General features: G+C 72.6%; 48 protein-coding genes, 2 pseudogenes and 2 riboswitches (2 of these 52 only partly in view). Of the genes and pseudogenes, 22 read left to right on the forward strand and 28 right to left on the reverse strand.

Translation table 11 applies throughout. The annotated features are described in order from the left end of the window. A protein-coding gene (locus ACZ4V1_RS18390) for an extracellular solute-binding protein (RefSeq protein WP_468336706.1) crosses the window boundary here: on the reverse strand, positions 1 to 1256 show its 5' portion. It extends 7 nt beyond the left edge of the window; the window shows 1256 of its 1263 coding nt (coding positions 1-1256); its start codon is at positions 1254 to 1256; the stop codon falls past the left edge of the window. Between the two features lie 259 nt (positions 1257 to 1515). On the opposite strand from ACZ4V1_RS18390, the gene ACZ4V1_RS18395 reads away from it, so the two are divergent. Further along, a complete protein-coding gene (locus ACZ4V1_RS18395) occupies positions 1516 to 1731 on the forward strand; it encodes a dodecin (protein ID WP_468336709.1) in 216 nt (71 codons plus the stop codon). A 26-nt stretch (positions 1732 to 1757) separates the two neighbouring features. Here ACZ4V1_RS18395 and ACZ4V1_RS18400 read toward each other — a convergent pair whose 3' ends face one another. Beyond that, positions 1758 to 2249: a phosphatase domain-containing protein gene (locus ACZ4V1_RS18400; protein ID WP_468336712.1), complete on the reverse strand. Its 492-nt coding sequence runs from the start codon at positions 2247 to 2249 to the stop codon at positions 1758 to 1760. 59 nt (positions 2250 to 2308) lie between these two features. Between ACZ4V1_RS18400 and ACZ4V1_RS18405 the strand changes: the two genes are divergently transcribed. After that, positions 2309 to 3328 (forward strand): LLM class flavin-dependent oxidoreductase, encoded by a 1020-nt coding sequence (locus ACZ4V1_RS18405; protein WP_468336714.1) that lies wholly within the window; start codon positions 2309 to 2311, stop codon positions 3326 to 3328. 54 nt (positions 3329 to 3382) lie between these two features. Then, the gene (locus ACZ4V1_RS18410; RefSeq protein WP_468336716.1) at positions 3383 to 5734 is read left to right on the forward strand and encodes an ATP-binding cassette domain-containing protein; all 2352 of its coding nucleotides are present in this window, start codon (positions 3383 to 3385) and stop codon (positions 5732 to 5734) included. Positions 5735 to 5774: 40 nt separating this feature from the next. On the opposite strand, the gene ACZ4V1_RS18415 is transcribed toward ACZ4V1_RS18410, so the two are convergent. The 6 genes from ACZ4V1_RS18415 to ACZ4V1_RS18440 form a co-directional block, all read right to left on the reverse strand. Next, on the reverse strand, positions 5775 to 6731 hold the full coding sequence (locus ACZ4V1_RS18415; RefSeq protein WP_468336719.1) for a DUF2382 domain-containing protein: 957 nt from the start codon (positions 6729 to 6731) through the stop codon (positions 5775 to 5777). A gap of 72 nt (positions 6732 to 6803) precedes the next feature. Beyond that, positions 6804 to 7604 (reverse strand): lysophospholipid acyltransferase family protein, encoded by an 801-nt coding sequence (locus ACZ4V1_RS18420; protein WP_468336722.1) that lies wholly within the window; start codon positions 7602 to 7604, stop codon positions 6804 to 6806. Further along, entirely contained in the window at positions 7604 to 8374 is a 771-nt protein-coding gene (locus ACZ4V1_RS18425; RefSeq protein ID WP_468336725.1) for a GNAT family N-acetyltransferase, read from the reverse strand. The genes ACZ4V1_RS18420 and ACZ4V1_RS18425 overlap by 1 nt, the downstream gene beginning before the upstream one ends. 231 nt (positions 8375 to 8605) lie before the next feature. Continuing rightward, complete coding sequence (locus ACZ4V1_RS18430) at positions 8606 to 9355, reverse strand: succinate dehydrogenase/fumarate reductase iron-sulfur subunit (protein WP_468336728.1); 750 nt, start codon at positions 9353 to 9355, stop codon at positions 8606 to 8608. Continuing rightward, a complete protein-coding gene (locus ACZ4V1_RS18435) occupies positions 9352 to 11301 on the reverse strand; it encodes a fumarate reductase/succinate dehydrogenase flavoprotein subunit (protein WP_468336731.1) in 1950 nt (649 codons plus the stop codon). The genes ACZ4V1_RS18430 and ACZ4V1_RS18435 overlap by 4 nt, the downstream gene beginning before the upstream one ends. Position 11302: 1 nt before the next feature. Continuing rightward, entirely contained in the window at positions 11303 to 11974 is a 672-nt protein-coding gene (locus tag ACZ4V1_RS18440; protein WP_468337319.1) for a succinate dehydrogenase, read from the reverse strand. Positions 11975 to 12106: 132 nt separating this feature from the next. On the opposite strand from ACZ4V1_RS18440, the gene ACZ4V1_RS18445 reads away from it, so the two are divergent. Next, on the forward strand, positions 12107 to 12991 hold the full coding sequence (locus ACZ4V1_RS18445; protein ID WP_468336734.1) for a LysR family transcriptional regulator: 885 nt from the start codon (positions 12107 to 12109) through the stop codon (positions 12989 to 12991). Positions 12992 to 13158: 167 nt separating this feature from the next. On the opposite strand, the gene rmdA is transcribed toward ACZ4V1_RS18445, so the two are convergent. From rmdA to ACZ4V1_RS18460, 3 genes are all read right to left on the reverse strand, one after another. Then, entirely contained in the window at positions 13159 to 15303 is a 2145-nt protein-coding gene (rmdA, locus tag ACZ4V1_RS18450) for a cyclic Di-GMP phosphodiesterase RmdA (protein ID WP_468336737.1), read from the reverse strand. Next, entirely contained in the window at positions 15300 to 16112 is an 813-nt protein-coding gene (locus ACZ4V1_RS18455; protein ID WP_468336740.1) for an SAM-dependent methyltransferase, read from the reverse strand. Before ACZ4V1_RS18455 ends, rmdA begins: the two co-directional genes overlap by 4 nt. A gap of 226 nt (positions 16113 to 16338) precedes the next feature. After that, on the reverse strand, positions 16339 to 17286 hold the full coding sequence (locus ACZ4V1_RS18460) for an SCO0930 family lipoprotein (protein WP_468337322.1): 948 nt from the start codon (positions 17284 to 17286) through the stop codon (positions 16339 to 16341). Between the two features lie 739 nt (positions 17287 to 18025). Between ACZ4V1_RS18460 and ACZ4V1_RS18465 the strand changes: the two genes are divergently transcribed. From ACZ4V1_RS18465 to ACZ4V1_RS18475, 3 genes are all read left to right on the forward strand, one after another. Continuing rightward, positions 18026 to 18157 (forward strand): hypothetical protein, encoded by a 132-nt coding sequence (locus ACZ4V1_RS18465; RefSeq protein WP_019330432.1) that lies wholly within the window; start codon positions 18026 to 18028, stop codon positions 18155 to 18157. Positions 18158 to 18173: 16 nt separating this feature from the next. Continuing rightward, a complete protein-coding gene (locus ACZ4V1_RS18470; RefSeq protein ID WP_468336744.1) occupies positions 18174 to 18938 on the forward strand; it encodes a bestrophin-like domain in 765 nt (254 codons plus the stop codon). A gap of 236 nt (positions 18939 to 19174) precedes the next feature. Continuing rightward, positions 19175 to 19705 carry a hypothetical protein gene (locus ACZ4V1_RS18475; protein ID WP_468336747.1) on the forward strand — a complete coding sequence of 177 codons (531 nt, stop codon included), beginning with the start codon at positions 19175 to 19177 and terminating at the stop codon, positions 19703 to 19705. Positions 19706 to 20193: 488 nt separating this feature from the next. On the opposite strand, the gene ACZ4V1_RS18480 is transcribed toward ACZ4V1_RS18475, so the two are convergent. The 4 genes and pseudogenes from ACZ4V1_RS18480 to ACZ4V1_RS18495 form a co-directional block, all read right to left on the reverse strand. Further along, positions 20194 to 23076: an NACHT domain-containing protein gene (locus tag ACZ4V1_RS18480; RefSeq protein ID WP_468336750.1), complete on the reverse strand. Its 2883-nt coding sequence runs from the start codon at positions 23074 to 23076 to the stop codon at positions 20194 to 20196. Positions 23077 to 23117: 41 nt separating this feature from the next. Continuing rightward, positions 23118 to 23576: a hypothetical protein gene (locus ACZ4V1_RS18485; protein ID WP_468336753.1), complete on the reverse strand. Its 459-nt coding sequence runs from the start codon at positions 23574 to 23576 to the stop codon at positions 23118 to 23120. Positions 23577 to 23652: 76 nt separating this feature from the next. Continuing rightward, a pseudogene (locus ACZ4V1_RS18490) lies at positions 23653 to 23951 on the reverse strand (hypothetical protein); the annotation flags it as partial. A gap of 136 nt (positions 23952 to 24087) precedes the next feature. Beyond that, positions 24088 to 24492, reverse strand: a complete 405-nt coding sequence (locus tag ACZ4V1_RS18495; RefSeq protein ID WP_468336756.1) for a (2Fe-2S) ferredoxin domain-containing protein — start codon at positions 24490 to 24492, stop codon at positions 24088 to 24090. Between the two features lie 62 nt (positions 24493 to 24554). Next, positions 24555 to 24703, reverse strand: a riboswitch (cobalamin riboswitch). A 210-nt stretch (positions 24704 to 24913) separates the two neighbouring features. Then, positions 24914 to 25091: riboswitch (cobalamin riboswitch) on the forward strand. An 88-nt stretch (positions 25092 to 25179) separates the two neighbouring features. Here ACZ4V1_RS18495 and ACZ4V1_RS18500 point away from each other — a divergent pair. The 3 genes from ACZ4V1_RS18500 to ACZ4V1_RS18510 are packed head-to-tail and all read left to right on the forward strand — an operon-like array spanning position 25180 to position 28039. Continuing rightward, on the forward strand, positions 25180 to 26145 hold the full coding sequence (locus tag ACZ4V1_RS18500) for an ABC transporter substrate-binding protein (RefSeq protein WP_468336759.1): 966 nt from the start codon (positions 25180 to 25182) through the stop codon (positions 26143 to 26145). Next, positions 26142 to 27257: a FecCD family ABC transporter permease gene (locus tag ACZ4V1_RS18505; protein WP_468336762.1), complete on the forward strand. Its 1116-nt coding sequence runs from the start codon at positions 26142 to 26144 to the stop codon at positions 27255 to 27257. The genes ACZ4V1_RS18500 and ACZ4V1_RS18505 overlap by 4 nt, the downstream gene beginning before the upstream one ends. Beyond that, positions 27254 to 28039 carry an ABC transporter ATP-binding protein gene (locus tag ACZ4V1_RS18510; protein WP_468336765.1) on the forward strand — a complete coding sequence of 262 codons (786 nt, stop codon included), beginning with the start codon at positions 27254 to 27256 and terminating at the stop codon, positions 28037 to 28039. Before ACZ4V1_RS18505 ends, ACZ4V1_RS18510 begins: the two co-directional genes overlap by 4 nt. Before the next feature lie 374 nt (positions 28040 to 28413). Here the strand turns inward: ACZ4V1_RS18510 and ACZ4V1_RS18515 are convergent, their stop codons facing one another. Continuing rightward, complete coding sequence (locus ACZ4V1_RS18515; RefSeq protein ID WP_468336768.1) at positions 28414 to 28941, reverse strand: copper chaperone PCu(A)C; 528 nt, start codon at positions 28939 to 28941, stop codon at positions 28414 to 28416. Positions 28942 to 29226: 285 nt separating this feature from the next. Between ACZ4V1_RS18515 and ACZ4V1_RS18520 the strand changes: the two genes are divergently transcribed. The 9 genes and pseudogenes from ACZ4V1_RS18520 to ACZ4V1_RS18560 all read left to right on the forward strand — a co-directional run bounded on the left by ACZ4V1_RS18520 (position 29227) and on the right by ACZ4V1_RS18560 (position 38832). Beyond that, a complete protein-coding gene (locus ACZ4V1_RS18520; RefSeq protein WP_468336771.1) occupies positions 29227 to 31053 on the forward strand; it encodes a glycoside hydrolase family 3 protein in 1827 nt (608 codons plus the stop codon). Between the two features lie 118 nt (positions 31054 to 31171). Further along, the gene (locus ACZ4V1_RS18525; RefSeq protein WP_468336774.1) at positions 31172 to 32023 is read left to right on the forward strand and encodes a TetR/AcrR family transcriptional regulator; all 852 of its coding nucleotides are present in this window, start codon (positions 31172 to 31174) and stop codon (positions 32021 to 32023) included. A 202-nt stretch (positions 32024 to 32225) separates the two neighbouring features. Next, positions 32226 to 33119 carry a beta-keto acid cleavage family enzyme gene (locus ACZ4V1_RS18530; RefSeq protein ID WP_468336777.1) on the forward strand — a complete coding sequence of 298 codons (894 nt, stop codon included), beginning with the start codon at positions 32226 to 32228 and terminating at the stop codon, positions 33117 to 33119. Between the two features lie 28 nt (positions 33120 to 33147). Then, a complete protein-coding gene (locus ACZ4V1_RS18535) occupies positions 33148 to 34179 on the forward strand; it encodes a 3-hydroxyacyl-CoA dehydrogenase NAD-binding domain-containing protein (RefSeq protein WP_468336780.1) in 1032 nt (343 codons plus the stop codon). Beyond that, positions 34176 to 34655 carry a thioesterase family protein gene (locus ACZ4V1_RS18540; protein ID WP_468336783.1) on the forward strand — a complete coding sequence of 160 codons (480 nt, stop codon included), beginning with the start codon at positions 34176 to 34178 and terminating at the stop codon, positions 34653 to 34655. Before ACZ4V1_RS18535 ends, ACZ4V1_RS18540 begins: the two co-directional genes overlap by 4 nt. Positions 34656 to 34867: 212 nt before the next feature. After that, positions 34868 to 34954, forward strand: a pseudogene (locus ACZ4V1_RS18545) (DUF6196 family protein); the annotation flags it as partial. A gap of 281 nt (positions 34955 to 35235) precedes the next feature. Continuing rightward, positions 35236 to 38040 carry a class IV lanthionine synthetase LanL gene (gene lanL, locus ACZ4V1_RS18550; RefSeq protein WP_468336786.1) on the forward strand — a complete coding sequence of 935 codons (2805 nt, stop codon included), beginning with the start codon at positions 35236 to 35238 and terminating at the stop codon, positions 38038 to 38040. A 5-nt stretch (positions 38041 to 38045) separates the two neighbouring features. Then, positions 38046 to 38180, forward strand: coding sequence for a hypothetical protein (locus ACZ4V1_RS18555; protein WP_468336789.1), 135 nt, complete (start codon positions 38046 to 38048; stop codon positions 38178 to 38180). Between the two features lie 130 nt (positions 38181 to 38310). Continuing rightward, entirely contained in the window at positions 38311 to 38832 is a 522-nt protein-coding gene (locus ACZ4V1_RS18560; RefSeq protein ID WP_468336792.1) for a GNAT family N-acetyltransferase, read from the forward strand. Between the two features lie 312 nt (positions 38833 to 39144). Here the strand turns inward: ACZ4V1_RS18560 and ACZ4V1_RS18565 are convergent, their stop codons facing one another. From ACZ4V1_RS18565 to ACZ4V1_RS18600, 8 genes are all read right to left on the reverse strand, one after another. After that, positions 39145 to 41445 (reverse strand): SWIM zinc finger family protein, encoded by a 2301-nt coding sequence (locus ACZ4V1_RS18565; protein WP_468336795.1) that lies wholly within the window; start codon positions 41443 to 41445, stop codon positions 39145 to 39147. Continuing rightward, positions 41442 to 44612 (reverse strand): DEAD/DEAH box helicase, encoded by a 3171-nt coding sequence (locus ACZ4V1_RS18570; protein WP_468336798.1) that lies wholly within the window; start codon positions 44610 to 44612, stop codon positions 41442 to 41444. Before ACZ4V1_RS18570 ends, ACZ4V1_RS18565 begins: the two co-directional genes overlap by 4 nt. Positions 44613 to 44756: 144 nt before the next feature. Continuing rightward, the gene (locus ACZ4V1_RS18575; protein ID WP_468336801.1) at positions 44757 to 45338 is read right to left on the reverse strand and encodes a sugar kinase; all 582 of its coding nucleotides are present in this window, start codon (positions 45336 to 45338) and stop codon (positions 44757 to 44759) included. Beyond that, positions 45335 to 46483 (reverse strand): ROK family glucokinase, encoded by a 1149-nt coding sequence (locus ACZ4V1_RS18580; RefSeq protein ID WP_055419429.1) that lies wholly within the window; start codon positions 46481 to 46483, stop codon positions 45335 to 45337. The genes ACZ4V1_RS18575 and ACZ4V1_RS18580 overlap by 4 nt, the downstream gene beginning before the upstream one ends. A 138-nt stretch (positions 46484 to 46621) precedes the next feature. Then, positions 46622 to 47428: an ATP-binding cassette domain-containing protein gene (locus ACZ4V1_RS18585; protein ID WP_468336804.1), complete on the reverse strand. Its 807-nt coding sequence runs from the start codon at positions 47426 to 47428 to the stop codon at positions 46622 to 46624. Then, a complete protein-coding gene (locus tag ACZ4V1_RS18590; protein ID WP_468336807.1) occupies positions 47425 to 48465 on the reverse strand; it encodes an ABC transporter permease in 1041 nt (346 codons plus the stop codon). The genes ACZ4V1_RS18585 and ACZ4V1_RS18590 overlap by 4 nt, the downstream gene beginning before the upstream one ends. Next, on the reverse strand, positions 48462 to 49466 hold the full coding sequence (locus ACZ4V1_RS18595; protein WP_468336810.1) for a sugar ABC transporter substrate-binding protein: 1005 nt from the start codon (positions 49464 to 49466) through the stop codon (positions 48462 to 48464). The genes ACZ4V1_RS18590 and ACZ4V1_RS18595 overlap by 4 nt, the downstream gene beginning before the upstream one ends. 243 nt (positions 49467 to 49709) lie before the next feature. After that, positions 49710 to 50447, reverse strand: a complete 738-nt coding sequence (locus ACZ4V1_RS18600; RefSeq protein WP_468337325.1) for a myo-inositol degradation transcriptional regulator — start codon at positions 50445 to 50447, stop codon at positions 49710 to 49712. A gap of 129 nt (positions 50448 to 50576) precedes the next feature. Between ACZ4V1_RS18600 and ACZ4V1_RS18605 the strand changes: the two genes are divergently transcribed. Then, positions 50577 to 51599, forward strand: coding sequence for a Gfo/Idh/MocA family protein (locus ACZ4V1_RS18605; protein WP_468336813.1), 1023 nt, complete (start codon positions 50577 to 50579; stop codon positions 51597 to 51599). Between the two features lie 22 nt (positions 51600 to 51621). On the opposite strand, the gene ACZ4V1_RS18610 is transcribed toward ACZ4V1_RS18605, so the two are convergent. Both ACZ4V1_RS18610 and ACZ4V1_RS18615 read right to left on the reverse strand, forming a co-directional pair. Beyond that, entirely contained in the window at positions 51622 to 52332 is a 711-nt protein-coding gene (locus ACZ4V1_RS18610) for a response regulator transcription factor (RefSeq protein ID WP_468336816.1), read from the reverse strand. A gap of 84 nt (positions 52333 to 52416) precedes the next feature. Next, positions 52417 to 53676 carry a sensor histidine kinase gene (locus ACZ4V1_RS18615; RefSeq protein WP_468336819.1) on the reverse strand — a complete coding sequence of 420 codons (1260 nt, stop codon included), beginning with the start codon at positions 53674 to 53676 and terminating at the stop codon, positions 52417 to 52419. 171 nt (positions 53677 to 53847) lie between these two features. Here ACZ4V1_RS18615 and ACZ4V1_RS18620 point away from each other — a divergent pair, with 171 nt between their 5' ends. Then, positions 53848 to 54048 carry a hypothetical protein gene (locus ACZ4V1_RS18620; RefSeq protein WP_468336822.1) on the forward strand — a complete coding sequence of 67 codons (201 nt, stop codon included), beginning with the start codon at positions 53848 to 53850 and terminating at the stop codon, positions 54046 to 54048. 85 nt (positions 54049 to 54133) lie between these two features. Here the strand turns inward: ACZ4V1_RS18620 and ACZ4V1_RS18625 are convergent, their stop codons facing one another. Continuing rightward, a complete protein-coding gene (locus tag ACZ4V1_RS18625; protein ID WP_468336825.1) occupies positions 54134 to 54529 on the reverse strand; it encodes a guanyl-specific ribonuclease in 396 nt (131 codons plus the stop codon). Between the two features lie 221 nt (positions 54530 to 54750). Between ACZ4V1_RS18625 and ACZ4V1_RS18630 the strand changes: the two genes are divergently transcribed. After that, positions 54751 to 55521, forward strand: coding sequence for an SDR family oxidoreductase (locus ACZ4V1_RS18630; protein ID WP_468336828.1), 771 nt, complete (start codon positions 54751 to 54753; stop codon positions 55519 to 55521). Positions 55522 to 55641: 120 nt separating this feature from the next. Here ACZ4V1_RS18630 and alc read toward each other — a convergent pair whose 3' ends face one another. Continuing rightward, positions 55642 to 55880: the end of an allantoicase gene (gene alc / locus ACZ4V1_RS18635; protein ID WP_468336831.1), read on the reverse strand. Its footprint extends 892 nt past the window's final position; 239 of the gene's 1131 nt are visible here — the last part of the coding sequence; its start codon lies off the right edge, out of view; its stop codon occupies positions 55642 to 55644.

Consider the following 55880-nt stretch of genomic DNA (forward strand, 5'->3'; position numbering starts at 1 on the left):
CCGTCGAGGTCCAGCAGTTCGGTGATGCGGTCGGAGGCCTTGGCGGCCTCCGACTCCGCATCGCCCCCGGTGAGCACCTTCGTCATGTACTCCTTGATCGGGTTGTCCGCCTCGACCGCGCCCCACCGGGGCGTTCCGGGGGTCGCCCGGCCCTGCGCGGCGCCCGCCGCCATGGCGGCGACGCCCTCCTCGCCGGCGACGGCCTTGGCGAGCGACTTCTTGTTCGGGACGTAGTTCATGGTGCGGGCCAGGTCGGTGTTCCACTTGGTGCCCACGAGCGCCTCGACCACGGCGAGGGCGCCGTCGTGTTCGTCGCTGTTCTTCGGGACCACGAGGTCGGAGCCGCCGGTGAAGACGGCGCCCGGCTTGTCGGCCTTCTTGCCGGGCACGGGGAAGAAGCCCAGCCTTCCCTCGAGTCCGGGGTTCTCGCGCACGATGGACCGCGCGAGCCCCGGGACCGCGATGATCTGCGCGACCTGCCCCTTCGCGAACACGCCTGCCTGTGGCGGGTGCTCCTCGTCGGCGTCCAGCGGGCCGTCGCCCAGGGCCTGCAGCTCGCGGTAGAAGTCCATGCCGCGCAGGGCGGCCTCCGAGTCCAGGGCGCCCGTCCAGGTACCGCCCTCCTGTGCGGCCAGCTCGCCACCCTCGTCCCAGATGAAGCCGGAGAGTGTGTACCAGTCCTGTCCGGCCAGGTAGATGCCCTGGTCACCACCCGAGTCGAGCTTCTCGGTGGCGGTGATCCACTCCTCGCGGGTGCGGGGCGGCCCGGTGATGCCGGCCTGCTCGAACAGGTCCTTGCGGTAGATGACCACGCGGTTGGCGGCGTACCAGGGGATGCCGAACTGCTGGGACATCCACTGGCCCGGTTCGGCGAGGCCCGGCAGCCAGTCGCGGATGCCCCAGTCCCGCATCGACTCCAGCGTGAGGTCCTGCAGCCGGCCGCCCTCCGCGTACTGCGGTACCTGGGTGTTGCCCACCTCGATGACGTCGGGGCCGTCCGTGCCGTCGGCCTTCAGCGCGGTCTGCACCTTGTCGCCGATCCCGGTCCACTTCTGGATCCGGATGTCGAGATCGAGACCGGGGTTCGCCCGCTCGAAATCCTCGGTGAAGCGGCGCAGGAAGTCCTGCGAGGCGCTGTCCTTCATCAGCCACACGGTGACGGTGCGCCGCTCGCCGCCGTCCTCCTGCGACATGAGGCCGCAGCCGCTGAGCAGGGAGGCGGACACACAGACAAGGGCGAGTGGGCGACGTCTCACGAGGGGTCCTTCTGTCTGACGGACAGGGGGGCGGAGCGGACAGGGAGGTCCTGCGCACGCGAAAGGAGACCCGACGTGGGGGGACGAGCCCGAGGCTCGAACGGGTGGGTGTCTGGAATCTTGGTATGGACCAATGCGGAGGTCAAGGGGTGACGGGCGGTTACCCTGCCGGGCCCCCGACGCCTCGCGCTCCGTCGCTCCTTGGGGCACGGTGGAGTGACGGACGACACACCGCCGCCCCGCGGAAGGGAGCACCCGCATGTCGAACCACACCTACCGGGTCACCGAGATCGTCGGCACCTCGCCCGACGGCGTCGACCAGGCCGTCCGCAACGGCATCGCCCGCGCCTCGCAGACCCTGCGCAAACTGGACTGGTTCGAGGTGACCCAGGTCCGCGGCCAGATCGAGGAAGGGCAGGTCGCGCACTGGCAGGTCGGCCTGAAGCTCGGCTTCCGCCTGGAGGAGTCGGACTGACGGTCCCCGGGGGCTCACCGGGACGGTCAGGTACGCCCCTCACGCTCCTGCGCCACCCGCAGCTCGGCCGACCGGGCCGCCCAGCGTGCCCGGACGACGGTGAACCCGGCCCGCTCGGCGTCGTCGCACACCAGTTCGTCGTCGTCCACGAAGACCCGGACCTCGTGGGCGCGGGCGAGCCGCCGCAGGATCTCCAGCTTGGTCCGGCGGGCGGGCCGTCGGTCGGCGTCGGCGCGCATGTGCACGGGCCCCTCGGGCAGGCCGTGCGCGGTCAGCCAGTCGAGCGTGTCGCGCCGGCAGCGCTCCGGCCGCCCGGTCAGATAGACGACCTCGCATTCCTCGGCGCTCTTCCGCACCAGCGCGATGCCCTCCGCGAGCGGCGGATCGTGCGGGGCGGCGGCGAAGAAGGCGTCCCAGTCACGCGGCCGGCGCTCCAGGAACCGCTGCCGGTGCGCGGTGTCGGCGAGGGTGTTGTCCAGGTCGAACACGGCCACCGCGGGCTTCCTGCTGTCGGTCACCCGCCCACCCTAGAACGCCGTGCCGGGAATCCTGACGCCGCCGGGACGTTGAAGACCTTGTGAGTTCAGTGATCGCGACCACCCGGTTCTCCGTCCTCGACCGCTCCCGCATTCGCGAGGGCCACACCGCCGGCCAGGCGCTGCACGACACCGTGGAGCTGGCGCGGGAGGCCGAGCGGCTCGGCTACCACCGGTTCTGGGTGTCGGAGCACCACGGCGTCCCCGGGGTGGCCGGCTCGGCGCCCACCGTGCTGGCCGCCGCCGTGGCCGGCGCCACCCGGCGTATCCGGGTCGGCACCGGCGGTGTGATGCTGCCCAACCACCGGCCCCTGGTCGTCGCCGAGCAGTTCGGCGTGCTGGAGTCCCTCTTCCCCGGCCGGATCGACATGGGGCTCGGCCGCTCGGTCGGCTTCACCGGCGGCGTACGCAGGGCACTGGGCCGGGACAAGGACGACGCCGAGGACTTCGACGCTCAACTGGCGGAGCTGCTGGGCTGGTTCCTGGGCACCTCCCCGACCGGAGTGCACGCCCGCCCCGCGGAGGGGCTGACCGTGCCGCCGTTCGTGCTGGCCATGGGCGAGGGCGCGGCCGTCGCCGCCCGGGCGGGCCTGCCGATGGTCATCGGGGACCTGCGCGACCGCGACCGCATGCGCCGCGGCATCGACCGCTACCGCGCCGCCTTCCGCCCCTCCGGGTGGAACCGGGAGCCGTATGTCGTCGTCTCCGGCACCGTCGCCGTGGCCGCCACCCCCGAGGCGGCCCGGCGGCTCCTGGTCCCGGAGGCCTGGTCCATGACCCACGCCCGCACCCGGGGCTCCTTCCCTCCCCTGCCCCCGGCCGAGGAGGTCGAGACCCGGACGATGACCACCAAGGAACGCGAGCTGTACGACGCCGGCCTCACCGGCCACATCGCGGGTACCGAGGAACAGGTGGCCGACGAGCTGGAATCGCTCCTCGAGGACACGGGCGCGCAGGAGGTACTGGTGACCACGAGCGCGTACGACCGCGAGGCGCTGCTGGACTCCTACGGACGGCTCGCCCGCGTCGTCGGCGCCGGGGCGTCCACCGCTCCGGCATAGAATCGCGGGGTTTGTCCCACCGGCCGTTGCCGAAGACCGTACGGAGTTCCCGCGATGCACAGCCCCCACGACCCGTACGTCCGGGTGCGCGACGCCCGCGAGCACAACCTCAAGAGCGTGGACGTGGACATCCCCCGGGACGTGGTGGCCGTGTTCACCGGCGTGTCGGGCTCGGGGAAGTCGTCACTCGCGTTCGGGACGGTCTACGCGGAGGCGCAGCGGCGCTACTTCGAGTCGGTCGCACCGTACGCCCGCAGGCTGATCCACCAGGTCGGCGCCCCGAAGGTCGGTGAGATCACCGGGCTGCCGCCCGCCGTGTCGCTGCAGCAGCGCCGCTCGGCCCCCACGTCCCGCTCCTCGGTCGGCACGGTCACCAACCTCTCCAACTCCCTGCGCATGCTGTTCTCCCGCGCCGGTGACTACCCGCCGGGCGCGCCGCGGCTCGACTCCGACGCCTTCTCTCCGAACACGGCGGCGGGGGCGTGCCCGGAGTGCCACGGGCTCGGCCGGGTGCACCGTACGACCGAGGAGCTGCTGGTCCCGGACCCGTCCCTGTCGATCCGGGACGGCGCCGTCCCGGCCTGGCCGGGTGCCTGGCAGGGCAAGAACCTGCGGGACGTCCTCGACGCGCTGGGGTACGACGTGGACCGGCCCTGGCGCGAGCTGCCGGCCGAGCAGCGGGAGTGGATCCTGTTCACGGACGAGCAGCCGGTGGTCACGGTGCACCCCGTGCGGGACGCGGGACGCATCCAGCGGCCCTACCAGGGCACGTACATGAGCGCCCGACGGTATGTGATGAAGACGTTCTCGGACTCGAAGAGCCCGACGCTGCGGGCGAGGGCGGAGCGCTTCCTCACCGGTGCGCCCTGCCCGGTCTGCGGGGGCGGCAGGCTGCGGCCTCAGGCCCTGGCGGTGACCGTCGGCGGCCGGACCATCGCCGAGCTGGCCGCACTGCCGCTCACGGAACTCGCGGAGGCGCTGCCGACGGGCGGCGAGACGGCACGGGTGCTCACCGGGGACCTCACGTCGCGGATCGGGCCCGTCGTCGAGCTGGGGCTCGGCTACCTGAGCCTCGACCGTCCGACGCCCACTCTTTCCGCGGGCGAGTTGCAGCGGCTGCGGCTGGCGACGCAGCTGCGCTCCGGGCTGTTCGGGGTCGTCTACGTCCTGGACGAACCGTCCGCGGGACTGCACCCGGCGGACACCGAGGCGTTGCTGACGGTGCTGGCGCGGCTCAAGGCGGCCGGCAACTCGGTGTTCGTGGTGGAGCACCACCTCGGCGTGATGCGCGGCGCCGACTGGATCGTGGACGTCGGCCCGCGGGCCGGCGAGCACGGCGGCCGGGTGCTGTACAGCGGCCCCGTCGCCGGGCTGGCCGAGGTCACGGAGTCGGCGACGGCCCGCCACCTCTTCGGCCGCTCCCCCGCCCCCGCCCGTGCGGTCCGGATCCCTCGCGGCACGGTGACGGTCGGACCGGTCACCCGGCACAACCTGCGCGGAGTGACGGCCGAGTTCCCGCTCGGTGCGCTGACCGCCGTGACGGGCGTGTCCGGTTCCGGGAAGTCGACGCTCATCGGTGAGATCACCCAGGATCTGCCGGGGGTGGGCCGGCTGGTCTGCGTCGACCAGCGGCCGATCGGACGTACCCCGCGCTCCAACCTGGCCACGTACACGGGCCTGTTCGACGTCGTACGCAAGGTCTTCGCGGCCACCGAAGAGGCACGCGAGAGGGGTTACGGCGTCGGCCGCTTCTCCTTCAACGTGTCCGGTGGGCGGTGCGAGACCTGCCAGGGCGAGGGGTTCGTCAGCGTCGAGCTGCTGTTCCTGCCGAGTACGTACGCGCCGTGCCCCGACTGCGGCGGAGCGCGCTACAACCCCGAGACGCTCGAAGTGGCGTACCGGGAACGGAACATCGCCGAGGTGCTGGACCTGACGGTGGAGCAGGCGGCGCGGTTCTTCGCGGACACGGACACGCCGGCGGTGTCGCGCAGCCTGGCCGCGCTGCTCGACGTCGGTCTGGGCTATCTGCGGCTCGGCCAGCCGGCGACCGAGCTGTCCGGCGGCGAGGCGCAGCGCGTCAAGCTGGCGAGCGAGTTGCAGCGGGGGCGCCGCGGACACACCCTGTACCTCCTCGACGAGCCGACGACCGGTCTGCATCCTGCGGACGTCGAGGTGCTGATGCGCCAGTTGCACGGTCTGGTGGAGGCCGGGCACACGGTGGTCGTCGTCGAGCACGACATGGCCGTGGTGGCGGGCGCCGACCGGGTGATCGACCTGGGGCCGGGCGGCGGCGAGGCCGGCGGCCGGATCGTCGCCGCGGGGCCGCCCGCCGAGGTGGCACGGGCGAGCGGGAGTGCCACCGCCGGGTATCTGGCCCGGGCGCTGGGCGGCGGGACGCGCCGGTGAAGGCGCTCCACCGGCGCGGGCCCTCCTGAGCCGGGAACGGCTACTCGCGCCCCCTCCGCGTGTCGCCCTCGGTGTACTCGCGCCCCCTCCGCGTGTCGTCCTCGGCGTACTCCTCCGTCTCGGCCTCGATCCGCTCCTTGCGGACCCGGCCCCGCACGGTCTCGTTCTCGGTGTGCTCCTCGGTGGTCATCCGGACGCGCTCCACCGGCACCGTCTCGGTCTCCACGACGGGGCGTTCCTCGTGCAGGGTGACCTCGTGCTCGTCCTCGCTGATCTCCGGACCGGAGAGCGCCTCGCCGCGGTTGGCGTCCGTGATGGGTTCGCGCTCCACCCGCACTTCCTCGTGGGTCACCGGAACGGTCTGCTGGACCTCCTCCGTGACCACGTACTTGCGCAGCCGGGCCCGGCCGCTCTCGCGCCGTTCGACGCCGACGTGCATCTGCTCCTCCGAGCGGGTCATGGCGTCGTCGCCGCGCATGCCCGTCCGGTCCGGCGCGAGCTGTTCGCCGGCCGTGCCACCCGCCGTGCCGGCCGTGCCGCCCGCCGTTCCGGCCGCTCCGGCGGCTCCAGCGGCTCCGGCGGCTCCAGCCGCACCGGCCGCTTCTGCGGTTCCGGCCGGGCCCGGTCCCGCCGCCCAGCGTCCGTCGTCGGTCCGCTCGGCCTCGGAGAGCACGCTGTCCCAGTTGATGCCGTAGTAGTCGTAGAGCCGGTGTTCCTCGGTCTCCGACAGATGTCCGCCCGCGTCGACGTCGACGCTGGGCGCGCCCTTGACCATGTCCTTGCGGTAGGGGACCTCGAGGTGGTCCTGCACCAGCGCGGCGTCGCGGATGGGCACGAAGGACTCGTTGGAGCCGAGCATTCCCGTCTTCACGCTCACCCACTCGGGGCGGCCGGTCATGTCGTCGAAGAAGACGTGCTTGGCGTCGCCGATCTTGTTCCCGTCACCGTCGTAGACCGGATGGTCCAGGACGTTGGCGATCTCTTCACGGGTGATCATCTGGCATCACCCTCCTTCCGGAGTGCCTGCCTTCCGAATGTCCGCATCAGACGCACGAAAACGGACCATACGTCACAAATGCCACATACTTTTCGAAGGTGCTTTCCCCTGGGCGGCGTGCGCGAGCGAGCGTCGGTCGACGTGTCCGCCCGGCCCGATGACCGGCCGCACCACCACCTCCGCGGTCAGCCCGCGCGCCGACGCCACGCGCCACAAGGAGGCGAGCAGGGTGTCCTCCCCGACGAACGCGGGCGCCGTGCTCACCGCCCGTCCCCCGGCCCGGTACCGGATGTCGACCGGCTGGACCGGCGCCCCGGCGTCCAGGGCGGCCTGGAATACGGCCCGGCGGAAGGGCCCCTGGGCGCGTCCGCACCAGGTGCTGCCCTCGGGGAAGGCGGCGACCGCGGCACCCTCGCGCAGGGCGCGCGCGATCACGGCGACCGTGTCCGGCAGGGCCCGCAGCCGGCCCCGTTCGATGAACAGCACCCCTCCACGCGCGGCGAGCCCTCCCGCCACCGGCCAGCACCGGATCTCGCTCTTGGCCAGCATCCGCGCGGGGCGTACGGCGGCGAGCAGCGGGATGTCGAGCCAGGAGACGTGGTTGGCGACGAGGAGCAGCCCGCCGGCGGGCGCGGCGGCGCCCGTGACGCGGACGCGGACGCCGGCGGCCCGCACGATCCAGCGGCACCAGCGCCGCACCACGGCGTCGGGGGCCCGTCTGCCGAGCGGCGTCAGCACCATCGCGACACCGGCCAGGAGCAGCAGCGCGACCGCGACCAGCCGCAGCACGGCGCGCGGTGCGGCGGCCGCCGCCCGGGACGGCTCCACGCACGTGCCGGGGGTGCAGGGCGCGGCGGGCAGCCAGGCGCTCATCAGGCCGGGACGAGGGAGAGGAAGTGCCGCAGGTAGCGCGGGTCGACCCGGCTCATCGGCAGCAGCACGTACAGGTCGGCCACGCCGAAGTCCACGTCGTGCGCCGGCTGTCCGCAGACCCAGGCGCCGAGGCGGAGGTAGCCGCGCAGCAGAGCCGGCAGTTCGGTGCGGCCGGCCGGGGCCGCGGCGGGCGGGGTCCACGGGAGCAGCGGCCGTACCCGGTACTCCTCGGGCGCCAGGTGCTTGGTCCGCACCCGGTCCCAGGTGCCGGCGGCGAGGGTGCCGCCGTCGGCGAGCGGGATCGAGCAGCAGCCCGCCAGCCACTCGTGGCCCCGGTCGGTCATGTAGCGGGCTATTCCGGCCCAGATGAGCCCGATGACGGCGCCGTCGCGGTGGTCGGGGTGCACGCAGGAACGGCCGACCTCGACCAGGCCGGGGCGGACCGCGTCCAGCGCGGCGAGGTCGAACTCGCTCTCCGCGTACAGCCGCCCGGCGACCGCCGCGCGCTCCGGCGGCAGCAGCCGGTAGGTCCCGACGACCTGCCCGGTCGTCTCCTCCCGTACCAGCAGGTGGTCGCAGTAGGCGTCGAAGGGGTCGACGTCGTGTCCGGGCTGCGGGCTCGCCAGCAGCGCGCCCATCTCCCCCGCGAAGACGTCGTGCCGCAGCCGCTGCGCGGCCCGCACGTCCTCCTCGTCGCGGGCCAGCGCGACGGTGTAGCGGCGGGGTGCGGCGGGCTTGGAGGGACGGTCTGCGGTCAGTACGCCGGTCATGGCACTCTCCTGGTCACGGGCCGGGGCGGCGACGGCGGACCGACGGTGTACGGTCCGCCGCCCCTGTTCTTCCGCTGCCGGTTGGCCGGTGCGTGACCTGGGCCGGGAAAGTGGATGTGCGGCTGCTGAATGCCAGGGGCGAAGGCGAGACGGGGCCGGAAGGAGCACCTCTCCCGGCCCCGTCCGTCCGCACCTTTTCGGCGAACGTTCCGTGGGGCTGTGCGCCACCCTCTAGCGCTTGGCCGCCTTGCGCGTGGCCCGCAGCCACTCCTTGTTCATGCTGGTGATGGAGAAGAGCGGGATGCCCTTCGGACAGGCGGTCGCGCACTCGCCGGCGAGGGTGCAGCCGCCGAAGCCCTCGTCGTCCATCTGCGCCACCATGTCCAGCACCCGGGTCTCCCGCTCGGGCGCCCCCTGCGGCAGGACACCCAGGTGGTTGACCTTCGCGGAGGTGAACAGCATCGCCGCACCGTTCGGGCAGGCCGCGACGCAGGCACCGCAGCCGATGCACTCCGCGTGCTCGAATGCGAAGTCGGCGTCCGGCTTCGGCACCGGGGTCGCGTGGGCCTCCGGCGCGGCGCCCGTGGGCGCGGTGATGTAGCCGCCGGCCTGGATGATCCGGTCGAAGGCCGAGCGGTCGACGACCAGGTCCTTCACCACCGGGAATGCGGACGCCCGCCAGGGCTCGATGTCGATGGTGTCGCCGTCCTGGAAGGACCGCATGTGCAACTGGCAGGTGGTGGTGCGCTCGGGGCCGTGGGCGTCGCCGTTGATGACCAGCGAGCAGGCGCCGCAGATGCCCTCGCGGCAGTCGTGGTCGAAGGCGACCGGGTCCTCGCCCTCGAGGATGAGCTCCTCGTTGAGGGTGTCGAGCATCTCCAGGAAGGACATGTCGCGGGAGATGCCGTCCACCTCGTACGTGGACATGGCGCCGTCGGCGTCGGCGTTCTTCTGCCGCCAGACGCGCAGGGTGAGCTTCATGCGTAGCTCCGCTGAGTGGGGTGGACGTACTCGAAGACCAGGTCTTCCTTGTGCAGGGTGGGCGCCTCGCCGGTGCCCGCGAACTCCCAGGCGGCGGCGTACCCGAACTCGTCGTCCCTGCGGGCCGCCTCGCCGTCGGGGGTCTGGGACTCCTCGCGGAAGTGGCCGCCGCAGGACTCGGCCCGGTGCAGCGCGTCGAGGCACATCAGCTCGGCGAGCTCCAGGTAGTCGACGACGCGGTTGGCCTTCTCCAGCGACTGGTTGAACTCCTCGCCGGTGCCCGGGACCTTGATGCGCCGCCAGAACTCCTCGCGGATCTGCGGGATGCGCTCCAGGGCCTTGCGCAGGCCGGTGTCGGTGCGGGCCATGCCGCAGAACTCCCACATCAGCTCGCCGAGTTCGCGGTGGAAGGAGTCCGGGGTGCGGTCGCCGTCCACGGAGAGGAGCAGGTTGAGCCGGTCCTCGGTCTCGGCCAGCACCTCCCGCACCACCGGGTGGCCGTCGTCGACCTCGTCCTTGTGCGGGTTGCGGGCGAGGTAGTCGTTGATCGTGGCCGGCAGGACGAAGTAGCCGTCGGCCAGGCCCTGCATCAGCGCGGAGGCGCCGAGCCGGTTGGCGCCGTGGTCGGAGAAGTTCGCCTCGCCGATCGCGAACAGGCCGGGGACGGTGGTCTGGAGGTCGTAGTCGACCCACAGGCCGCCCATCGTGTAGTGCACGGCGGGGTAGATCCGCATGGGTACCTGGTACGGGTCCTCGTCGGTGATCCGCTGGTACATGTCGAAGAGGTTGCCGTACTTGGCCTCGACCGCCTTACGGCCCATGCGCTCGATCGCGTCGGCGAAGTCCAGGTACACGCCCTGGCCGCCGGGGCCCACTCCCCTGCCCTCGTCGCAGACGTTCTTCGCGGCGCGGGAGGCGATGTCGCGGGGCACCAGGTTGCCGAAGGACGGGTAGACGCGTTCCAGGTAGTAGTCGCGCTCGTCCTCGGGGATCTGGTTCGGCGGCCGGTCGTCGCCCTTGGCCTTCGGCACCCAGATCCGGCCGTCGTTGCGCAGCGACTCGCTCATCAGCGTCAGCTTGGACTGGTGGTCGCCGGTGCGCGGGATGCAGGTGGGGTGGATCTGTGTGAAGCAGGGGTTGGCGAAGTAGGCGCCGCGCCGGTGCGCCCGCCACACGGCGGTCGCGTTGGAGTTCATGGCGTTGGTGGAGAGGTAGAAGACGTTGCCGTAGCCGCCGCTCGCCAGGACCACGGCGTCGGCGAAGTACGTGTCGATCTTCCCGGTGATCAGGTCCCGGGCGACGATGCCGCGCGCCCGCCCGTCCACGACGATCAGGTCCAGCATCTCGGTGCGCGGGTGCATCTCGACGTTGCCGGCCGCGATCTGCCGGCTGAGCGCCTGGTAGGCGCCGAGCAGCAGCTGCTGGCCCGTCTGGCCCCGGGCGTAGAACGTACGGGAGACCTGGACGCCGCCGAAGGAGCGGGTGTCGAGCAGGCCGCCGTACTCGCGGGCGAACGGCACGCCCTGGGCCACGCACTGGTCGATGATCTCGACCGAGATCTGGGCGAGGCGGTGCACGTTGGACTCGCGGGAGCGGAAGTCGCCGCCCTTGACGGTGTCGTAGAACAGGCGGTGGACGGAGTCGCCGTCGTTGCGGTAGTTCTTCGCGGCGTTGATGCCGCCCTGCGCGGCGATCGAGTGGGCCCGGCGCGGGGAGTCCTGGTAGCAGAACTGGACGACGCGGTAGCCCTGTTCGGCGAGCGTCGCCCCGGCGGAGCCGCCCGCGAGTCCGGTTCCGACGACGATGACCGTCTGCCGCCGCCGGTTGGCGGGGTTGACCAGCTTGGCCTCGAAGCGGCGGGTGTCCCAGCGCTCGTTGACGGGTCCGGTGGGGGCCTTGGTGTCGGCGACCGGCGCTCCGGTCGTGTAGTCGGCGTAGGTTGTCATGTCAGCTCACCACTCCGGTCATGACGCCCACGGGTACGGCGACGAAGCCGACCGTGAGCAGCAGCGCGAGGACGTTGGCGACGGTCTTGAGGGCGCGGTCGCGGGTGCGGCTGCCGGCGCCGAGGGTCTGGGCGGCGCTCCAGAAGCCGTGCCGGATGTGCATGCCGACGGCGAGCACGGCGACGATGTAGACGACGTTGCCGTACCAGGTGGAGAAGGTGTCCACGACGTTCTGGTAGGGCTTGCCCGTCTCGAAGCCGCCGGGGTGCACGGTACCGGTGGTCAGGTCCAGGACGTGCCAGACGATGAACAGGGCCAGGATGATCCCGCCCCAGCGCATGGTGCGCGTCGCGTAGCTGGAGCGCGGCTTCTTGTGCACGTACTTGCTGGGCCGCGCCTTGATGTCGCGGCGGCTGAGCTGGTATGCGGAGACGGCGTGGGCGACGACGGCGACGACCAGCACGACGCGGATCAGCCAGAGCGTCCACTCGTAGTGCATGAACGGTTCGCCGACCGTGCGCAGCCAGTGGGCGTAGTGGTTGAACTCGCTCGGCCCGAAGAAGATCTTCAGGTTCCCGATCATGTGGGCGACCAGGTAGAGCAGCATGACGAGTCCGCTGATCGCCATCACAGTCTTCTTGCCGACGGTCGAGTCCCACACGGTGCGCGCCATGGACGGCCGTCGGTCCGTCCGCGTTGCCAGAGCCATGTCACAGGACGCTACGGGGCGAAGGGCCCATCGGTCCAAGACATGGTCTTCCTCGATTCCATAGGCTGTTCCTATCGGCGGCGTATGCTCGCGGTTATGCAGTTGCAGCAGCTCCAGTACTTCGTCGCGGTCGCCGAGACGCGGCACTTCACCCGGGCCGCGGAGACGGTCCACGTGGCCCAGCCGTCACTGTCCCAGCAGATCAAGTCGCTGGAGCGGGAACTGGGCGCCGATCTGTTCCTGCGGGCGCGGGGCAACATCACGCTCACCGACGCCGGGGAGGCGCTGCTGCCGCTGGCCCGGCGCATCCTGGCCGACGCGGACACCGCCCGGCACGAGGTGCTGGAGCTGGTGCAGCTGCGCCGCGGCCGAGTGCGGCTGGGCGCCACCCCCAGCCTGTGCACCGGTCTCCTCCCCGACGTGCTGCGCGCCTTCCACGACCGCTATCCGGGCGTCCGGCTGCTGATCGAGGAGGGCGGCTCCCACGACCTCGTCCGGGAGCTGGCACGCGGCGCACTCGACCTCGCCCTGGTCGTACTGCCGCTGCCGCCGGCGTCCCCGGCGCTGACCACGGTGGAGCTGCTGCGGGAGGATCTGGTGGTGGTGTCGTCCCCGGAGTCGCCCCGGCCGGGCGGCGGGCGGCGGGCGGTGCGCGTCGCCGACTTGGAGGGCGAGCGCCTGGTGATGTTCCGGCACGGGTACGACCTGCGGGAACTGACCGTGGCCGCGTGCCGTGCAGAGGGCTTCGAGCCGGACTTCGCGGTCGAGGGCGGGGAGATGGACGCGGTGCTGGGGTTTGTGCGGGCGGGGCTGGGGATGGCCGTGGTCCCCCGGATGGTGGCGGCCCGGTCGGGGCGGGGGCTGCGGGTCACTCCGTTGGCCCGGCCGGGGCTGTACCGGACGATCGCGCTCGCCCATCGCAGCGATGTGGCTCCGCCCCGGGCGGCTCGGGAGTTGCAGCGGATGCTGCTTGAGCGGTGACCCTCCGGGAGTGCGGGCAGGGCCCGGTCGCGTCGTAAGGGTGCGGTGTTCGCTCGGGAGTGTGGGTGATCTGTGGCTGAGCGCGCCCACGCGGCGGAGCCGCACGTTGAAACAGCCCCGCGCCCCTTCAGGGCGTTGCCCGCACCCTTCTCACATCGTCGTGTTCCCTACGCCGTCGCGTCCACCAGGGCCAGTTCGTGCAGGCGTTCCGGTGGGCCCGGGCGGGCGTAGTACCAGCCCTGGGCGGTGTCGCAGCCGAGTATGCGCAGTTGCTCGGCCTGGGCGCCGGTCTCCACGCCCTCCACGGTGACCGTGAGGTCCAGGCTGTGGGCCAGGGCGACGATACCCTCGACGATCTTGAGGTCGACGGGGTCGGCCGGGAACTGCTGCATGCTCTGGGTGAAGGAGCGGTCCAGCTTGAGCACGCTCACCGGGAGGCGGCGCAGGTTGGCGAGGTTGGAGTAGCCGGTACCGAAGTCGTCCAGGGCGATGTCGACGCCCATCTCGGCCAGCCGGCGCAACGGCTTGAGCAGGTCGTCGTCCGCGCCGATCAGCGCCGACTCCGTGACCTCCAGGCACAGCGCGTCGGGCGCGACCCCGGTCCGCTCCAGGATGTCGACGGTGTCCTGGACCAGGCCGGGGTGGGTGAGCTGGCAGGGTGAGAGGTTGACGTTGATGCGCAGCGGGCCGGCGGCGGTCGTCTCGCCGTACCGCTCCCGCCAGGCGCGGGCCTGGCGCACCGACTGCTCCAGCACCCAGCGGCCCAGCGGCACGATCAGTCCGGTGTGCTCGGCGAGCGGGATGAACCGGTCCGGGCCGAGGACGCCGTGCTGCGGATGCAGCCAGCGCACCAGGGCCTCGGCACCGCGCACGCTGCCGTCGCCGAGGTGCACCAGCGGCTGGTACTCGATGAAGAACTCGCCCCGCTCCAGGGCCGCCGGCAGCGCGGTCGTCAGGCCGTGCCGGGTGATGACGCGGGCGTCGGCCTCCGGGTCGGCCAGCTCGTAGCGGTTGCCGCCCGCCGACTTGGCCCGGTACATGGTGATGTCGGCGCTGCGCAACACCTCCGCCGGGCTGCGCTCCCCCGCGGGGCCCTCGACGATGCCGATGCTGCCGCGCACGGTCAGCTCACGGCCGTCGACGCTGATCGGGGCGAGCAGCGCGTTCATGATGCGCCCGGCGAGTTCGTCGACCTCGTGCCGGGTGCCCGGGCCGGTGGTCAGCGCGACGAACTCGTCGCCGCCGAGCCGGGCCACCATCTCGCCGGGCACGGTGGCGCAGGACTGCAGGCGGTCGGCGACCTCCACGAGCAGCCGGTCGCCGGCCGCGTGGCCGAGGCTGTCGTTGACGGTCTTGAAGCCGTCGAGGTCCAGGTAGCACAGGCCGAAGCGCTGGCCCGGGCCCGCGTTCAGCGCCTTCTCCAGGCGTTCGAAGAAGAAGCTGCGGTTGGGCAGACCGGTGAGCGCGTCGTGCGTGGCCTCGTAGCGCAGCCGCAGGTTCAGCAGCCGGCGTTCGGTGGTGTCCTCCATCAGCGCGAGCTGGTACTGCGGGACGCCGTCGGCGTCGCGCAGCAGGGATACGGTCAGGTTGGTCCACAGGACCGTTCCGTCGGGGCGGTAGAAGGCCTTCTCCAGGTGATAGGCCTCGCGCTCGCCGCGTACCAGCTCGTCGTAGAGCCGCCAGGTCTGGGGCGCGTCGTCGGGGTGCGACCACTCCCTGACGTTGCGGCCGCGCAGCGTCGGGTCGGCGATGCCGAACATACGCATCAGGGCTCCGTTCACCTGGAGCACGTTGCCGTCCAGGTCGGCGATGCCGATGCCTATGGCGGCGCCCTCGAAGACCGCGCGGAAGCGGGCCTCGCTGGCGTGCAGCGCCTGGGCGACCACGCCCTGCGCCTTCAGGGCGGCCTGCGCGATGGCCTCCTGTTCGGCGAGGGTACGGGCACGCAGCGCCGCGGCGAATCCGGCCGCCATGGCGTGCTGCATCCGCGCGGAACGGGCCCGCATGGCCTCGGGGTCGCCGTCCTCGCCGCAGTAGAGCACGAGGTAGGCGTCGACGCAGTCCAGCGTCCGGGTGAGCGCCTCGGGGTCGGTGCAGTGGGAGTCGACGAGCGCGGCACCGACCGCCCTGGCCTCGTCCGCGTCGAACCCACGCGCCCGCAGCGCCTCGCTCAGCCGACGGGCCAGCGGCAGCAGTTGCTCCTCGAACTCCGGCCGGGTCGCCGACGTCGAGGTCACCGGGAACACCGCCCGGCTCCAGATCGTCGCGAACCGGCGCAGTCTGTCCTCCGGCCCGCCCGGCTCCGCGGTCACGCCGTACGCCCCACGCCGGCGAACCCGGAGAACGCGTACGGATCCTCGTCCTCCGGCGCCTCCTCGGGCCGCCAGCGCGGCATCGGAACCAGTCCGGGCTCCACCATGTCGTACCCCTCGAAGAACCGCGCGATCTCCTCGCGCGAACGCATGATCAGCGGATTGCGGATGTTCTCGTACACGTCCACCGCGCCCCCGGCCCGCTCGGCGGGCAGCGGGATTCCCTCGTACGAGGCGTGCGTGAGGACGAGCAGGCTGCCGGGCGCGAGCGCGTCGGTCAGCTCGGCCACCGCCGCGTGAGGGTCGTCCGCGTCTTCCACGAAGTGCAGTATGGCAACCAACAGCAGGGCCACCGGCCGATTCAGGTCGATCAGCCGCCCCACCTGAGGGCTGGCGAGGATCTCCCGGGGCTTGAGGAGGTCGGCGGCCACGACGTCCGCGTCGTCGTTGCCCGTCAGGACGGCCTGGCTGTGCGCGACCGCGACCGGGTCGTGGTCGACGTAGACGACGCGGGCACCGGGGCGGCTGCGTCCGGCCACCTCGTGGACGTTGCCGAAGGTGGGGATCCCGGAGCCGATGTCCAGGAACTGGTCGATGCCCTCCTCGGCCGCGAAGCGCACGGCGCGGCGCATGAACGCCCGGTTCGCCTGCATGATCTTGGGCAGGCCCGGCATGAACTCCATGGCCTTGCGGGCCGCTTCCCGGTCGACCTCGAAGTTGTGCGAACCGCCCAGGTAGAAGTCGTAGATCCGGGACACGCTGGGCACCGAGATGTCGATGCTGCGCGGGGCCCAGGCGGGACGCTCCATCTAGCTCTCCAAGGCATTGGCGATCCGGTGTTCGAGCTGAGGCTACTGATCGCCCGCCAAACGGGCGAGCCCAAACGGAAATTGACCGTCCGTTCCCGGTCACTGCCTGCGGCACGTGCCTCCTGCCAAGGCACACCAAAGCGCGCGAACGGGGCCGTCCCCTCCGCCTGGGTACGGAGGGGACGGCCCACGGGTCGCGCGCCGAGGACGAGCGGGCGGGAGGTCGCTACTTCTTCTTCGGCGCGCCGACCGGCTTTCCGTCGGGGGCGACGGCATACCAGGTGCCGCCGACTCCCTGACCGTTGGTGTCGCCGGCCTTCTTGTCGCCGGCGAAGGTGTAGATCGGCCAGCAGTCGACGGTCTGCTGCTCGGCCCCGTCCGGCCGGGTGAAGGTCATCAGGTCCTCCTTCACGACGCCCTCGGTGTCGTTGGGCTCCACGGGCGCGACGACCGGCCACTTCTCCAGGCAGGCGCCGGTACAGGCCGACACCGGCTTCGGCCAGGCCTCGTCCTTCATGAAGCGGTAGACGGTCATGCCGTTCTTGTCGACGACGATCTCGCCGAGCTTCGGGTCGTCGCGGGTGGACAGCCCGGCCGCCTCCTCGGCCTTGGCCTTCTTGCCGTCCGCGGCCAGCGCGTACCACTTGCCGCCGACGCCCTGGCCCTTGACGTCACCGGCCGCGGTGTCCTTGGCGTAGCGGTACGCCGGCCAGCCGCCGATCGTCAGCTGCTTGGTGCCGTCGGGACGGGTGACCTCGCCGAGCAGGTCCTTGTCCATGCCCTCGCCGGCGAGGGCGTCGTCGGCGGCCACGGGCGGCCAGGCGGTGGCGCAGTCGTTCTCGCACGTCGTCTTGGACGGCTTGGCGGTGTCCGCGTCGAAGCGGTAGAGGGTGCGGCCCGCTCCGTCGGTCACCAGCTCGCCGATCTCCGCGTTGGTGGCGACGGACAGCTTGCCCGCGGACTCCGGGGGGCTCGCCGACGCCTGCGCCCCGCCCGTGCCGGCCCCGAGTCCGTCGCCGGCGCCCGTACCGATGTTGCCGACGTCGCCGGGAGCGGCCGTGGCGCCGACGTTCTGGCTGCCGGTGGCGCCGCCGTCCTGGCCGCACGCCGTCGTCAGCGCCAGCACCACCGCAGCGCTCGCCACGAGTGAGGCGCTCCGCCAGGAGGTCTTCATCGTCAATCCCCGATCATCGCGAAGGTGTTGGGGCGGCCACTGCGCCGCCGCACGACACTGGGTACGCATGGCGCAGCCGGTTGTGTTCAACGGTGCCGCGGATTTCTTTCCCCCACCCCCCTCGTACGCGGGTGCGAGCCCGGGCGCAGGCGGTGCGGGCTGGTCAAACCACTGGTCGGGACATGTCCCTCCTTCGGGTCAATCGTCCGGTAATCGGGCCCGGCCCGACCCGGCAGGCTTCATGATCTGCGTCGTGCATGAACCCGAACCGACCCGATCCGCCGCCGCCGGGCGGCTGTTGGCCCTGGTGACGTTGACGTTCGCCCTCGTCGGCGCACCGACCGGCCCGGCACAGGCCGACGCCTGTGCGTACGCGTCCACCGGACCGGGCGGCACCGATGCGGTCGCGGTCGCCGGGAGCGACTCCTGGCCCACCTTCCCGCCGTGCCCCGAGCCCTCACCGACGCCCACTCCCACCCCGACGCCGACACCTCCACCATCACCGGAGCCCACTTCCCCGCCACCTCCCTCGCCGAAGCCTCCACGGCCGACGCCGCCCGCCCCCAAGCCCGAGCCGTCGTCTCCACCGCCCCCGGCGCCGGCCCGGCCCACACCGACACCGACACCGACACCGAGCCCCGCCCCGACACCGAGTCCCACGCCGGCACCGGTCCGTCCCGCGCTTCCCGCGCCCGCCCCGTCGTCGGCCACGCCCACGCCCCGGCCGTCACTGAGCCCGGTGCACTACCCGCGCTACCGCGCCGCCCGGCCCCAGCAGCGGTCCTCGCGCGGGGCGACGTCGCCGCTCGTCTTCGTCCTGCTCATCACGGTGCCCGCGGTGGTCGCCGTCGCCGCGCTCCGTGCGCGCTGATCTCCTGGAGCCCCCCTTGCCGGAATGGCTTGTTCTCACCCTCGCGATGCTGGCCGCCTGTGTCGTGGTCGTCATCATCACCCTCGTACGGCACCGCAGGGCGTCCGACGACGAGGACATCACCGAGACGCCGGACGTCATCGAGTACATGACGATGTGGATCGGGGTGGTGTACGCCATCGTCCTGGGCCTGGCCATCGCCGGTGTCTGGGAGGCACGCAGCGCCGCCCAGGACCACGTGCAGGCGGAGGCGGTCGCGCTGCACGAGATCTCGGAACGCGTCCGGGTCTATCCGCCCGACATCCGTGACCGCATCCGGGAGGATGTCAACGCCTATGTCGGACACGTCGTCACCACCGAGTGGAAGGTCATGGCCGACCGCGGCGAGGTGACCGAACGCGGCACCGAACTCCTCGACCGCGTCCGCGCGGACGTCACCGACTACGAGCCGAGGACGGACTTCGAGGCACAGGCGTACCAGCCGCTCGTCGACCAGGTGACGGCGGCGGACCAGGCCCGCATCGCCCGGGCGGAGTCGACCGGGGCGACCATGCCGGGTGTGGTGTGGTTCGGGCTCGTCACAGGAGGCGTCGTCACGGTCGGCATGGTCTTCGCGCTGCAGATCCGGCGTACGGCACGCGAGCTGATCCTCGCCGGGCTGTTCTCGGCGCTGATCGCCTTCCTGCTCTTCCTGATCTGGGACTTCGACGCACCGTTCAGTCGCGGCGTGGCGGCGTCGACGGACCCGTTCCTGAGCCTCTTCCCTGAGGCGAAGGACTGAGTCTCCCCCGCGGGCGAGTCCGTACGGGCTCCCCCGGCGGCACCTGCACCGGGAGGCCGCCGGGGGACGCCCGACACACCGTCACCGTCCCCTGAGCGGCCCACACACTTGCCCCATTCGCGCGACTGCGATCGCGCCGACGCGCACGACTTCCTAGCGTTTCGGACATCGAGGTGCATTTCTGGCGCGAGCGGAACAGGTCCGCCGCTGCGCCTCGGGGACCCGGAGGATTCACCATGCGCGCGATACTCGTCGCCTCGGTCGCACTGCTGGGCGTCGCCGCCCTCTCCGCCTGCGTACCGGCCGGGGCTGCCGTGGGGGGAAGCGGTTCGACGTTCGGCTTCACCATCCACCCCGCCACGGTCGCGCCGGGTGGCGAGGTCACGCTGGGGGTGGGCCGCGGTGCCGACGGCTGCCGGGGACGCGTCACCGTGTCGTCGGCGGTGTTCGACACGGTCACCATCCCCAGGCACCAGTCGTCGGCGACGGCCCAGGTCGACCGGGACGCCAGACGCGGGGCCGTCTACCAGGTGACGTTCGCCTGTGACGGCAGGACCGGGACCGTGGACCTGACCATCGCGGGCGGCCACTCCGACCACCCCACTCACGAACCCCGCCACCCCTCCAAAGGCGTGCACGCCGGCGAGGGCGGCAGCGTCGCCGGGTTCGACCTGAAGGAGATCGGGCTGGGCGCCGCGCTCATCGCCGGCTCCGTGGGAGCGGCCTACCACCTCTCGCGCCGCCGCTCCGGCGAGGACGGCGCCTGAGCGCTCCGCGGGGGGGGGGGGGGGGAGGGGGTGGGGGGGGGGGGGGGAAGGGGGGGGGGGGGGGAGGGGGGGGGGGGGGGGGGGGGGGGGGGGGGGGGGGGGAGGGGGGGGGGGGGGGGGGGGGGGGGGGGGGGGGGGGGGGGGGGGGGGGGGGGGGGGGGGGGGGGGGGGGGTTGCGGGGGTGCCCCCCGCCACGAGTGATCTGCCGATTCGGCTGACGGATCCTGTGGTGTGCATCGTTGCCTGTTCCCCCCTGGTCGGGTGTGTCCGGTCGGGGGTGAATGTAGCCGCCACACGGGGTGGTGGCGTGAGGGCCGAACTAGCCACAAATGATCACGAAAATGATCAGGGAGGGGCTTATTCCGCCCCTGGCGCAGACCGTTGCCGGGGTGAGACGGAGCGGCGGGGCGTCCTCCTTCACGACCCCCGCGTTGCGTCCGCGCCCGCCCCTGCCTTCTGGCGCGCCGAGGGGCTCGTCGAGGCAGGCGTCAACGGACCCGGTACAGGTCGAGAGTCGTCAGCGTGGTCGCGGCGTTGGTCCGCTGCGCCTTGTCGGCCCGGGGGTCGTCGGCCAACGCGGCCAGGAGCCGCAGGCCCGCGGCGCGGTGGCCGTCCAGCATGGCCAGGGAGCGCGCGGCGACGGCTCTGGCGTCCGCGGGAGCCGTGGGGTCCGCGGCGAAGGCCGAAAGGAGTTCGGCCGAGCGTTCTTCTCCGCGCTCGGCCAGATTGGACGCCGCGGTGATCCGGTCCCATACCGGGACGCCGCCGTCCCGGGCGATGCCGAGGAGCAGGACGGCCGCTTCCTCGCGGTGCCCCTCCAGCTCGGCCAGCGCCACGGCGGCGTCCACGCGGTGGTGTGCCTCCGTGGCCGTGTCGGCCGCGATGCCGGCGAGTGGTCCAGCGGCCTCGCCCTGGTGGGTGGTGGAGCGGGCCAGGAGCCGGAGCGCGCCCAGCCGGCAGCTCAGATGGCGACCACGGCCGGTCACGACGGGCAGGACCAGTTCCGCGGCGGCTTCCGCGTCCACCTCGGCCAGTCTCTCGGCGGCCGTCAGATGGGAGTGGCTTCCGGGCGGCGACTCCCGGGCCAGCTCGGTGAGCAGGCGGGCGGCGCGATCCCGGCAGCCGGCCACCCCGGCCAGTGCCAGGGCAGCCGCTGCCCGGTCATCCGGTGTCGTGCCGCTGTCTCCCGCGAACGCGGTGAGCAGGCCCACTCCGTCCTCCCGGTGAGGCTGGTCCAGCTCGGCGAGGTACCGGGCAGCGGTGACGGAGCCGTACTGGGCGAGGCCGAGCAGCAGCGCGGCACCGGACTCGCGGTGCCCGTCCAGCCCGGTGAGCCAGTGGGCCGCCATACAGCGGAGGTGGTCCTCGCTCCCGGGATCCATGGCGCACTCGGTGAGCAGCCGCACCCCGAGCGAGCTGTGACTGCCGAGCCGGGCCAGCACCCGGGCGGCGCCGAGAACGCTGTACGGGTTCGGTGCCAGGTCCTCGATGAGCCGGAGGAGCAGCGTGGCCCCGGCCGTCTCGTGGCCCTCCAGCCCGGCCAGGATCTCGGCGGCCCAGCCGCGGTGGTCCAGTCCCAGCGCGCCGTCACCGGCGAGACGGGTGAGCAGCCGCGCGCCGTCGTCGAGGTGGCCCTCCAGCTCAGCGAGGTACCAGGCGGCCTCCACCCGGCTGCGGTCGTCCACCGTGGGGCGGTTCGCGTACCCGGTCAGCCACTGTGCGGCCTTCTGCCGCGGGAGGCTGCTGCCGAGCTGGAGTTGCGCCTTGAGCAAGTGGTATCCGGTGATCTCGGCGGATCCGAACAGGTCCTCCAGGGCCCGCAGCGTGGCCGTTGCCAGAGGCGCCTCCGAGGCCAGCAACGCGTCGAGGAGGAAGCCCAGGTAGGACGGCTCCAGGCCCAGCGGGTCCAGGGGCTGGATGCCGGACGTACGGCGGCTCGCCCGGCGCAGTCTGTCGCGCAGCCGCTGGGCGGGGAACAGCCGGTCGAAGAGCAGCCTGCGGGCCTGGGGGTCGCGGGTGGCGTGCCGCGCGGCGTGGTACTCCAGGAGTGTGCGGTGCAGGAACTCGACGTCGCCGCCCTGGCCGGCCAACAGGCCGCAGGAGCGCAGCAGCGAGGCCAGCAGCGCGTCCCACAGCGGTGATTTGACCTTGTCCGGTCGTCGGGCGTGCGGGTGCGCGGTGAGGATCGCGGTGGCCGGGGCCCGGTTCCCGCTGATCCTTTCGTGGGCCAGATGATCGATGAGGACCGGCAGGTGTTCCCGGGCGCGCTCCGCGGCCTGCTGGACGGTGCGACGGTCCTCCGGGACCTGATAGCGGCTGACCAGGGTGTGGATGGCACGGTCGTGCAGGTCGCTGACGCCCTTGTGGACGTTCTCCTCGTAGAGCAGTTCGACGAAGGACCGGAAGACTCCGGCCCGGCCGTCGGGCAGGGGGCGATCGGTGTCGGCCTCGTACAGATGGCACAGCATGGCGGTCATCAGAGGGATGCGGGCCAGTTCCTCCAGCCGGGTCCGGCGGACACCGTGCAGGAACGCCCGGACGTGACGGTCGGCGTCGGGCAGAGCGCGCAGACGTCTGTGCGCGTAGGTGCGCACGTCGTCGTCCGTGAAGGGCTCCAGCGTGAAGTGGTCGGCGGCGCGGGGCAGCCGGTCGAGTTCGCCGCCGGGCAGGGGGCGGGTCGCGACGAGGAACCGGTAGGGCGTGTCCGTCTGCACGGCTTCGCGGGCGAGGCGGTCGAGGAGGGACACCCGGGCCGTCCGGTCGGGCACCTCGTCAAGGCCGTCGACCATCACCAGCCACCGCGCGCCGAGACGCGGAGGGCGGCGGAAGAAGTCCTCGGTCAACACCTCGCGCAGCCCGAAGGGACCGTACTCCTCGGTCACCGCGTGCGCCAGGGCGGGCGCCAGCAGGGGCGCACCCACCAGGTCGCCGGCGCGGACCAGCACCGGGAAGGCGGGTGCCGGGGAGGCGGGGTCCGCCTCCGTCGTCAGCAGGTGCCGGGAGGCGGACAGCAGGTGCTGCCGCAGCAGCGTCGACTTGCCGTGGCCCGGTCCGGCCAGCAGGACCCGGATCGGTCCGTCGCCGGTGAAGACGTGTTCGGCGGCCGCGGGAGCCCGCGCGGCCCGGAGCGAGGTGCGCCGCGGCACGTAGACATCGGCCAGTGACGGCGCGTCGAGCTCCGGTGCCAGCCCGGGGTGCGGAAGTTGATCGGCTGCCGACCGGACGGCTCTCAGGTACGAGCCGAGCCGGTGCCCGGGGCCGCTCGTCCGCACGGCGCGGTGACCGTCCCCGGGCTCCGGCGCGGAAGCGTAGTACGTGATGCTGTCGGCGTGCCCGACCGCGAATCCTCCAGTGGTGGCCGAGACGACCATGTCTGCCGTGACGTGCGGGGCCTGACCGCCTCCGAGCCCGCTCAGCCCTGCTGCGGACCCGGCTGCGGAGGGGTTCCGACGGTGACGTCACGCATCTGCACCGCCGCCGCGGAACCGTGATCGGCCCGGATGTCCACGTTGCCGCGGATCGTCGGGCCGTCGGCGGGCGCCTCCGCTCCGTCCGCCGGGGCGTGTGTCTGCAGCAGGGCCCGCAGGATCTCGGCGGCCTCCTCGCGCTCGGAGGCGCTCAGATTCTCCAACGCCTGCTCGAAGCGGGCCTGCCAGGCGCCTTGCTGGCCGCTGCGCACGCCGGCCCGTTCGTCGTCCGGTACGGCTTCCAGCGCGGCCGCACTATGGTCGAGCCGTTCCAGCTCGACGCGCTCACGCTCCCCGTCGCCCCGGGCGAACCACCGCGCGACCGACTGCTGCAGGCCCTGCCAGGCGCTGGTCCCGGCCGCTTGGACGACCGCCGCGCCTCCGGCGGCGGCCAGCGCGGCCATACCCTCCGCCAACATCCAACCGCCCCCGTTCGTCACCGTGTTCGACATGCGAGACGGTAGTGCACCGCGCGGCACGTCACCTCGCGTTCCACCGGATTGACGTCGGGCGCGCGGTCCGCGCCGCTGAGCGGCGGCAGTTCTTTCCCGTGCGCGGACCACCCGCCGGCCCCTCGGGCTCATCGGCCGTCCGCCCGCCGACGCGGGCGGCGGTCTCACGCAGCCGGGTGTGGGCCGCGTCGTGGGTGTGCACGGGTGCCACCACATGGCCTCCCGCGACGGCACGGCCTCGTACGGCGGCTCCACCACGCGTACGCCGGCGAGCGGCGCCAGGAGCCGGGCCGGGCGCGCCTGGTCCAGGGCGATGCGGCGGGGCCTCGTCGACAACGCCGGTGGGGGGCGAAGAGGCCGCCGAGGCCGGCCCCGTTCATGCGGGGCGGGGGTGACGGACGCGGCTGAGGCACCGGCGGTCGTGCCCGGTTCCCGTCCTGCCTCCGGCTCTCCGTCCGTACGGTCAGGGGGCCGTACGCCGTCGCGGCGGCGTGATGGCGTACAGGTCGAGAATGTCCGGCAGGGGTGCCACGCCCGGCCCGCCCGCGCGTGCCCACGCGGCGATGTCCTCGGTCGCGTCCGGGTCGTTGACGAGCCCCAGCCAGACGGGCCGGGCACCGGCGGCGCGGCCTTCGGCGGAGGGCTGTACGACGATGACGTTGGCCTGGTCGCAGACGTCGAGGCAGTCGGAGACGCGTACCGGTGCCGCGGCGCGCAGGCGCTCGGTCTGGGCCGTGTGGTCGACGCCGGTCACTTTGGGGCTGCCGCAGCAGCAGTCGCGGCACACGACGATGCGGCACGGCACCGGGGCGGTGGCCGTTGCGGCCCTCGTGTCGTCCGTCGTTCGTCCGGCCGGCGTTGCGGGCATGCGGTGCCGTCCCTCTCTCCGGGGAGATCCGCCCCGGTGGTCCGTCGAGGTAGCGACCGCGTGAGTCTCCTGGCTCTCGGGTCAATGCTCGTCCCTGCCTTCCCACCCGTTGCCGGGCAGTGGCCTGTCGGGACTCGCTCGCCGATCACAGTGGCGGGACCGCGCCGGATTCGCACCGGCTTCCTCGTTCCGCCGTCGCCTTGTCGTCGGCCATCATCCCACCCCGGGACGCCGCACCGCCCGCCCGGTACCGGCCTTCGGTCCGACTCCTGGGCGTGAGGGGGCCGTCGCGGGCCGACGGGCCGGGCGGGCCAGCCGCAGAAGAGTGCGCTGCCACCCCCGTACCAGGCTGTCCGCGAGGCGTGCGGGAGGCTCGGGGCGTGCGGCCGGGTCCGCACGCCCTTTCGCCGTCGGCTCGGGGAAACGTAGGATCACCTGGTCATCGCCGCGACGGGAGACAGGAAGCCGGTGCGAATCCGGCACGGTCCCGCCACTGTGACCGGGGAGCGCCCCTCCGACACGCCACTGCGCCCCGCGCGGGAAGGCGGAGGGAACGTCGATCCGGGAGTCAGGACACTGGTCCGTCGCGGGCCCGATCCGAGGAGCGCGGACTCCAGGAGGCTTCACGTGTCCCAGCTGTTCACCCCTGCCCGCACGCGCGGGTTCCTTCGTGCCACGGCCGCCGCCATGGCTCTTTCGTCAGTACTGCTGACCACCGGCTGCGGTCCGTCCGACGAGGGCGGCGGGGACGCGAAGGCCACCACGGCCGTGCCCACCGGCTTCCCGGTCACCATCGACAACTGCGGCGTGAGGACGACGTACGACAGGCCGCCGTCACGGGTGGTCACCATCCACCAGCACCCGGCGGAACTCATGCTCGCCCTCGGCCTGAAGGACCGGATGGCCGGCACGGCCTTCCCCGACTCCGCCGTCCTGCCCGAGCTGAAGAAGGACTACGAGGCGATCCCCGAGCTGGCGGAGAAGGAACCGTCGTTCGAGACGGTCCTGGACGCCGAACCCGATCTCGTCTACGGCGGTTACGGCAGCGCCTTCGCCGAGAACGAGGGCCGGTCCCGCAAGGCGTTCGCCGACGCCGGCATCGACACCTACCTCAACCGCGAGTACTGCGGCGAGAAGCGGGTGACGATGCGGGACACCTACGACGAGATCCGCGCCATCGGCAGGATCTTCGGTGTCCCGGACCGGGCCGACAGGCTGGTCACCGACCTCGAGGACCGCGTCGGCAAGGCCGCCGCCGAGGTCGCGGGCGAGCCAGAGGTGCCCGTCTTCCTCTACGACAGCGGCGACAAGAGCGCGTTCACCGCGGGCGGCAAGAGCCTGGGCACCGAGCTGATCCGGCTGGCCGGCGGCGAGAACGTCTTCGCCGACCTCGACGACGTCTTCGGCGACGTCTCCTGGGAGCAAGTCGTCGAGCGCAGGCCGGAGGTCATCGCCATCTACGACTACGCGGGCGCCGGAAGCGTCGAGGAGAAGAAGAGGTTCCTGCTCTCCCAACCCGCGCTCGCCGACGTGCCCGCCGTCAGGAACAAGCGGTTCGTCGTCCTGCCGCTGACCGCCACCCTGGTAGGAATCCGCTCGGCCTACGCGGTCGACGACCTGGCCCGCGGACTGCACCCCGAGAGCTTCCGGTGACCCAGGCCGCCACCGACACGTCCACCGAACGGACGGCTCAACGGTGGAAGACGACCGAGCCAGGGGCGGGCCGTACGGGGTTGGCGGTCACGCTGCTCGTACTCACCACCCTGCTCGTCGTCTCCGCCACGGCGGGCCTCGCGATCGGCTCCGTCCGGGTGCCGCCCGGCGAGGTGTGGGGCATCGTGACGCACGCGCTGGGTGCCGACTGGCAGGAGCCCGGCTGGTCGCGGGCCCGGGAGACCATCGTGGTGGACGTGCGGGCGCCGCGGGTACTGCTCGGTGCGGTCACCGGCGCCGGCCTGGCGGTGGTCGGCACCGCGCTACAGGCCCTGGTGCGCAACCCGCTCGCAGAGCCGTACCTGCTTGGCGTCTCCTCGGGGGCGTCCCTCGGCGCGGTCGCCGTGATCGTCTTCGGGGTCACCCTCTTCGGGCCGGTCTCCCTGTCGGTGGCCGCCTTCGTGGGCGCCCTGGGCGCGCTCCTGCTCGTGTACGCCACCGCGCGCACCGGCGGACGCATCACCTCGTCGCGGCTCGTGCTGTCCGGAGTGGCGATCGCGGCGGTGCTCACCGCGGTGCTCAATCTGCTGCTGCTCACCACCGACCGGGGCAACGAGGCCCGCGCGGTCCTCGCCTGGACCCTCGGCGGCCTCGGCGGGGTCAACTGGGGCACCCTGTGGCTGCCGGGCGCGGCCCTGCTGCTCGGCGTCGGCGTCCTCATGGCCCAGGCGCGCAACCTGAACCTGCTGCTGGCCGGCGAGGAGGCGGCCACCACCATGGGACTGGACGTGGCCCGCTTCCGCGCCCGCCTGTTCGTCCTGCTCTCCCTCGTCACCGGCGTACTGGTCGCGGCGGCCGGACCGATCGGCTTCGTCGGCCTGATGATGCCCCACATCGTGCGCCTGTTCGTCGGCGGCGACCACCGCCGGGTCCTGCCGACGGCGGCACTCGGCGGAGCGGTCTTCCTCATCTGGGCGGACATCGCCGCACGGACGATCGCCGCGCCGACGGAGATACCCGTCGGCGTGCTCACGGCCCTGTGCGGCGGGCCGTTCTTCCTGTGGCTGATGCGCCGGGACGCCCGGCGCGGCACCGACCGAGGAGTGGCATGACCGCGACCGAACTGAGCGTCGACGGCGTCACGCTCACCGCCGGAGCGCGCCACCTGGTGCGCGACGTGTCCCTGACCGCCCGCCCGGGCGAGACCATCGGCCTCGTCGGTCCCAACGGCAGCGGCAAGTCCAGCCTCCTGCGCACCGTCTACCGTGTCCTGCGCCCGGACGCCGGTCAGGTCCGGGTCGACGGAGGCGACGCCTGGTCATTGCCGGTGCGGCAACTGGCCCGCACCGTGGCCGCGGTGGTCCAGGACTCGGCGGCCGACTTCGATCTCGCCGTCCGGGAGGTCGTCGCCATGGGCCGCACCCCGCACAAACGGCTCCTCGCCGGCGACACCCCCGAGGACGCCGGGCTCATCGACTCCGCGCTCCTGGCGGTCGACGCCGTCCACCTGGCCGACCGCCCCTTCGACCGGCTCTCCGGCGGCGAACGCCAGCGCGTCCTCATCGCCCGCGCCCTCGCCCAACGGCCCACCCTCCTCGTCCTCGACGAACCCACCAACCACCTCGACGTCCGCCACCAACTGTCGGTGCTCGGCACCCTGCGCCGTCTGCCCACGACCGTGCTGCTCGCCCTGCACGATCTCAACCTGGCCGCCTACTACTGCGACCGCCTCTACGTCCTGCACGCCGGCGAGGTCACCGCCTCCGGCCCGCCGGCCGAGATACTCACCCCGCGGCTCCTGGCCGAGGTCTACGGAGTGGCGGCGGAGGTCGCCACCCATCCGCGCACGGGCGCCCCGCAGGTGACGTTCCTCCCCGAAGAGCCACGCGGCTGAAGGACCACCCGATGGTGGTGCCCGTGCCCGTCCGCGCCACCTGGGAAGGGCCGCGGCGGGTGGCCGACGCCTCAAGGGCGCCGGGCTGCCGGTACCGGGTCGCATGCCGCGCACCGGCGGCAAGGCAGCCGCGGGGCCCGTACGCCGCTCAGCGGCCGCAAGGGTCGCCCGAGGGAAACGGCGAACGAGTGCGCGCCGCCCGGTTCACGAGCCGCCGGGCAATGCACGCTCCGGCGTGACAGTCCGGAGCTGGACAGCGGGCCCCTGGCCGGTGAACAACGCCCATGACACCACGGCCGGCGGCACGGCCGGCGGCACGAGCGGTTCACCCGGTCGGCGGCACGAGCGGCGGCACGAGCGGCGGCACGAGCGGTTCACCCGGTCGGCGAGGGGCTTTCCTCGTAGGCGGGCACCTGTGCCTGAATGTTGAAGGTGGTCGTGCCGGCCTTCTCGAACCGCATGGTGAACTTCATGAAGTCGCCGCCCCTGATCTGCCGGTTCACGTCGCGCAGCACCAGGTGCGTCCTGTCCCGCTCCAGTTGGACGAGCCGGCCCACCGGGAGGTCGACCCCGCCGGTCAGCACCTTGCCGTCGGAGTCCACCAAGTCCACCGAGGCCGCGGCCGGCGTCTCGGCGCCCACGAGCTTGTCGGCCTCGTCGCCCTTGTTGTAGAGCCACACGTAGGCGGGGACGTCGTCTCCGGGCTGCCACGGACCGTCCTGCGGTTCAGCCACGTGCGCGTACCGGATCATCAGATCGCCGACACGGCCGTTCTGGCCCGGCGCCTCCCAGTCCGGCAGGGAGAACTCGTCGTCCCCACCGCATCCGCTCGCGGTCATGGCCAGGACGAGCGCACCTGTGACAAGAGCACACCGCCCGCGCACCGCGGAGAGGGATGTCATGGTCGCTCCTTTCACCACCCGATGTTCCCACCCTGGGTACCCACATCGTCCGGGGCAAAGGGAGCGGGGCCAATCGTGTTCGGAGGATGCCCTGCGGCACCGTGCGCGTATCGGTGGTCCGGGCAGACGCGCACCACCATTTCGCACGGACGGGAAGATGATTGACACGCTTGTCTAGACCTATTGCCCTGCCCGTGAAAGGCGGGCTACGTTACCCGCTGTTCGAAGCCCTTCGCGTTTTCCTTCAATTCCCTTGCTGGGCAAGGCTGGAAGGAGCATGTCCGCATGCAGGACCGGAGTCTGTCCAGACGGACCGTTCTCGCCTCCGCGACCGTGGTCGCCGCCGGCGCGACGGGCGCCGTGGGCGCGGCGGCCACCCCCGCGGTCGCGCACCGTCGCGACCACCGCCTCAAGAAGATCATCTCCAAGATGAGCATCGAGGCGAAGATCGGCCAGCTGTTCGTGCCGTACTTCTACGGTACGTCGGCGACTTCACCCAGCCAGTTCGACCAGGAACGCAACTCCAGGGAACTCGGCGTCCGTACCGTGGCCGAGCTCATCGCCAAGTACCACATCGGCGGTGTCATCTACTTCTCCGGCTGGGCGAACAACATCCAGGATCCCCGCCAGACAGCGGACTTGACGAACGGTGTGCAGCGGGCCTCGCTCGCCCTGCCGACTCCCATCCCGTCCCTGATCTCCATCGACCAGGAGCACGGGGCCAACGTCCGCATCGGCAGCGGCGCCACCCAGCTGCCGGGGGCGATGGCGCTCGGCGCGGGCGGCTCGCGCTCCGACGCGCGCACCGCCGGACGGATCTCGGGCACCGAGCTCGCCGCCCTGGGCATCCACCAGAACTTCGCCCCGGTCGCCGACGTCAACGTGAATCCGGCCAACCCCATCATCAACATCCGCTCCTTCGGCGCCGACGCCCGCGAGGTGGGTCGCATGGTGGCCGCCCAGGTGGCGGGTTATCAGCAGGCCGGCGTCGTGGCCTGTGCCAAGCACTTCCCGGGCCACGGGGACACCGGGGAGGACAGCCACACCGGACTGCCCGTGATCACCCACACCCGCGAGGAGTGGGACCGCGTCGACGCCCCGCCCTTCAAGGCCGCGATCGCCGCCGGCGTCGACTCGATCATGACCGCGCACCTCCAGGTCCCGGCGCTCGACCCCAGCAACGAACCGGCCACCCTGTCGCCCGCGATCCTCCAGGGCGTGCTGCGCGACGAACTCGGCTTCGAGGGCGTGATCGTCACCGACGCCCTCAACATGCAGGGTGTGCGCACCAAGTACGGCGACGACCGCGTGCCCGTCCTCGCCCTCAAGGCCGGCGCCGACCAACTGCTGTTCCCGCCGGACATCGACGTCGCCTACCACGGCGTCCTGGCCGCCGTCCGCAGCGGAGAGATCACCGAAGACCGACTCGAGGAATCGGTCCTGCGCATCCTGCGGATCAAGGACAAGGTCGGGCTGCTCAGCGGCAGCCCCTACGTCTCCCCGAAGGAGGTCGACCGGGTCGTCGGCGCCCGCAGGCACCGGCTCGCCGCCGCCCGGATCGCCGAGCGCACCACCACCCTGCTGGTCAACGAGGACGATGCGCTCCCGCTGCGCCGCGGGCAGCGGAACCTGCTCGTGGTCGGCGCCAGCCCGGCCTTCCCGACCGACGACACCCGCACCACGGTGCCCGAGCTGGCCAAGGCGTTCGACGAACTGGGCTACCGCACCACCCACCTCGCCACCGGCCGGACGCCCGACCCGGCGAAGATCGACGAGGCCGTGGCCGCCGCACGGGGACGGGACGCGGTGGTGGTCACCACCGACAACGTCGGCGCCACCAGCACCCAGCGCACCCTGGTGTCCCGGCTGCTCGCGACGGGCGTCCCCGTCGTCCACCTCGCGGTGCGCAACCCCTACGACATCGCCCACCTCCGCGACGTCCCGGCCTCACTGGTCTCCTACTGCTGGACCGAGGTCGAACTGCGCGCCGCCGCCCGGGTGATCGCAGGCCGGGTCGAGCCGCGCGGCAAGCTGCCCGTACCCATCCAGCGGGCCGACGACCCGGCCAAGGTCCTCTTCCGCTCCGGGCACGGCCTGTCGTACGACGACTGATATCCGTGGTCCGCTTCTGACTGACACGCCAGTCAGTGATCTCAATCATCCTCTAACCAGTACCTTCACTCGCCGAGTGTGTTGAGTTTTCCGCAACGCACCTCTAAGGTCGTGCCCTGTGGAAACCGACGATGTCCCCGAAGGCGCACCGACCGCCGCCGCCCGTGTCCGCGAGGTCATCGCGGCCGCGGGCGTCAGCCAGCGCGAGTTCGCGCGCCGTGTCGTCATGGATCCGTCCAAGCTCTCGCGTTCGCTGAGCGGCACCCGCCGCTTCACGGCCGCGGAACTGGCGCGGATCGCCGACGAGGGCCGGGTCGACGCGGGCTGGCTGCTCGGCGCCCGACCCCGCGAGAGGGACTCGGCGCCGGCCGCTCCCGTCGAGGGCGGGCGACCGCTGCAGATCGTCCGCGAGACGGTCCGGCTGATCGCGGAGCACGGTTTCCACGCGGTGCGGGTCGCCGACATCGCCCGCGCCTGCGCCACCAGCAGCGCCGCGATCCACTACCACTTCCCGGGCCGCGCCGAACTCCTGGAGGCGGCCGTGCGCTGGTGCATGGACGAGGACACCGCGCGCCGTGCCGCCCGTCTCGCCGAGGCGGACGACGCGGCGGCGGAGCTGCGCCAGCTCATCGCGCTGCAGACACCGCGCACCGCGCAGCAGCGCCGCCAGTGGGCGGTGTGGCTCGACCTGTGGGCCGAGGCCGCACGCTCCACGGCGGTGGGCCGGCTGCATTCCGAGTACTACCGGCAGTGGCGGGAGACGGTCGCCGACGTCGTCCGCCGAGGTGTCGCACAAGGCGTGTTCCGCGCGGAGGTCGATCCGCGGGCGGCGGCACTGACGCTGACGGCCCTGATCGACGGCCTGGCGACGCACGTCCTCTCGGTGAGCGGGCCGTCGTCCGCCAGTGCCGCGGACGCGATGCACGCGGCACTGACCACCCACGTCACCCACACCATCCTGGCCCCGTAGCCCCACAGCTCCGTAGCCACAGCTCCGTAACCCCGTAAGCCCCGTAGCCCCGTAGCCCCGTAGCCCCGTAGCCCCGTAGCCCCGTAGCCCCGTAGCCCCGTAGCCATGGTGGCCCCGTAGCCATGGTGGCCCCGCACCCTGCCCCGCGCCCCGCGCCCCGCTCCGCCATCGCCGGAGCGGCAATACTTCGGGAGGCCCCCGCATGCCCATGACCGAGAACGTCATCATCACCTGCGCGCTCACAGGCGCCGGCGACACCGTCCGCAAGAGCCCTCACGTGCCCGTCACCCCGGAGCAGATAGCCAGGAACGCCGTGGAGGCGGCCGCCGCCGGAGCGGCCGTCGTCCACATCCATGTACGCGACCCTGAGACCGGCGATCCGTCTCGCGACCCGAAGCTGTACCGCGAGGTCGTCGAGCGCATCAAGGAGACCGGCACCGACGTCGTCATCAACCTCACCGCCGGCATGGGCGGCGATCTCGTCATCGACCCGGACGACCCGCTCGCCCACCTCCCGGGCACCGACCTCGTCAGCGGTCTGGAGCGCCTTCCGCACGTCGAGGACCTGCTTCCCGACATCTGCACGCTCGACTGCGGCTCGCTCAACTTCGGCGACGGCTCGAACCTCTACGTCTCGACGCCCGACATGCTGCGCGCGGGCGCGCGACGCGTCCAGGAGCTGGGTGTGCGGCCGGAGCTGGAGATCTTCGACACGGGTCAGCTCTGGTTCGCCAAGCAGTTGCTCGCCGAGGGCCTGCTCGACGACCCGACCGTGTTCCAGCTGTGCATGGGCATCCCGTGGGGCGCGCCCGCGGACCCCGGAGTGCTCCAGTCGATGGTCAACATGCTTCCGGACGGTGCACGTTGGGCGAGTTTCGCGCTCGGCCGGATGCAGATGCCGTGGGTCGCGCAGTCGATCCTGCTCGGCGGCCACGTCCGCGTGGGCCTGGAGGACAACCTGTACCTCGGCAAGGGCAACAAGGCAACCAACGCCCAGCTCGTCGAGCGGGCCGTGACCCTCACCGAGTCGATCGGCGCGCGCGTCGCGACACCGGACGAGGCCCGCGCCACTCTCGGCCTCAAGCCGCGCAAGTAGTCCGCCTCGACGACGAAGGATCCCTCTCATGACCTCACCCGAGCCGACCGCACCCGAGCCGACGTCCCCGAAGGCGTCGTCACCGCAGACCGCCGCGCCGGAGATCACCGCACCGGAGAACGTCCGCCGCGTCGCCTGCGTCGGCGCCGGAGTCATCGGCGGCGGCTGGGTCGCCCACTTCCTGGCGCGCGGCTACGACGTGACCGCCTGGGATCCGGCACCCGACGCCGGCCAGAAGCTGCGCCGCCTGGTCGACGCGGCGTGGCCGACGCTCACCGTGCTCGGCCTGGCCGAAGGCGCGTCGACCGACCGGCTCACCGTGACCGACACCCTCGAACAGGCCGTGGCCGACGCCGAGTTCGTACAGGAGAGCGCTCCCGAGAAGCTCGGCCTCAAGCGCGATCTGCTGGCCCGCCTGGACGCGGCGACACCGCCCGGCGTCGTCATCGCCTCCTCCACCTCCGGCTATCCGATGACCGAGATGCAGACGACGGCCGCAGACCCCTCTCGCCTGGTCGTCGGCCACCCGTTCAACCCGCCGTATCTCATCCCGCTCGTCGAGGTCGCCGGCGGCGAGCGCACCGACGCGACGGCGGTCACCTGGGCCTCCCGCTTCTACGAGGTCGCGGGCAAGTCCGTCATCACCATGGACGACGAGGTGCCGGGCTTCATCGCGAACCGCCTCCAGGAGGCCCTGTGGCGCGAGGCGCTGCACATGGTCGCGAACGGCGAGGCGACGGTCCGGGACATCGACCTGTCGATCACCGAGGGGCCCGGGCTGCGCTGGGCGGTGATGGGGCCGATGCTGACGTTCGCGCTCGCGGGCGGCGAGGGCGGTATGGCGCACATGCTGGACCACTTCGGCCCGTCCCTGAAGTCGCCGTGGACACGCCTCGAAGCGCCGGAGCTGGACAAGGAGTTGTACGACGCCGTGGTGGCGGGCTGTGACGAGGCGGCGGGCGGCCGCTCCATCGCGGAGCTGGTGGCCGAACGCGACCGGGGTGTCGTCGAAGTGCTGCGCGCCACCGGCCGTCTGGGCCGCGAGGAGGGCTCCCGATGACGCGGCGGCCTTTGTTCCACAGCACGGTCCGCCCGGAGTGGATCGACTACAACGGCCATATGAGCGAGGCCTTCTACGTCCTCGTGTTCGGTCACGCCACGGACACGCTGATGATCGAGACGGGCTTGGACTCCGCCTACCGCGAGTCCACGGGCTGCTCCCTCTACACGGTCGAGTCCCACGTCCGCTTCCTCCAGGACGTGCCCGAGGCCGCCCATCTGGCCATCCGTACGCGGGTGCTGGGAGCGGCAGCGCGCAAGGCGCGCTTCGTGCACGAGATGTACGTGGTGTCCGGACCGGAGTCGGAGCCGACGCCGGACGCGGCTCCGGTGGCGACGACCGAGCTGCTCGCGGTCCACGTCGACCAACGGGCGGGCCGGGCCGCCGAGTTCCCGGACGCGGTCCGGCGCCGTTTCACGGAGCTGACCGAACCGGCTCCGGACTGGGCGGGCCGCTCGATCGCTGCCGTGTCCTGACGGCGCGGGCGTTGCGACGACGGTTGCGCCGTCCGGGGCCGGTGTTCCGGAGCGGGAGGCAATCGCACGGTGATTCCCGGGTGGGGTCACGGCTTACGAGTCGAGGAGTCTCGCCGATGGTCAGCGTGAGTATGGAGACCGCAGCACAGACGGAGCGGCGGCTACGCCGTGAGATCGCCCCGGGCTGAGCTCGTCGTGCACGAAACCGCGCCCGCGGCGGCATCTACGACTACTGGGGCCGTCCCATCGCCTTGCCGGATCAGGCCATCGCGGTCGTCAGGACGCTACGAGACGGCTGATCCTGGCGGCCGCGCGCAAGGGCGTACCGGATAACACCCGGATACGCACCGGATATCCGGTGACGCCAGTATGAACACGCTCTCCGGAAAGCCGACCGATGGCGTGACAGCTCCGGAGCCGCAAGCACACGGATTCTCCATCCAAGCAGTGCCGGATGCGTCGAGCGGGTGGAAACGCGGCGGTCATCGCCGACGTGGACTCCTTCGCCTCCTCCGCACCCGGTGTCCGACCACTACCTCGTCGCACGCCTCGACACATCGGACGAATGGAGAGGTGCGGAATGGACATGGCCCCCCTCGGCCACCCGGACGGTGACGACCACGCCTATCGAGGCATACTCGCCGCCCTCCGCGACGAGTTGGTGCCGGATGAAGGGTGGCGGACCGACATCCGTGACCTGTGGTGCGTGGTGACCCCACCCGGTACCGGACTCCGTGTTCAGGGCTGGAAGATCCATCTGTCGGCAACCCCGCGATCCGCGGAACGGGTGCTGACGGCCGCTGCCCGGCTGCTTCTGCGGGAGCGGGTCGCCTTCAAGTTCGCCCACAGCCCGAGCCGCCTGCGGAGCCTCCTTTCCCTCCGCGTGGACCGTGGCTCCGGGGGCAAGTTCATCACCGTCTATCCGGACGACGACGCCCAGTTCGTCCGGCTGCTCGATGCCCTGCACGAGGCGACCGAGGGCCTGGAAGGGCCCGCCGTCCTCTCCGATCGTGCCTACCGGCCGCACAGCGTCGTGCACTACCGCTACGGAGGCTTCGGCGGCCTGCCGCCCCGGCTGGAGGACGACGGTTTCTACGTCCCCGTCCTCGTCGCCCCCGACGGCGGCTGGACCCCCGACAGGCGCAACGCCTGGTTCTCACCCCCACCGTGGGCCACCCTGCCGTTCAAGGCGGGCGACGCGAAGCGCGCGCCCCGCGGCGGGACCGCCGCCGGCGGCAGTGCCCCCTCCCCCGTCCTCCTGGGCGGTCGCTTCCTGGTGCGCGAGGCCATCCGGCACTCGAACAGGGGCGGTGTCTACCGCGCGTTCGACCAGCAGGACGGTGACCGCAAGACGGTGGTGAAGGAGGCGCGCCCCTACATCGACGCGAGGCCGGACGGCACCGACGCACGCGACTACCTCCGCAACGAATACCGGACGCTGACCGCGCTGGAGCCGTTGGGCATCGCGGTCCGGCCGGTGGATCTCTTCGAGTACCAGGGGCACGTCTTCCTCGCCGAGGAGGAGGTGCCCGGCACGACCCTGTACAGGTGGGCGCGGGACCGGGTCCACAGGGAACCCGGCCGGACCCTGGCTCCCGAGCAGGTGCTGCCGACGGCCCGGCGCCTGGTGGAACTGGTCGCGGCCGTACACGACAAGGGTCTGGTGATCCGGGACTTCGCCCCCAGCAACGTGATGGTCACCCCGGAGGGAGACCTGCTGCTGATCGACACCGAGTTCGTGGCGGCGGTCGAGGAGCCGGTGATCAGTGTGGGTACTCCCGGGTTCACGGCGCCCGAGGTCTTCATCGGTTCGGACCGGACCTCCCCGGCCACCACGGCTGCCGACCTCTACGGCCTCGGTGCGACGCTCTTCCACCTGTGTACCGGCTTCGCTCCCCTCCTGCCCGCGGACCGCCCGGGGACCACGCGGGCCGTGTCACCACGTCCCCACGACGAGCGAGTCCGGCAGTTGGTGGAGGCGGCCTCCGCGGACAGCCCGGCGCTCGCCGTTCTCGCCCCGCTGATCACCGGACTCATGCGGGAGGACCCCGAGCAGCGGCCCGCACCGGCCGAAGTACGGGACGCCCTGCACGCTCCGTTCCCGGAACCGGCGGCCGCGGGACGGCTGCCCCGTGTGGGGGCCGACGCCGACCGGCTGCTCACCGACGGCTGGGACCAGCTCGTCACCGCCCTGGACCCGTCGTCCGAGCACGCGCCCTGGTCCGTTCCGGCGATCGGCGGGCAGCGCTTCGACCCCTTTGCCGTTCAGGCGGGTGTCGGCGGGACGCTGGAGGTGCTCCGCCGCGGGGCACTCACCGGGCACGGCGGGCAGCGGCTGGTCGACGCCCTGCGCACCGCACTGACCTGGCTGGACCGGCGCACCGACCGGGAGCCGCGGCAGCTCCCCGGCCTGTACTTCGGTCGCGCGGGCACGTACTGGGCCATGTACGAAGCCGCCGACGCCCTCGGCGAGGAGGAGATCCGGCAGCGGAGTGCGCGGCGCGCCAAGGGCCTGCCCACGGTCTGGCACCAAGCCGACATCACCCACGGGCTGGCGGGCAACGGATTCGCCCAGTTGCACCTGTGGCGCCGCACCGGAGACGAGGAGTTCCGCGACCGGGCGGAGCGGTGCGTCACCTCCTTGCTCGACGCCCGCACCTCGCGGGGCCGCAGATGGCTGGACCCCGAGGCCTTGCGTACGACGACCGACGCCAGCGACTACGGTTTCGCACACGGGCTCGCGGGCATCGGCGCCTTCTTACTGGCCGCGGCACGGGAGCTGGACCGGGCGGACCTCCTCGACTCGGCGGTGCGCGGCGGAGAGTCGCTGCTCGCCTCGGCCCGCGAGGACGGTGCCGGCATCAGCTGGTCGGTGGCGGACCCGGAGGGCGACGCGGACGAGCGCGCCCACATCTCGTGTTGGTGGTGCAACGGCGCTCCTGGAATCGGCACCTTCCTGATCCGGCTCTGGCGGGCCACCGGGGACGAGCGTTTCCGGGAGGCCGCCCACCGGGCCGCCGTCAGCGCGCGCCAGCGGAAATGGCTGCTGGGCCACACACACTGTCATGGGCTCGCCGGCAACGGGGAGTTCCTGCTGGACATGGCGGCCGCCACCGGAGAGGACCACTACCGGGACTGGGCCGCGGAACACGTCACGGCGCTGTGGCGCTTCTGCGCACTGCGCGAGAACCGCTTGGTCGTCGTGGCGGAATCCGACACCGAACCCAACCACAGCTACAACCTGGGGATGGCCGGACCGATCGGATTCCTGCATCGCCTCCGCCACGGAGGTGAGCGGTGGTGGATGACGGACGACTTCACGCTGGCGGCGCCGAGCCCCCCGCGTGCCGTCCGTACGACGCAAGAACCCACAACAGAGAGGTGAACGCGATGTCGGACAACGTCAACGACCTGCAGCTGCTGGAACCGACCGAGATGCTGGAGGCCGACCGTCTGCACGACCTGGGGTGCTGCTGTGACACGGTGACCGGCCTCGGCACCGAGGGCAGCGGCACGATCAGCTGACCACAACCGCTGGACGTCAGGTGTTTCCGCCCCGCCGGGCCCCGTCCGGGCGGGGCGGAACGCCGCGGGAAAGGACACGCGCGCGAACGGGACGTTCCCGTCCCCGGCCGACAGGAGGACAGGAGGACCAGTGGGAGACCCAGCGATCGAACCGATCCACACCGACCGACTCGTGCTCCTGCCGCTTCGGGTGGAACACGCGTCCGAGATGGCCGGAGTACTGGCCGACCCGGATCTGTTCGAGTTCTTCGCCGGCGCGCCGCCCACGGCGGAGGTCATGCGAACCCGCTACGAGTACCTGGTCGCCGGTTCACCGGATCCGGCGGTCTCGTGGTGCAACTGGGTCGTCCACCTCCGCGAGGCCGACTGTCTCACGGGCTTCGTGCAGGCGATCGTCACACGTTCCGACCATGGCGTGACCGCGGTCATCTCCCTGGTGACAGGGCGGCCCTGGCAGGGCCGGGGCATCGGCAGGGAGGCGGGCCTGGGAGTGATCGCCTGGCTCCGGGACCAAGGCGTCGACACCGTCGTGGCCGACATTCACCCGGACAACCACGCCTCCGCCCGGGCCGCCGCCCGGGCGGGCCTCACCTGCACCGGCGAGCGCCGCAACGACGAACTCCGCTGGCAGCTGCACCTGCCACCGGGGTGACAGTGACAATCCCTCGAGACCGGCGGCTCAGGCGGCTCCCCGGGACCTGCACGTAGACCCTTTCCCCCGGCGATCCGGCCGGTCCGCCGTCCGCTCGGTCCGCCGTCCGCTCGGCCCGCCGTCCGCTCGGCCCGCCGTCCGCTCGGCCCGCCGTCCGCTCGGTCCGCCGTCCGCTCGGCCGAGGCTCCGCCGGCCGGTCCTCCCCGCCGGGCGGACCCGGCGTTCGCTCCGGAGGTGTTCGACGCTTCGGCTCCCGGCCGCGCCTGCTCAGCCGTACGTCGCTCAGCGTCCGGCCCGCAGCGGCCGACCGCGTCACTGGTCCGCGGGCGTGCCCAGGCCGGTGAGGGCCCCGACCGGGTCGAGGTCGGGGGTCCCTCGGGGCCACCAGTCGTCGTGGCCTGGTTCGGACTCGTAGGCGTACCACAGGCCCGTGCGGCCGAGGCGGAGTTGTGTGTGCCCCTCGGGGTGGGTGAGGCGGTTGCGCCAGGGGCGAAAGGCGGGGAGGTCGGCGGCGAGCAGAAGCGGGCGTGCGCGGTCGAAGCGGCCGGCCGGCGGATCCCAGGGATCCTCCAGGACGTCGAGGCCCTCCGGGCCGCCCTGGCGCCAGGCGGCCACCGCGCGCGCCAGGTCCGTCGTACCCCGCCCGGCGGCACCGGCGAGGGACGCGTACAGAGCACGACTGCCGGCCGTGAGGCCGGAACCGGGGCGGGCCGCTGCCAGGCGGACGGCGTCCTGCCACAGTGTCAGCCCGCCGACCGGGTCACGGCCGGTGGTGAGCAGGGCGTGGGCGCGGGCGGCGGCATCGGTCGCCAGCTGGTCCAGCGCGAAGGGGTCGGGGCCGCCGGGTGCCGCCGGGTAGGCCGGGGGCTGTTCCGGATGCGGGGGCGGGGGCAGCGGCGCCGGGAGGGGCGGCAGGGCGCGCGCGGCCAGTGCCTCGCCCGCCCGGACACCGGGCAGGGGCGCCGGTCCGCGGTCCTGGGCGGCGCGGGCGGCGCGGGCCGCGTTGAGCCGGGACAGGGCGTCGAGCAGCTCGCGTTCGCCCCGGCCGCGCAGCAGGAGCAGCACGAAGGGGTCGGCGTCGAGCAGCCGTGCCGTCTGGTAGCAGAGGGCGGCGGCATGCTTGCACGGGTGCCCGGAGTCGGGGCAACTGCACTGCGGGACGAGGTCGCCGGGGCCGGGAAGCAGGGGAACACCGCAGTCGGCCAGGGAGTGGGGCAGTTCCTTGTCGAGGAGGGCGGCGATGTGCCCCGGCCGCTCGACGGCGGCGTCCAGGAACCGCTCCCAGCCGGCGTCGTCGAGCGTGCGCAGCCGCACCTGCACTCGGTACGGCCGGGGCCGGCCGCCCTGCACGTAGGCGAGGACCAGGCCGGGCGTCACGGTGATGGCGTCGACGTGTCCGCGTTCGGCGTATCCACGCCCTCGCGCCAGCCGCGCGGCGTCCAGGGCGCCCTCCTCCAACGCGGTCACCCACGCGTTTCCCCACCAGGTCCCGGCAAGGCCCTCGTTCGCCGCCCGGGGCGGGAGGGCGGGGAAGGTACGACGGAGCTCGCCGTCACGGCCCGGGGCGGCCATCGAGCGAGGGGTACGAGGGTTCGCGGGCGGTGTGGGAGACCCCTGGCCGGGTGCCACCGGGTGGAGCACTCGGCCCGGCGCCGCCGGGACCCGCTCCGGTCGCGGTTCCTCCTGCGGCCGTGGCGGCGGTGGCCCGTGCGACGACGTGGGCCGGAGCCACGGCTCACCGGCGGCTGACGCCGAGGCTTCGGCGGGGCCCTCTGGATGCGCGGCCCGAGAGGACACGGGAGTGGACGCGGGAGTGGACCGGGGGGCGGGAGCCTCAGCGGTGGGGGACTCTCCGTCGGTGTCCGCCTCCGGGGGCAGCCGGAACGCGTCCGCGGCGAAGTCCCGTACCGCGCGGGCGCGGGCGTCGGCGGTGCGCGGCCCGGCGCTTCCCTGCGGACGGCGGTCCGGGCGGGACGGCCGCCGCGTGCCCTCCGCTCCCTTGGCCGCGGTGTCCGCCGTCGCCTGCCGACGAGCCGCCCGCAACGCCTCACGCGCCACATCCCCCGGGCGGGTGTCACTGCCGCGCGCGGAGCCGGGGCGTTCCGCGGGCGCGTCGGGGGAAGAGGGCGTCGGAGCAGGGGCGGTCGTCTCGCCGGGGACCGGCCCGGCAGGGCGAGGGCGAGTCACCTCTTCGGGCCCGTCCGCTTCCTCTCCCGTCTCCCCCGTCGCCGCGCCCGTTCCGCCGTCCTCCCCCGGGTGTCGTGCGGTCCGCGCGCTCCGCAGGGCCGCGCGTGCGACGTCCCCCGGGCGGGACCGCCCGGTGTGCGCCTCCGGCCGCCGGTCCCGGCTCGGGTCCTGGCTCGGGTCCTGGTCCTGGTCCTGGCACTGGTCATGGTCATCGTCGTGGTGCCCGTGCTCGTGCCCGTGCCCGTGCTCGTGCCGGTGCTGATCCTGTTGCTGGTCGTGGCCTTGCTCCGGCACCGGCTGGGCGCGGTCGGTCGTGCCCGCGCCCGCTCCGGCGTCCGCTTCGGCGGGGGCGTCCGGCGCTCCCTCATCGCGCTCGCGAGCCTCGCGCAAGGCGCGGCGGGCCTCGTCGGCGGGCCGGGGAGTCATGACGGCCTCCGCAGGGACACCAGGTCGGACAGTTCACGGACCGTCAGTTCGGTGAGGGCCGCCTCGCCGGAGCCGAGGACGGCGTCGGCCAGGGCCCGCTTGGACTCGAGCATCTCGGCGATGCGGTCCTCGACCGTGCCCTCGGTGATGAGCCGGTGGACCTGGACCGGCTGGGTCTGGCCGATGCGGTAGGCGCGGTCGGTGGCCTGTTCCTCGACCGCCGGATTCCACCAGCGGTCGAAGTGCACGACGTGGCCGGCGCGGGTGAGGTTCAGGCCGGTGCCGGCGGCCTTCAGGGAGAGGACGAGAACGGGGCTCGCTCCGCTCTGGAAGCGGTCCACCATGCGCTCGCGTTCCGGCACCGGCGTACCGCCGTGCAGCAGGTCGACCGGGACCGCGCGGGCGGTCAGGTGGGAGGTGATGAGGCGGGCCATGCCGACGTACTGCGTGAAGACGAGCGCCGATCCGTCCTCCGCGAGCAGCGTGTCCAAGAGCTCGTCCAGCAGGGCGAGTTTGCCGGAACGGGCGGTCAGCCGGTCGGCGCCGCCGGCCGGGTGTTCCTCCTTCAGGAACAGCGCGGGGTGGTCGCAGATCTGCTTGAGCGAGGTCAGGAGCTTGAGCACCAGACCGCGGCGGCCCATGCCCTCGGCCGACTCGATGGCGAGCATCGACTCGCGCACCACCGCCTCGTACAGCGCGGCCTGTTCGCGGGTGAGCGGGACGGGGTGGTCCGTCTCGGTCTTCGGCGGCAGCTCCGGGACGATGCCCGGGTCGGACTTCTTGCGGCGGAGCAGGAAGGGCCGGATCAGACCGGCGAGGCGCGCCACCGCTTCCTCGTCCTCGCCGTTCTCCACCGCGCGGGCGTGCCGGGCGCGGAAGGACTTCAGGGGGCCGAGAAGCCCGGGGGTGGTCCAGTCGAGCAGCGCCCACAGCTCGGAGAGGTTGTTCTCCACCGGTGTGCCGGTCAGCGCCACGCGCGCGGGGGACGGGATCGTGCGCAGCGCCTTGGCCGTCGCCGAGTACGGATTCTTGACGTGCTGTGCCTCGTCCGCGACGACCATGCCCCAGGGCCGCTCGGCCAGAGTCGCCGCGGCGGACCGCATCGTGCCGTACGTGGTGAGGACGAAGCCGCCGGTCAGGTCGTCCAGTGTGCGGTCGGGGCCGTGAAAGCGGCGGACGGGGACGCCGGGCGCGAACCGGGTGATCTCCCGCTGCCAGTTGCCCAGCAGGGAGGCGGGGCAGACCACCAGCGTCGGTGCGGTGCGGGCCCGCTTGAGGTGCAGGGCGATGACGGTGACCGTCTTGCCGAGGCCCATGTCGTCGGCGAGGCAACCGCCGAGGCCGAGGGAGGTCATGAGGTCGAGCCAGGCCAGGCCTCGCAACTGGTAGTCGCGGAGGGTGGCGCGCAGGCCGGACGGCGGTTCGGCGGGGCGGACACCGGCCGTGAGCCGGTCGCGCAGGGCGGCCAGCGCGCCGACCGGTACCACGTCGACCGTCTCACCGTCGGCCTCCGCGGTGCCGGTCAGCGCGGCGGACAGGGCGTCGACCGGGTCGAGCAGGCCCAGGTCGCGCTTACGGGCGCGGCGGACCAGGGCGGGATCGACCAGCACCCACCTGTCGCGCAGCCGGACGACCGGACGGTGAGCCTCCGCGAGGGTGTCCATCTCGGCCTCGGTGAGGGGGTCGCCGCCGATCGCCAGCTGCCAGCGGAACCGGAGGAGATCCTCGCTCTCGAAGAAGCCGGTGCCGTCGGTCGCGGAGCCGGGCGCGGGCCGGATCACCGCCGTCGCGGTGAGGTCCTGGGCCAGGTCGCGGGGCCAGTGCACGGCTACCCCGGCGGCGGAGAGCCGGCCGGCCGCCACGCCCAGCAGGTCGACGACCTCCTCCTCGGACAGGCTCAGGACGTCGGGCACGTCCTGCTCGGTGAGCCGGTCGAGCGGCGGCCAGATCCGCGCCGCGCGCCGCACCGCCAGGGCGGCGTCCACGCGGGCGCGTGGTCCGAACGCCGCGTCGGCCGCTCCCGACCACAGGTCCGCCGCATCGGCCACGAGCGTGGGATCGGCGAGACTGTGCACCTGGACGACGGCCGCCCCCGCGCTCCGGACGCCGCCGTCGCCCTCGTCGTCCCCGTCGAACAGGTCGTACGCCGACAGATCCAGGCGGAGCGAGATCCGCACGCCCGCGTCCATGCCGGCGGCGACCTCCGCGGCCCAGTCGTGTGCGTCGGGCAGTCGCTGGGCCCCGCGTGCGGCGAAGGGCCGGCCCGAGGCGTGGGGCGCGGCCGGGGTGCGGGGCAGGGTGTCGGCGACCGCGTCCAGGAAGGCGCGGACGAGCGCTTCCGGTTCCGGCAGCCGGATCGGGCCGGTGCCGTCCAGTGGGACCGCGTGGCCCTCCGGGGGCAGCGCGGCGGCCACCGCCCGCAGGTGCGCGATGTCGTCGGGGTCCAGCGGGCCGGCCCGCCAGGCGTCGTGTCCGGTCGTCGTCAGGCCCGGCAGCAGCCGGCCGCGCGCGGCGAGCCGCAGGGCGTGCAGGGCCGCGGCGCCCCAGCAGGCGGTGGCCGGGTGAGCGGCCGGGTCGTGCCGGGCGCGCACCAGGAGGGGCAGCGCCTCGACGAGCGGGAGCGACAACGCGGGCGTCGCCCGGCGCCGCACCCCGGCGCCGTGCCGCCGCACGACGGTGAGTTCCGTGGGCCCGGCGGGCCTCGCGCCGGCCCCGGAAGACGACGCGGCTGCCATGCCCCCGGGGGAGGAGGCCGCCGGCACGCCCCCGGGTGGGAAGACGGCGGGTGTGCCACCCGGGCGCCAGGCGGCAACAGCCCCGTCGTCCGGCGACGTGGGGGCGGGAGCCCCAGCCCCTTCCTCGGGAGACCAGGCGGCAGCGGCCCCGCCGTCCGGCGGCGCGACGGTGGCACCGTACTCAGGGGCGGCACCGTGCTCAGGGGCGGCACCGTGCTCAGGGGTGGCACCGTGCTCGGGGGCGGCGGTGTCGACGGGCCCGCCGTCGGGGTCCCAGAAGGCGATCCGCCCGTCGCGCGGGAGCGGCGCGGGCAGGAAGACGGCGGCGAGCCGGACGGGGACGGACGGGACGGGCTCCCGGGGCTGACCCGCCGCGTCCCGCTCCCCCGCTCGCCCCGCGGTCATCGTGTCCACCACGGCCATGTCGCTCATACGTCCTGTCACCTCCCGCCCGTGTGCCGGATCAGATGTCTTCGACTCTAAGGGCGGGGTCTGACAATCGGCCCCGGCGGTCTGCCGGGCCTGGTCGGCACACGGGCCTGCCGGCGCACGGCCCCCGTCGGCGCACGGCCCCGGTCAGGGAACCGTGCGCGAGACGACGTACACCATCGGGAAGTCCGGATCTTCCATGTTCACGACGACATCCTGGGTGGGCGCCGGGTTCCGCTGCTCGTTGACGAGGCCGTACCAGGAGCCGGGCCCGCCGAACTCCCAGCCGGTGACCTGCCGGGCGCGGTCACTGATGGCGATCTTGCCGCTCTCCAGTGCGTCCCGGTCCACGCCCAGACCCGCCAGGAAGGCGTCCAGACCGGCGCCGGTGGTCTCGAACTGGACGTAGAGGCGACTGGTCTTCCAGTTGTTCGTCTCGTAGTACGCGACCTCTTCGGACGGGACCGGGACGGGCACCTCGTAGATGCGGCGCTGCAGTTTGGAGGGCCAGCCCTCGGTCATGCCGGTCGCCGCGTACTTCGCCTCCTTCTCCCTGCCGCTGTCCCGGCTCTGGTTGGCGGAGATCATGAGGTAGCCGGCCGGGACACCGATGAGCAGCACGATGATGAGCAGGGTGAGCGACCGGCGGCGGATCATGTGCCGGCGGTCCTCGGCCTCGGGCCGGGGCTCGTCCGGGGGCCCGGCCTGATGGGGCAGGGGGCCCGTCACAGCGACTCCCGGGACGTGCGGCGGGCCTCCGCGTACCGCTCGTAGCGCTCGTAGCGCTCCACCCGGCGCCGCTTGGCGCGGCGGAACCTGCGGGCGACCAGCCGGGACAGGTCGGCGGCACCCACCATGCCGGCCTCCGGCCCCAGCTGGGCGCGGACGATGCGGGCCTCGGGGCGGTAGCCGCGGCCGGTGAGCTGGCGCTTGAAGGCGTCGCGTGCGGGGCCGATCAGCAGGTCGTCGGCGGCGCTGACCCCGCCGCCGATCACGAAGCAGGACGGGTCGAGGGCTGCCGCGAGGTTCGCGATGCCGACGCCGAGCCACTGGCCGATGTCCTGGAGCAGCTCGATGCACATGGCGTCGCCGTCGCGGGCCAGCTCGGTGATCATCGGGCCGGTGATGTCGCCGATGCTGCCCTTGACGTGCTCGATGATCCCGTACGCCACCGGCGAGTCGGCGGCGGCCAGCTCGCGGGCCTCCCGGACCAGGGCGTTGCCGGAGCTGTACTGCTCCCAGCAGCCGCGGTTGCCGCACGGGCAGCGGTGGCCGCCGGGGACGACCTGCATGTGGCCGAACTCTCCGGCGACCCCGTACTTGCCGCGCTTGACCTGGCCGTCCTCCAGGATCGCGCCGCCGATGCCGGTGCCGAGCGTGATCATGACCAGGTGGTCCTCGCCGCGGCCGGCGCCGAAGCGCCACTCGGCCCAGGCGGCGGTGTTGGCGTCGTTGTCCACCAGGACGGGCACGGCGAGACGGCCGGCGATGCGGTCGCGCAGGGGTTCGTTGCGCCAGGACAGGTGGGGTGCGAACAGCACCCGGTTGCGGTCGGCGTCGACCCAGCCGGCCGCGCCGATGCCGACGGCGTGCACGTCGTGCCGGTCGGAGAGGTCCAGCACCAGCTCGACGATGGTGTCCTCGACGACCTTGGGACTCTTGGACTTGTCCGGCGTCTCCGTGCGGAGCTTCTCCAGGATGTTGCCGTCGGCGTCCACGACGCCCGCCATGACTTTCGTGCCGCCGATGTCGATGCCGACCGTCGGCACGCGGGGTGCCGTGAGGTGCGAGCGGCGTTCCCTCGTGCCCACGGTGCGCAGGACCGGGGCGCGGCGGGAGCCGATGGGCGCGGTGAAGTCGCGGTAGGTGCTCATCGGGTGCGATTGTGCCGCACGGCTGTGCCGGGTGCCGAATGGGACAGGGTGGCGGGAACGGTCGGCGGCCGCGAGCGGGTGGGGCGTGGTCGCTCGCGCCCACGCGGCGGAGCCGCGGACCGGCCCGGTCCCCTGCCGCTAGCGGCGTTCCAGTTCATGGCGCAGATCATCCAGTTCCGTGCCACCGGCCATCTGCCGGGTCAGCTCGTCCAGGGTGACTTCGTCACGGGTGCTGTTGCCCACCATCGTGCCGCGCTTCAGCAGGACGAACCTGTCTCCCACCAGGTACGCGTGGTGCGGGTTGTGGGTGATCAGGACGACGCCCAGGCCCTGGTCCCGTGCCGCCGCGACGTACTTCAGGACGACTCCCGACTGCTTCACACCCAGTGCCGCCGTCGGCTCGTCGAGCACCAGCACCTTCGCGCCGAAGTGCACCGCGCGGGCGATCGCCACGCACTGGCGCTCACCACCGGAGAGGGTGCCGATGGGCTGGTCGACGTCGCGCAGGTCGATGCCCATGCGGAGGAGTTCCGCACGGGTGGTACGGCGCATGCGGTCGACGTCCATGCGCTTGAACGGGGCGACGCCCTTGCGTGGTTCGGAGCCGAGGAAGAAGTTGCGCCAGACCGGCATGAGGGGGACGACGGCCAGGTCCTGGTAGACGGTGGCGATGCCGCGGTCCAGGGCCTCGCGCGGGGAGGAGAGGCGGGTCTCCTCGCCGTCGAGGTTCAGGGTGCCGCCGTCGTGCTGGTGCAGCCCGGCGATGATCTTGATGAGTGTCGACTTGCCGGCGCCGTTGTCGCCGAGCACGCAGGTGATCTCGCCCGCGTGCACCTCGAGCGAGACCCCTTCCAGGGCCCGGACGTTCCCGTAGTTCTTGCTGACGTCGGCCAGCTCCACGAGCGCCGTGCGGCTGCCCGGCGTACCGCCTTCGGTCTGCGTCACTTGGTGGCCTCCGCGCGCTTGCGGACCCAGGCGTTGAGCAGGGTCGCGAGGAGCAGCATCGCTCCGAGGAAGAACTTGAACCAGTCGGGGTTCCACTCGGCGAAGACGATGCCCTTGCTGGTCATGCCGAAGATGAACGCGCCGACCGCCGAGCCGACGGCGCTGCCGTAGCCGCCGGTGATCAGGCAGCCGCCGATGACGGCCGCGATGATGTAGATCAGCTCGTTGCCCACGCCCTCGCCGGACTGGACGACGTCGTAGGAGAAGAGCAGGTGCTGGCCCGCGATCCAGGCGCCGAGTCCCACGCCCATGTAGAGGCCGATCTTGGTCTTCGTGACCGGTACGCCCACCGCGCGGGCGGCGTCCTGGTTGCCGCCGACCGCGAAGATCCAGTTGCCGGCGCGGGTGCGCAGCAGGATCCAGCTGGCGACGGCGACCAGGGCGAGCCACCACAGGATGGTGACCTTGAAGCCGACGCCGCCGACGGTGAGCGTGGAGGCGAAGACCTCGCGGGCGGAGGGGAAGCCCTCCATGTCCGCGATCGTCTTCGTGGAGACGGTGCCGTCGATCAGCTTGGTGAAGCCCAGGTTCAGGCCCGTCAGCATCAGGAAGGTGCCGAGCGTGATGATGAAGCTGGGGAGCTTGGTGCGGGTGAGCATGAAGCCGTTGAAGGCCCCGATCGCCAGGGTGACCAGCAGGGAGACGCCGACGCCGACCCAGACGTTGGCGGTCATCTGGTAGCTGAACATCGACGAGACCAGGGCCGACGAGGTGACCATGACGCCCGCGGACAGGTCGAACTCGCCGCCGATCATCAGCAGCGCCACCGGCACCGCCATGATGCCGATCGTCGAGGCGGCGTAGAGGACCGTGCTGAGGCTCGTGGCGCGCAGGAAGCTGTCGGCGAAGAACGCGAAGAAGACGAAGACGGCGATCGCGCCGACGACGGAGCCGAGCTCCGGGCGGCCCAGCAGTTTCCGCAGCGGCGAGATCTGCAGAATCCTTTCGTCGGACCGGGCCTCCGTGATGGCGCTCATCGAGTGCCCCGCTTCGTGTAGTCGGCCAGCTCCGCGGCGTCCTCCTTGGTGATGATCTGCGGCCCGGTGAGCACCGGCCGGCCGCCGCCGAGGACGTCGGCGTTGTACTTGTACAGCCACAGCAGGTCGACCGCCTCGTAGCCCTGGAGGTAGGGCTGCTGGTCGACGGCGAAGCCGAGGGTTCCGTCCTCCAGTCCGGCGGCCACCTTGGCGTTGAGGTCGAAGGTGTCGATCTCGGCGTCGCTGCCCGCGCCCTGCTTGGCCTTCACGGCGGTGTCGGCGTAGGGGGCGCCGAGGGTGACCACCGCGTCGACCGACTTGTCGGTCTGGAGCTTGGCCTCGATGGCGGACTGCACGTCCGGCATGCTGGTGCCGTTGACGTAGAGCCGCTGGACCCTGCCGTCGAAGGTCTTCTCGACGCCGTCGCAGCGCTGCTCGTGACCGACGTTGCCCTGCTCGTGCAGCACGCAGATCGCCTGCTCGCGCCCCCGCTCGTTCAGTTCCTCGCCGACCGCCTCGCCGGCGATCGTCTCGTCCTGGCCGATGTGCGTGAGGGCGCCGAACTCCTTGGACTCCTCGGAGCCGGAGTTCACGGTGATCACGGGGATGCCGGCTTTCCGGGCACGGGCCAGGGCGGACTTCATGGCGGCGGGCTTGGCGAGCGTGACGATGATCCCGTCGACCTTCTTGTCGATGGCCGCGTTCACGAGCTGCGCCTGCTGCTGGGCCTCGTCGTCCTGGGAGTACAGGAAGTTGATGTTGTCCTTCAGCGCGGCCTGCTCGGCGCCGCTCTGGACGATGTCCCAGAACGAGTCGCCATCTCCCGAGTGAGTGATCATCGCGAAGGTCCAGCGGGGCGTGTTCACCGCCGCCTTCCCCTGCGCCGACGCGGCCTTGCGGGCGTCCTCGGCGCGCTTGCCGCCCGTACTGCTGCACCCGGCCAGGGACACCGACAGTGCCCCTGCCAGCGCTATGCCCACCCATGTCCGAAACCGTGCCACGAGGCCGTGCCCTTCTTGCTGTGCCGTGCTGTGCGTGCCGGGGTTCCGCGGGAACCCGGCCGGGTTCTCGAAACCCCAAACGCCCCATTGTCCGACATGGCACTCGATCACTCGGCGCCGGGGAGCAGACGTCGGTCACATTGTCCGGACATTGGGACGGCCCCGCACGGCGAAGCGCACCGCGCGTGGCCCGGCGATCGGCACGGCTGACGACACGGCGCCCGGGCCGGCGGTCGGCGCAGGTCAGGACCGTACGAGCAACTGGAACTCGAAGGAGTAGCGGGACGGCCGGTAGCTGTGCGTGCCGAACTCGACCGCGCGTCCCGTGTCGTCGAACGTCGTGCGCTCCATGGTGAGCAGGGGCGCGCCCTCGGCCTCGCCGAGCCGCTCGGCCTCGCCGACGGTGGCGGCGCGGGCGCCGATGCACTGGCGGGCGCTGTGCAGGGTGATCCCGGCGGCGCGCATCAGCCGGTACAGGCCGGTGGCCTCCAGTTGCCCGGTGTCCAGGTCGAAGAGACCCGGCGGCAGGTAGTTGCAGAGATACGCCATCGGCTCCCCGTGGGTCAGCCGCAGCCGCTCCACCCGGTGCACGTCGCTCTCCTCGGCGACGCCGAGTGCGGCGGCGATCCCGGCGGTGGCGGGGACGACGGTGTTCACCAGGACCTTCGTGGCCGGGCGCTGCCCCGCCGCCTCCAGGTCGTCGTAGAGGCTGCTGAGCTCGAGCGGGCGTTTGACCTTGCTGTGCACGACCTGGGTGCCGACTCCCCGGCGGCGCACGAGCAGGCCTTTGTCGACCAGCGACTGGATGGCCTGGCGGACCGTGGGCCGGGACAGGCCGAGCCGCGCGGCGAGCTCGATCTCGTTGCCGAGCAGGCTGCCGGGGGTCAGCGCGCCGTGCTCGATCGCCGCCTCGAGCTGCTGCGACAGCTGGAAGTACAGCGGCACGGGGCTGCTGCGATCCACGCTGAGGTCCAGCGACACGGTCGGGTCCACTTCTGGTTTCGGCACGGGGCGAGCGTAGCTCCGTGCACTGTTGACGGGAAGTTGTGTAGTTCGATTGTCCGGACATACGCATTGACAGCGCGAGGGCTGTGAGCCCACTTTGATTCCATGCGCATCGGGGTCATCGGTACGGGCCGCATCGGCACCGTGCACGCCAACACGCTCAGCCGCCATCGCGACGTCGGGTCCCTGATCCTCACGGACGCCGACCTCCCACGGGCTCAGGACCTGGCCCACCGGCTGGGTGAGACGGCGGCTCCGGGAGTGGACGAGATCTTCCGGTGGGGTGTGGACGCCGTGGTCATCACCACGGCGACACCGGCCCACGCCGAACTGATCGGCCGGGCGGCCCGCTCGGGGCTGCCGGTCTTCTGCGAGAAGCCCATCGCGCTGGACCTGCCCGGCACGCTCCAGGCGATCGACGAGGTGGAGACCGCGGGGACGATCCTTCAGATGGGGTTCCAGCGCCGCTTCGACGCCGGCTACACCGGGGCCCGTGAGGCGGTACGGTCCGGTCGGCTCGGCCGGCTGCACACCGTGCGGGCGGTGACCAGCGACCAGGCGCCGCCGCCGGCCGCCTACCTGCCGCAGTCCGGCGGGCTCTACCGGGACACGCTGATCCACGACTTCGACGTCCTGCGCTGGGTGACCGGCCGGGAGGTCGCCGACGTGTACGCGGCCGGGTCCGACGCCGGGCCGCCGATGTTCCGGGCGGCTGACGACGTCGACACGGGCGCGGCCTTGCTCACGCTGGACGACGGCACGCTGGCCACGGTGACCGCGACGCGGCTGAACGGGGCGGGGTACGACGTGCGCATGGAACTGGCCGGGGAACTGGACCAGATCGTCGTGGGTCTGGACGACCGTACGCCGATCGCCTCCACGGAGCCGACCGGGCCACCGGCCGCGGACAAGCCGTGGACCGGCTTCGTGGAACGCTTCGGTCCCGCCTACGAGGCCGAGCTGACCACCTTCGTGGAGGTCGTGCGCGGCGAGCGGGCCAACCCGTGCGACGGGCGCGAGGCGCTGCGGGCCCTGCGGATCGCCGAGGCCTGCGAGCTCTCCCGGCGTGAGCGCAGACCCGTGCGGCTCGCGGAGATCGCGGGTGCCGCGGCGTCCGTGGCCGGGTGAACGGGGAAGCACCGGCCCCCGCTCACCCGCGCCCGTTTTCCCCGTCCTGCCCGTCCTCCCCGTCCTCCCCGGCTTCGTCCAGCAGCCCCGCGTCGTAGACGAGCAGAGCTACCTGGACCCGGTTGTCGAGGTCGAGCTTGGCCAGGATGCGGGAGACGTGCGTCTTGACGGTGGCGACGCTCATGAACAGCCGCGCCGCGATGGCGGCGTTGGCCATGCCCCGGCCGACCGCGACGGCGACCTCGCGTTCGCGGTCGTTGAGGGCGGCGACGCGCGTACGCGCGCTTGCGCGCCTGGTGTCGGCGGCGGTACCGGCCGCGTGCTCCATCAGCCGCCGGGTCACGGCGGGCGACAGGACGGGGTCGCCGGCCGCGACCCTGCGCACGGCGTCGAGGATCTCCGCGGGCGGGGTGTCCTTGAGGACGAACCCGGCGGCGCCCGCGCGCAGGGCGCGCAGCACCTGCTCGTCGGCGTGGAAGGTGGTGAGCACGACGACCTGCGGGGCGTCCGCGCGGCCCCGCAGCCGCTCGGTGGCCGTCAGACCGTCCACCACCGGCATCCGGATATCCATCAGGACGACGTCGGGGTGAGTGCGGTCGACGAGCGCCTCCACCTCGTCGCCGTCGGCGGCCTCACCGACGATCTCGACGTCTTCGGTACCGCCCAGCATGAAGGACAGCCCGGCCCGCACCAGCGGGTCGTCGTCGACGAGGAGCAGTCTGATCGCAGTCATGGCCCATACGTAATCATGGTTGCCGGTCGTCGACTTGGCCGCTGCGGCGGCTGTGGCGACGGCCGTCCGGTCGCGGGCCCCGCGTCACCCCCACGGCAGCCGCGCCCGCACTTCGAAGCCGCCCTCCGGCGTGGGTCCGTGGACCAGGGTGCCGCCCGTGAGCGTGGCGCGCTCGGTCAGCCCGATCAGGCCCTGCCCGGAGCCGGGCACGTCGGGTACCTCGCCCTCGGGCGGGGCGTTGCGCACGGACATGACGAGACCGTCGCCCGGAGCGCCGGTGACGGAGACGGCGACCTCGGTGCCGGGGGCGTGCTTGCGCGCGTTGGTCAGGGCCTCCTGGGCGATGCGGTATGCCGTGCGGCCGACGGAGGCCGGAACCGCGGCGGGGTCGGTGACACGGCCCGTGAGGGCGACCTTCATGCCGGCCTGACGGGACTCGGCGACCAGCGCGTCGAGTGCCGCCAGCGTCGGCTGGGGCCGGCCCCCTTCGTCGGCCTCCCCCGCCCGCAGGACGCCGATGATCTCCCGCAGGTCCTGGAGCGCCTCGTGTGCGCTTTCCCGGATGACACCGGCCGCCCGGGCCACGTCCTCGCGGGGTGCGTCGGGCCGGAACTCCAGGGCGCCCGCGTGCACGCTGAGCAGCGTCAGCCGGTGCGCGAGGACGTCGTGCATCTCGCGGGCGATGGCCTCCCGGGCCAGTCGTTGCGCCTGTTCGGCACGCAGTCGCGCCTCCGTCTCGGCGCGCCTGGCCCGGTCCCGCAGGCTCAGCAGGAGCTGGCGTTTGGACCGGACGAGCAGGCCCCAGCCGATGATCGCGACGGTGAGCAGCAGGGCGATGACGAGCGACGCCAGGTAGGGCAGGCCGGGTTCCGGGCGCATCCAGTAGTACAGGGGCGTCAGGGCGAAGCTCGCACCGCCGGTCCAGGCCACGTACCGGAAGGGCCGGTGCACGGCGAGCGTGAACAGGGAGGCGAGTACGGCGCCTCCCGCGGTGGCCGAGACCAGGGAGACGGGCACCATGGCCACCGCCAGCCCGACCGGCCACCGGCGCCGGAACCAGACGGCGGCGCAGGCCAGGGCGCCGATGACCTGGTCGGCGACCTCCATGGCCGGTGACAGGTTCGGTTCGTCCTGGAGTACGTCGGCGGCCAGCAGTCCGATGACGACCGCCAGCAGGAAACACGCGAAATCGACGAACCAGTCCCGCGCGGTCCGCCGGGGCCGGCCGCCGGGCCGCCGCGCTTCCGGGTACAGGTCCTCGACCAGCGCCGCCGGCAGCACCCACCGCCGCCTCGCGAAGGCGGGCGGTGTCGTGGCCTGCTTGTCGGTGTTCACAGTCGACAAATCTACGCAGCGACGGCGGCCGGTACGGCGGGGAGAGCGGGATCAGCGACCAAAGTCGCGGGACCGTCGACTTTCGACGGTCCCGCGACCTGCAGGACGGCGTCTTCCGTCGGGCAGGGCTCGCCCCGCGGCCGATGCGTGTGGGGGGACCGCGGGGCGAGAGTCGGGGGCATGAAGGAATTGCTGGAGTTCCTGGGCCTGATCGCCGTGATTCAGGGTGTGGCGGGTCTGGTCCACGAGTTCACGGACTGGAACTGGGGCCTGGTGCAGCGGATCGGTCTCCTCGACGGCTACGAGGTCTACGCGAGTGTCGTGCTGCTCGCTCTCGGCGGCGCGCTGTTCGCCGCCGCCGAGAGCCGGAGAGCCGGGTGAACCCGGGGCCGGGACCGCCCCCGGCCCTGGGACCGCTCCCTGATCGGATGGCCGCAGCCATCGGCGGCCGAAGCCGACGAGGCCGTCAGCAGCCGTGGTCGACGAGGTCGAACGAGGCGTAGTGGTCGGCCGTGTAGTAGTCCTCCTGGGACGCCTCACCGGTGACGATCCGGCGGGCACCACGCGTGTCGGAGCCGGGGGTGATCACCGTGTACTCGTGGTAGTAGCCGGTGGACCGGCCGGGCAGGATGCCCTCCCGGTTCTGGAACACGGTCCCGTCCTGTTCGAAGGGGTAGGGGCCGCCCTGCTCGATCAGGTCGAGCGTGTCGTGCGCCTGCGAGGGCAGGTCGCTGTAGCAGATGTCGCCGACCGAGGCGGGGGCGGCGCCCGCCGTGGTCGCGGAGACGGTGCCGCCCACGAGGAGGGCGGACAGGACTGCGGCTGCCGCGCCGAGCCGAGCGGCGCGTGGGGGGAATCGCATGACCTCATGATGACGCGCGTAGACAGTGGCATGTCAATGACAAGGTCGTGGAGTTTCCCGGTAAGTCGTATGTGTTTTCGGCGAGTTCACCGTGGTGCGAAGCGAGCCGAGACGCCCTCGTCGACGAACCGGACCGGACTCCGCCGAGGCCGAGACGCATCGGTCAGGTCGACGTCCGTTCGCCGCCAGCGTGCGGAGGTCCGGCCCGCTGGGATGGACCCATGAACACGAACACGGAATCGGTTACTCACTCCTCGGCGCCGCTGAGCGGCCGTACCGCCCTGGTGACGGGCGGCAGCCGGGGCATCGGAGCGGCGACCGCGCTGCGGCTCGCGCGGGACGGCGCGGACGTGGCCCTCACCTACGTGAACGGCAAGGACGCGGCGGAGGACGTCGTACGGGCCGTCGAGGCGCTGGGGCGCCGGGCGGTCGCCCTGCGGGCGGACTCCGCCGACGCCGACGAGGCGGCCGGGGTGGTGGAGCGGGCGGCGCGGGCACTCAGCGGCGGCCTCGACGTGCTGGTCAACAACGTGGGCCTCGGCCTGCTGGGCCCGCTGGAGGGCCTGTCGCTCGCCGATGTGGACCGGCTGCTGGCGGTGAACGTGCGCGGGGTCTTCCTGACCTCGCAGGCGGCCGCGTCCCGCATGTCCGAGGGCGGCCGGATCATCACGATCGGCACCTGCATGACCCAGCGGGTGCCCGGTCCCGGCGGAACGCTGTACGCGACGAGCAAGTCGGCGCTGATCGGGCTGACCAAGGCCCTGGCCAGGGAGTTGGGCCCGCGGGGGATCACGGCGAACATCGTGCACCCCGGGCCGATCGACACCGGCATGAACCCGGCGGACGGTCCCTACGCGGACGGGCAGGCGGCCATGACGGCGCTGGGCCGCTTCGGCACGGCGGACGAGGTCGCGTCGACGGTGGCGTACCTGGCCGGTGCCTCGTACGTCACGGGCGCGGAGTTCGCCGTGGACGGCGGGCACGCGGCGTAGGTCACACGCGCTCGCCGGCGTACACGCGCGGGGCGCACCGGTGCTGTCCAGCCGGTGCGCCCCGCGGGTCCGGGAGGGCCGGCCGCCCCGTTCCGGTGGGGCGGCCGGTCCGTTCGTGCGTCAGCCGCCGAGTTCCTGGTGGCGGGCGGCCAGGTGGGTCGCGCCGTCCTCGGTCAGGGAGCCGAACAGGCGCAGCCGGGAGATGCCGCCGTCGGGGAAGATGTCGACGCGCGCGTGGGTGCCGACGGCCGCCTCGGGCAGGACGAAGCGGTGGTTGGTGTCGGGCTGCATCCGGGTGCGCGGCAGTACCTCGCGCCACTCGCCGTCCTCACCGTCCTTCACGGACACCGACGCCCAGC

The sequence above is a fragment of the Streptomyces sp. NPDC028991 genome, from assembly GCF_055564775.1.

What these genes read in the sequence shown, in the direction of transcription:
- ACZ4V1_RS18455 (WP_468336740.1), bottom strand. Translation starts at nt 16,112, where the DNA reads ATGGAGCGTCCCGCCTGGGCCCCGCGCAGCATCGACATCTCGGTGCCC.
- ACZ4V1_RS18605 (WP_468336813.1), top strand. Translation starts at nt 50,577, where the DNA reads ATGCGCATCGGGGTCATCGGTACGGGCCGCATCGGCACCGTGCACGCC.
- ACZ4V1_RS18415 (WP_468336719.1), bottom strand. Translation starts at nt 6,731, where the DNA reads ATGATCACCCGTGAAGAGATCGCCAACGTCCTGGACCATCCGGTCTAC.
- ACZ4V1_RS18480 (WP_468336750.1), bottom strand. Translation starts at nt 23,076, where the DNA reads ATGGTCGTCTCGGCCACCACTGGAGGATTCGCGGTCGGGCACGCCGAC.
- ACZ4V1_RS18540 (WP_468336783.1), top strand. Translation starts at nt 34,176, where the DNA reads ATGACGCGGCGGCCTTTGTTCCACAGCACGGTCCGCCCGGAGTGGATC.
- ACZ4V1_RS18515 (WP_468336768.1), bottom strand. Translation starts at nt 28,941, where the DNA reads ATGACATCCCTCTCCGCGGTGCGCGGGCGGTGTGCTCTTGTCACAGGT.
- ACZ4V1_RS18430 (WP_468336728.1), bottom strand. Translation starts at nt 9,355, where the DNA reads ATGAAGCTCACCCTGCGCGTCTGGCGGCAGAAGAACGCCGACGCCGAC.
- lanL (WP_468336786.1), top strand. Translation starts at nt 35,236, where the DNA reads ATGGACATGGCCCCCCTCGGCCACCCGGACGGTGACGACCACGCCTAT.
- ACZ4V1_RS18620 (WP_468336822.1), top strand. Translation starts at nt 53,848, where the DNA reads ATGAAGGAATTGCTGGAGTTCCTGGGCCTGATCGCCGTGATTCAGGGT.
- ACZ4V1_RS18410 (WP_468336716.1), top strand. Translation starts at nt 3,383, where the DNA reads ATGCACAGCCCCCACGACCCGTACGTCCGGGTGCGCGACGCCCGCGAG.
- ACZ4V1_RS18530 (WP_468336777.1), top strand. Translation starts at nt 32,226, where the DNA reads ATGCCCATGACCGAGAACGTCATCATCACCTGCGCGCTCACAGGCGCC.
- ACZ4V1_RS18460 (WP_468337322.1), bottom strand. Translation starts at nt 17,286, where the DNA reads ATGAAGACCTCCTGGCGGAGCGCCTCACTCGTGGCGAGCGCTGCGGTG.
- ACZ4V1_RS18630 (WP_468336828.1), top strand. Translation starts at nt 54,751, where the DNA reads ATGAACACGAACACGGAATCGGTTACTCACTCCTCGGCGCCGCTGAGC.
- ACZ4V1_RS18495 (WP_468336756.1), bottom strand. Translation starts at nt 24,492, where the DNA reads ATGCCCGCAACGCCGGCCGGACGAACGACGGACGACACGAGGGCCGCA.
- ACZ4V1_RS18555 (WP_468336789.1), top strand. Translation starts at nt 38,046, where the DNA reads ATGTCGGACAACGTCAACGACCTGCAGCTGCTGGAACCGACCGAGATG.
- ACZ4V1_RS18625 (WP_468336825.1), bottom strand. Translation starts at nt 54,529, where the DNA reads ATGCGATTCCCCCCACGCGCCGCTCGGCTCGGCGCGGCAGCCGCAGTC.
- ACZ4V1_RS18435 (WP_468336731.1), bottom strand. Translation starts at nt 11,301, where the DNA reads ATGACAACCTACGCCGACTACACGACCGGAGCGCCGGTCGCCGACACC.
- ACZ4V1_RS18580 (WP_055419429.1), bottom strand. Translation starts at nt 46,483, where the DNA reads ATGAGCACCTACCGCGACTTCACCGCGCCCATCGGCTCCCGCCGCGCC.
- ACZ4V1_RS18445 (WP_468336734.1), top strand. Translation starts at nt 12,107, where the DNA reads ATGCAGTTGCAGCAGCTCCAGTACTTCGTCGCGGTCGCCGAGACGCGG.
- ACZ4V1_RS18520 (WP_468336771.1), top strand. Translation starts at nt 29,227, where the DNA reads ATGCAGGACCGGAGTCTGTCCAGACGGACCGTTCTCGCCTCCGCGACC.
- ACZ4V1_RS18395 (WP_468336709.1), top strand. Translation starts at nt 1,516, where the DNA reads ATGTCGAACCACACCTACCGGGTCACCGAGATCGTCGGCACCTCGCCC.
- ACZ4V1_RS18500 (WP_468336759.1), top strand. Translation starts at nt 25,180, where the DNA reads ATGGCTCTTTCGTCAGTACTGCTGACCACCGGCTGCGGTCCGTCCGAC.
- ACZ4V1_RS18420 (WP_468336722.1), bottom strand. Translation starts at nt 7,604, where the DNA reads ATGAGCGCCTGGCTGCCCGCCGCGCCCTGCACCCCCGGCACGTGCGTG.
- ACZ4V1_RS18565 (WP_468336795.1), bottom strand. Translation starts at nt 41,445, where the DNA reads ATGACTCCCCGGCCCGCCGACGAGGCCCGCCGCGCCTTGCGCGAGGCT.
- ACZ4V1_RS18570 (WP_468336798.1), bottom strand. Translation starts at nt 44,612, where the DNA reads ATGAGCGACATGGCCGTGGTGGACACGATGACCGCGGGGCGAGCGGGG.
- ACZ4V1_RS18510 (WP_468336765.1), top strand. Translation starts at nt 27,254, where the DNA reads ATGACCGCGACCGAACTGAGCGTCGACGGCGTCACGCTCACCGCCGGA.
- ACZ4V1_RS18535 (WP_468336780.1), top strand. Translation starts at nt 33,148, where the DNA reads ATGACCTCACCCGAGCCGACCGCACCCGAGCCGACGTCCCCGAAGGCG.
- ACZ4V1_RS18590 (WP_468336807.1), bottom strand. Translation starts at nt 48,465, where the DNA reads ATGAGCGCCATCACGGAGGCCCGGTCCGACGAAAGGATTCTGCAGATC.
- ACZ4V1_RS18485 (WP_468336753.1), bottom strand. Translation starts at nt 23,576, where the DNA reads ATGGCCGCGCTGGCCGCCGCCGGAGGCGCGGCGGTCGTCCAAGCGGCC.
- ACZ4V1_RS18440 (WP_468337319.1), bottom strand. Translation starts at nt 11,974, where the DNA reads ATGGCGCGCACCGTGTGGGACTCGACCGTCGGCAAGAAGACTGTGATG.
- ACZ4V1_RS18475 (WP_468336747.1), top strand. Translation starts at nt 19,175, where the DNA reads ATGCGCGCGATACTCGTCGCCTCGGTCGCACTGCTGGGCGTCGCCGCC.
- ACZ4V1_RS18425 (WP_468336725.1), bottom strand. Translation starts at nt 8,374, where the DNA reads ATGACCGGCGTACTGACCGCAGACCGTCCCTCCAAGCCCGCCGCACCC.
- ACZ4V1_RS18610 (WP_468336816.1), bottom strand. Translation starts at nt 52,332, where the DNA reads ATGACTGCGATCAGACTGCTCCTCGTCGACGACGACCCGCTGGTGCGG.